Raw genomic sequence first — 57,671 nt, 5'->3', positions numbered from 1 at the left:
CGCTGGGTATGACGCATTGGCAATCGATGCAGCTGATTATCCTGCCGCAGGCGTTCCGCGCCATGGTGCCGCTGCTGCTGACGCAAGGCATTGTGTTGTTCCAGGATACGTCGCTGGTGTATGTCTTGAGCCTGGCTGACTTCTTCCGTACCGCCTCCACCATCGGCGAGCGTGACGGTACCCAGGTTGAAATGGTTCTGTTTGCCGGTCTGGTCTACTTTGTGATCAGCCTGAGCGCTTCGCTGTTGGTTAGCTATCTGAAAAGAAAAAGGACGGTTTAAATGATTAGCCTGAAAAACGTTTCTAAGTGGTATGGTCACTTTCAGGTGCTGACCAACTGCTCCACCGAAGTGAAAAAAGGTGAAGTGGTGGTGGTCTGCGGACCGTCCGGTTCGGGTAAATCAACGCTGATTAAAACCGTAAACGGTCTGGAACCGGTGCAGGAAGGCAGCATTCAGGTCAATGGCACCGAGGTGAACAATAAAAAACCAACCTGGCGCAACTGCGCAGTAAGGTCGGCATGGTGTTCCAGCACTTCGAACTGTTCCCGCACCTCAGCATTGTCGATAACCTGGTGTTGGCGCAAGTCAAAGTGTTAAAGCGTGACAAAGCCGCCGCGCGCGATAAAGGGCTGAAACTGCTGACGCGTGTCGGTCTCGCCGCACATGCTGAAAAATTCCCAGGTCAGCTTTCTGGCGGCCAGCAGCAACGTGTGGCGATTGCCCGCGCGCTGTGTATGGATCCGATCGCCATGCTGTTTGACGAACCCACCTCTGCACTCGATCCGGAGATGATCAACGAAGTGCTGGACGTGATGGTTGAACTGGCGAACGAAGGCATGACCATGATGGTGGTGACGCATGAGATGGGCTTTGCCCGTAAAGTGGCCAATCGCGTGATCTTTATGGATGAAGGTAAAATTGTCGAAGACACCAATAAAGATGACTTCTTCAATAATCCGCAGTCCGACCGTGCAAAAGACTTCCTCGCCAAGATCCTGCATTAATTAGCGTGTTAAATGCGCCGCAACAACCCTGTGCCGTTTGTTCATCAACAATGCACTGTTGTCGCGGCGCGATTCCTCGCGCTGGTTTAACAAGAACATCAAGGCTCAAAAGGTTGACGCTGGAAGTGATCGTGTCCGCACTCCGGACAGCGCGTTAAGCTTTCTGGAGTATAAATCGCCCGGGTGAAACCGCACTTTTCACACACCAGATTACCCAACCCCACCACTTCACCACTTTGATAAACGCCGTGATGACGCAGATCCTGAAACACTTCGCGCCACTCCAGCTGGCTCTTATCCGTGATATCGGCCAGCTCTTTCCAGACACTTTCGCGGATCACCCGCAAAATACGGAATCGCCCAGCACATCTGAAGATTCCTGATAACTGAGCGCAAACTCATGTAAATCACGCCGCACGGCACGCATCACCTCATTCACTTCCGAGGAGGTCAGTGTTTTTTCGCTAACAGTTCCTGTCGCGCTTCGGCAACCAGCGCATCAACATCACGCTCGCCTTGCTCCAGCCGCTGGGTTAATGCCGCTATCGTTGCACGATACTCCTGCGCCACATTATTCATTTTGTTCTCCTTTTTGCGGGACTAGCTGATAGTAAGTTTAGCTGTTCTGTCATATTTGCCGTGCCTGAAGCAGAGGAAATCGCAAAAGGGTGAAAGCGGCGGCGCATTAAGCAGAAATCCGGCCAGCCGGGGCGTCAAATGTTGTTGAGGGAGAGCCTTATGGGTATGCTATGCGGATCTAAAAGTACGCAAAACGATTTTCACAAAGGACCACAGGCAGCCATGCAAGAGCAATACCGCCCGGAAGAGATAGAATCCCGCGTCCAACAACACTGGGACGAAAACGAAACCTTTAAAGTGACCGAGCAGGAAGGCAAAGAGAAATATTACTGCCTTTCCATGCTGCCCTATCCTTCTGGCCGTCTACACATGGGCCACGTGCGTAACTACACCATCGGCGATGTGATTGCGCGCTATCAGCGCATGCTGGGTAAAAACGTCCTGCAGCCAATTGGCTGGGATGCGTTTGGTCTGCCAGCCGAAGGCGCTGCGGTGAAAAACAACACCGCACCCGCGCCATGGACTTATGACAACATCGAATACATGAAGAACCAGCTCAAACTGCTGGGCTTTGGCTATGACTGGAGCCGTGAATTGGCCACCTGTCAGCCTGAGTACTATCGCTGGGAACAGTGGTTCTTCACCAAGCTGTATGAAAAGGGCATGGTCTATAAAAAGACCTCTGCGGTGAACTGGTGTCCACATGACCAAACCGTGCTGGCCAACGAACAGGTTATTGACGGTTGCTGCTGGCGCTGTGACACCAAAGTCGAACGTAAAGAGATTCCGCAGTGGTTCGTGAAAATCACCGCTTACGCGGAAGAACTGCTGAACGATCTGGATAAGCTGGAAGACTGGCCTGAAACGGTCAAAACCATGCAGCGTAACTGGATTGGCCGTTCTGAAGGCGTGGAAATCACCTTCGACGTGGCGTACAGCGAAGAAAAATTGACCGTGTATACCACGCGTCCGGATACCTTCCTCGGTGCAACCTATGTCGCCGTGGCGGCCGGACACCCGCTGGCGCGCCAGGCTGCAGCCAGCAACCCAGCGCTGTCAGACTTTATCGCCGAATGCAGCACCACTAAAGTGGCTGAAGCGGATATGGCGACGATGGAGAAGAAAGGCATGGCCACCGGCCTGTTTGCTATCCATCCGCTGACGGGCGAAGAGATCCCGGTATGGGTCGCTAACTTTGTACTGATGGAATACGGCACCGGCGCCGTAATGGCCGTACCCGGCCACGATCAGCGTGACTGGGAGTTCGCCACCAAGTACAACCTGAACATCAAGCCAGTGATCTTGAATCTGGATGGTTCAACACCGGATCTGAGCGAAGCCGCGATGACCGAAAAAGGCGCGCTGTTCAACTCCGGTGAGTTTAACGGTTTGGATCATCAGGCGGGCTTTAACGCCATCGCGGATGCGCTGGCCGCTAAAGGTGTCGGCGTGCGTAAAGTGAACTATCGCCTGCGCGACTGGGGTGTTTCCCGTCAGCGTTACTGGGGTGCGCCAATCCCAATGGTCACGCTGGAAGATGGCACCGTGATGCCAACACCAGAAGATCAGCTGCCGGTGATTCTGCCGGAAGATGTGTTGATGGATGGCATTACCAGCCCGATTAAAGCCGATCCAGAGTGGGCAAAAACCACCGTCAACGGCCAGCCTGCGCTGCGTGAAACCGATACCTTCGACACCTTTATGGAGTCTTCCTGGTACTACGCGCGTTACACCTGTGCCAACTACAACGAAGGCATGCTGGATCCCGCGGCCGCAAACTACTGGCTGCCGGTCGATCAGTATGTGGGTGGTATTGAACACGCCATCATGCACCTGATGTACTTCCGCTTCTATCACAAGCTGCTGCGTGATGCAGGTCTGGTGAACTCGGATGAGCCCGCTAAACGTCTGCTGTGTCAGGGCATGGTTTTGGCCGATGCCTTCTATTACACCGGCACCAGCGGCGAGCGTAACTGGGTGTCTCCGGTTGATGTCACTGTTGATCGCGATGAAAAAGGCCGCATCACCAAGGCTGTCGATAACGCAGGCCGCGAAGTGATTTACGCTGGCATGAGCAAGATGTCGAAGTCGAAAAACAACGGCATCGATCCACAGCTGATGGTTGAGCGTTACGGTGCAGATACCGTGCGTCTGTTCATGATGTTCGCCTCACCAGCAGAAATGACGCTGGAATGGCAGGAATCTGGCGTTGAAGGAGCGAACCGCTTCCTGAAGCGCGTGTGGAAACTGGCCTACGAACACGTGGCGAAAGGCGCTACCGTCGCACTGGACGTCAACGCACTGAATGACGATCAGAAAGCGCTGCGTCGCGATCTGCACAAAACCATCGCCAAAGTGGCCGATGATGTTGGCCGTCGTCAGACCTTCAACACTGCCATCGCTGCCATTATGGAGTTGATGAACAAACTGACCCGTGCTCCGCAGGAGAGCGAGCAGGATCGCGCGCTGCTGCAGGAAGCGCTGGTGGCAGTCGTTCGTCTGCTGTATCCGTTCACGCCACACGCCAGCTATGTTCTGTGGCAGGCGCTGGGTGGAGAAGGCAACGTCGATGAAGCCAGCTGGCCGGTTGCGGATGAATCCGCCATGGTGGAAGATTCACTGCTGGTGGTTGTACAGGTCAATGGCAAAGTGCGCGGCAAAATCACCGTTGCGCCTGATGCTACGCAGGAGCAGGTTCAGGCGCGTGCTGCGCAGGAGCATATTGTGGCGAAATATCTGGAAGGCGTCACACTTCGTAAAGTGATTTATGTCCCTGGCAAACTGCTTAACCTGGTCGTGGGTTAAGTTCAGGAGGAACTGTGCGACAACTGATTATCAGGCTGTTTGTCCTGCTTGCGGTGATGATCACCGCAGGCTGTGGTTTTCACCCGCGCGGCACCACCATGGTGCCAACCGAGATGAAAACTTTGATCGTCCAGAGTGGCGACCCGTATGGTCCACTGGCGCGCACCGTGCGCCAGCAGCTGCGTATCAATGATGTCACCATTGTTGATGACAGCAAAAAGGCCAGTGCCAAGTACCCTACTTTGCGTTTAGGCGCTGAAAGGCAAGGACGTGATACCGCGTCAGTGTTTATCAGTGGTACCACTGCTGAGTATTCCCTGGTGATGACGGTCACTGCACAGGTTCTGATTCCGGGCAAAGGCATCTACCCGATCAGCACCACCGTGTATCGTTCTTTCTTCGACAACCCGAATGCCGCACTGGCGAAGGATGCCGAGCAGGACATGATCGTGCAGGAGATGCGCCAGCGTGCCGCCGAGCAACTGGTGCGTAAACTGTTAACGGTTCATGCTGCGCAGGAAAGCAACAAAGACACACTGCCACAGCCGGAGGTCATCGCACCGGGTGCTGACTCACCAGAAGTGTCGTCTTCTTCTGCCACCAGTCTGCAATGATCAGGATTTATCCTGAACAACTGAGCGCGCAGCTTCGAGAGGGGCTGCGCGCCTGTTATTTTCTGACGGGCAATGAACCGCTGCTGATTCAGGAAAGTGCGGATGCTATCCGTGCTGTTTCGACCACGCAGGGATTTGAAGAGCACTTTAGCGTCACCCTCGATGCGCAAACCGACTGGGATGCGATCTTTGCCAGCTGTCAGGCACTCAGTTTGTTTACCCAGCGTCAGACGTTAACCCTGCAGCTGCCGGAAAATGGCGCCAATGCGGCGATGGCCGAGCAATTGGTCAAGCTCTCCAGCTTGTTGCACAGCGATATCCTGCTGATTTTGCGTATGGCGAAACTGACCAAGGCGCAGGAAAACAGCGCCTGGTTTAAAGCGCTCAGCACGCAGGCGGTACTGGTTCCCTGCCAGACGCCCGAACAAGCGCAGCTGCCGCGCTGGGTGGCAAGCCGCGCCAAATCCATGAAGTTAAGTGTGGATGACGCGGCGATTCAGCTGCTCTGCTACTGTTATGAAGGCAATCTGCTGGCGCTGGCGCAGGCACTGGAACGTCTGTCGTTGCTGTGGCCGGATGGCAAGCTCACCCTGCCTCGCGTCGAAGACGCGGTGAACGATGCTGCGCACTTTACCCCTTTCCACTGGGTTGACGCCTTGCTGGCCGGCAAAAGTAAACGCGCCTTGCACATTCTGCATCAGTTACAGAAAGAAGATGCTGAATTGGTGATTTTGCTGCGTTCATTGCAACGTGATTTACTCACGCTGCTGCATTTGCAGCGTAATCAGGCTAAGCAGGGATTGCGTGCGCTGATGGATCAACAACGCATCTGGCAGAACCGCCGCGCCCTGTTTACCGACGCGCTGCAACGTCTTGATGCACGCCGTTTGCAACGCGCGGTGCACCTGCTGGCCGAGCTGGAACTCACCATGAAGCAGGATTATGGTCAGAATCTGTGGCCACAATTAGAGACGCTGTCACTGCTCATCTGTCACCGCGATTTTCCTCTGAGCTTCACTGATGTCTAAACTGTATGCGCTGTTTGGCGGCACCTTCGATCCCATCCATTTTGGTCATTTGCGCCCGGTAGAAGCGCTGGCGCAACAGGTTGGTCTGAAAAAGTAACGCTGCTGCCGAACAATGTCCCGCCGCACCGCCCACAGCCTGAAGCCAGCGCGCAGCAACGCGTGGAGATGCTGCGCTGTGCCATTGCCACCCGTCCGCTGTTTGATATTGATACGCGCGAGCTGGAACGCGAAACGCCGTCATGGACCGTGGCCACCCTGGAAGCACTGCGTGCGGAACGGGGTGCAGAACAGCCCCTCGGGTTTATCATCGGTCATGATTCTCTGCTAACGTTAGCCAAATGGCATCGCTGGCAAGAGCTGCTGTCGTTGTGTCATCTGCTGGTGTGCCAGCGTCCCGGTTATGCAACGCAGATGGAAACGCCTGATATGCAGCAGTGGCTCGACGCACACCGTGCGCAGCATGCAGATCAGTTGCATCATTCACCGGCGGGCCATATCTGGCTGGCTGATACGCCGCTGCTCGATATCTCCGCCACGGAAATCCGCCAGCGCCGCCACCGGGGAGAATCCTGCGCGGATCTGCTGCCCGACGCGGTTATCGATTATATCGATCGCGCTGGCTTATATCGCGCTTGATCGTAGCGTGCTATACTGCGCCGCTTCATTTTAGGCTACGTTTTCCGGGCATTCTGCCTGCTCGTAATCACCTGTTTTTAAGGGGAACCTTTTGCAAGGTAAAGCACTCCAAGATTTCGTTATTGATAAGATTGATGATCTCAAAGGCCAGGACATCGTTGCGGTTGATGTTCAGGGTAAATCGAGCATCACCGATTGCATGATTATTTGCACCGGCACGTCGACACGTCACGTCGTTTCGATCGCTGAACACGTCATGCAAGAGTCACGTGCTGCGGGTTTGAAACCGCTGGGCGTGGATGGCAAAGCTGCCGCTGATTGGGTCGTGGTTGATCTCGGCGAAGTGATTGTGCACGTGATGCAGGAAGAGAGCCGCCAGCTGTATGAGCTGGAAAAGCTCTGGAGTTAAGCCTTGAAACTGCAGCTTGTGGCCGTCGGCACCAAAATGCCCGACTGGGTTCAAACCGGTTTCATGGAGTATTTGCGCCGCTTCCCTAAAGATATGCCGTTTGAACTGACCGAAGTGCCTGCCGGTAAACGCGGTAAAAACGCTGACATTAAGCGCATTCTCGAAAAAGAGGGTGAAGCGATGTTAGCGGCCGTTGGCAAAGGCAATCGCATCGTCACGCTGGATATTCCGGGGCAGCCGTGGGAAACCCCGCAGCTGGCGCAACAGCTTGAACGCTGGAAACAGGATGGCCGTGATGTCAGCTTGTTAATTGGCGGCCCGGAAGGGCTGGCGCCGGCGTGTAAAGCCGCTGCAGAGCAGAGCTGGTCGCTATCCACGCTGACGTTACCTCATCCGCTGGTGCGTGTGCTGGTGGCAGAAAGCCTGTATCGTGCCTGGAGCATCACCACGAATCATCCTTATCACCGTGAATAAACGCCTGACAACCTCCAGACAATAAACGCAGCGGATGAAATTACAGAGCAACGCCTTTCGCGATTACACTGCCGAACAGAAACTCTTTGTCCGCCGGGCTTTGGTGGCTTTTGTTGGCATCTTCCTGCTCTCCAGCGTGCTGGTGGTCAACCTCTATCATCTGCAGATCCTGCGTTTCGACGATTACAGCACCCGCTCTAATGAAAACCGCATCAAGCTGGTGCCAGTGGCGCCTAGCCGCGGCATCATTTTCGATCGCAACGGCGTTCCGCTGGCGCTGAACCGCACCATTTACCAGGCTGAGCTGGTGCCTGAAAAAGTCGATGACCTGAAGCAGACGCTGCAAGATTTGCGCCCGGTGCTGGATCTGACCGACGACGATATTGATGCCTTTGAAAAAGAGCGTAAACGCTCGCGTCGGTTCACCTCTATTCCCGTCAAAATTGCCTTAAACGAAGTGCAGGTTGCGCGCTTTGCTGTGAATCAGTACCGCTTCCCGGGTGTAGAAGTGAGAGGCTATCAACGCCGCTATTATCCTTATGGCCAGACGCTGACTCACGTGGTGGGCTACGTGTCAAAAATCAACGATCGCGACGTTAAAACGCCTCGATGATGAAGCAAGTGGCCAAATTATGCCGCGACGCATGATATCGGCAAGTTAGGTATCGAGAACTATTACGAAGACGTGCTGCATGGCAAAACCGGTTACGAAGAGGTTGAAGTGAACAACCGCGGCCGGGTCATTCGTCAGCTGCATGAGCAATCCCCGCAGGCCGGGCGCGATATTTATCTGACCGTTGACCTGAAACTGCAGCAGTATATCGAAACCCTGCTCACCGGCAGCCGCGCGGCAGTAGTGGTCAGCGATCCGCGCACCGGCGAGATTCTGGCGCTGGTGTCAACGCCGAGCTATGACCCTAATCTGTTTGTTGATGGTATCTCCACCAAAGATTACAAAGCGCTGCTGAGCGATGAGAACCGTCCGCTCTACAACCGCGCTCTGCAAGCTTCTTACCCGCCCGCCTCAACGGTGAAACCTTATGTTGCCGTCTCCGCGCTGAGTGCCGGCGTGATTAACCGCAATACCAGCCTGTTTGATCCGGGTTGGTGGCAGCTGCCAGGTTCGGAAAAGCGCTACCGCGACTGGAAAAAATGGGGACACGGGCGTCTGAATGTCACCAAATCGCTGGAAGAATCCGCCGATACCTTCTTCTATCAGGTCGCCTACGATATGGGCATCGATCGCCTGTCGGAATGGATGACCAAATTTGGTTATGGCCATCGCACCGGGATTGATTTGCCGCAGGAAAGTCCCGGCAATATGCCAACGCGCGAATGGAAACTGAAGCGCTTTAAAAAGCCGTGGTATCAGGGTGACACCATTCCGGTGGGCATCGGCAGGGTTACTGGACCGCGACGCCCATCCAGATGAACAAAGCGATGATGATTCTGATTAACGACGGCGTGATCAAGGTGCCGCATCTGCTGCGCGCCACCCGTGAAGGCCAGGCGATGGTGCCGTTTCGTCAGCCACCTGATGCGCCAATTGGTGATATTCACTCAGGTTACTGGGAGATAGCCAAAGATGGCATGTACGGCGTGGCAAACCGCGCCAACGGCACCGCCCACAAAAGCTTTGCCGATGCGCCTTATAAAATTGCCGCCAAGTCCGGTACGGCTCAGGTCTTCGGTCTGAAAGAGAACGAAACCTATAACGCGCACAAAATTGCTGAACGCTTGCGTGACCACAAATTAATGACGGCTTTCGCGCCATATGACAAACCGCGCGTGGCGGTCACCATGATTCTGGAAAACGGCGGTGCCGGCCCGGCTGTGGGCAGCATTATGCGCCAGATTCTTGACCACATTATGTTAGGCGACAACAACACCGTGCTGCCAGAAGCAGCCCCCACGCCGCCTGGCTACGAAGGTGAATAAAGATGTCCATGAACGATAGCCCGCAGAAAAGATCGATCTGGACACGTATCCATATCGACCCGTTGTTTATGTTAATCATCCTTGCGCTGTTGACCTACAGCGCCATCGTGATTTGGAGTGCCAGCGGACAGGATCCGGGCATGATGGAGCGTAAGCTCGGCCAGATCGCCATGGGTATCATCATCATGCTGGTGATGGCGCAGGTGCCGCCGCGTGTGTATGAAAGCTGGGCGCCGTATCTCTACATCGTTTGCGTCATCTTGCTGATCGCGGTGGATGCCTTTGGCCATATCAGTAAAGGCGCACAGCGCTGGCTGGATCTTGGCTTTGTGCGTTTTCAGCCGTCCGAGATTGCCAAAATTGCGGTTCCGCTGATGGTGGCGCGCTTTATCAACCGTGATGTCTGTCCGCCCACGCTGAAAAATACCGGTATTGCGCTGGTGCTGATCTTTATGCCCACGCTGCTGGTGGCGGCGCAGCCTGACCTCGGCACGTCGATTTTGATCGCCGCATCCGGCCTGTTCGTCTTGTTCCTTTCAGGCATGAGCTGGAAGCTGATCGCTGTGGCAGTATTGCTGGTTGCCGCTTTTATCCCGGTTTTATGGTTCTTCCTGATGCACGACTATCAACGTGACCGCGTGATGATGCTGCTCGATCCCGAAAGCGACCCGCTTGGTGCCGGATATCACATCATCCAGTCCAAGATCGCGATAGGCTCCGGCGGATTACGTGGCAAAGGCTGGCTGCATGGCACGCAGTCACAGCTGGAGTTTTTACCTGAGCGCCACACCGATTTTATTTTCGCGGTATTGGCAGAAGAACTGGGTCTGGTGGGCGTCTTATTACTGCTGGCACTCTATTTGCTGCTGATACTGCGCGGCCTGATCGTTGCCGCGCGGGCACAAACCACTTTGGCCGCGTGATGGCGGGCGGTTTGATGCTGATTTTATTCGTTTATGTTTTCGTTAACATTGGCATGGTAAGTGGTATCTTACCCGTGGTCGGTGTCCCGCTGCCGCTGGTGAGCTACGGCGGATCGGCTTTGATTGTGTTAATGGCCGGATTTGGCATCGTGATGTCGATCCATACTCATCGAAAAATGTTATCTAAAAGCGTTTAAGAGGCTGCACATGCGTAAGGATTGGCTTGGGGTTGCATTGGCAACACTGGTACTGGCTGCCTGTTCCACACCGGAACAGCAGAATAATACTGCGCCACCGCAGCCGGCCTACAATGGCCCGGTGGTGGAAATCCCAGGCGTTGAACCACGCTATGAACCAATCAATCCTTCTACCAGCCAGGATTACAGCGTCAACGGTAAAAATTACCGTGTGATCAAAGACCCTTCCAACTACAGCGAAGTGGGTCTCGCCACCTGGTACGGTGAAGAAGCACAAGGCAATCGCACCGCGATAGGCGAAGCTTACGATCCGGATGCCATGACGGCCGCACACCCCACTCTGCCACTGCCGAGCTATGTTCGCGTCACCAACATCGCGAATGGTCGTCAGATCGTGGTTCGCGTTAACGACCGCGGCCCTTACACGCCAGGCCGCATCATCGATCTGTCACGTGCAGCGGGCGATCGCCTGAACATCTCCAACAATTCGCGCGTACGCGTGGATTACATCAAAGTTGCTCCGGATGGTTCGGTCTCTGGTCCGGGCACCATTGGAACCACCGTCGCGAAACAGAGCTACGCCCTGCCCGCGCGACCAGATCTTAATGGCGGCATGGTGATGATGGGCGGCAGTAGCGCCAATGCCACGCCAAGCCCAGCCCCGCAGGATGTGCGTGCGGTGGATAACAGTACTTTGCAGAGCAATGGCAACATGGGTGCCCCGGTGCAAAGCAGCGGCTTTCTTGGCGCGCCACAGCCTTTAGCTAACGGTGTGCTGGAAGGCAATGAGCCGGCTGCGCCACCGGTGCAGGCAACCCCAGCCGCGCCCGTCGCGGCACCGACCAGCGCTGCGCCGGTGAGTCAAAATGCCCATGCAGGCAGCGGTTATGTGGTGCAAGTGGGTGCGGTGAATGATGCTGCGCGCGCTCGTCAGCTGGCCACCAGCCTCGGCAAACGCTTCGGCGTGCCTGGCAACGTTGAAGCCAATGGCAACGTTTATCGTATTCAACTCGGCGGTTACAGCAGCCGGGCAGAAGCCGCTGCGTTACAACAGCGCCTGACCACTGAAGCACAGATGAGCTCATTTATTACGACTGCCCGCCCGTAATGTCACGGGCAGTTACCTTTACTGCTGAAACTGATTCGCAAAGCAAGATGTCGCCCGATCGGGCGTTTGCTATAGTAAGGCACTTTTTTCACTCTTAGCCCACGGATGTTGTAGTCCTTAACATGAATACGCTGAAACCCTCTCGTTTTCTGAAACGCCTGACAGTGGGATCACTGGTCGCCCTTTCTCTCAGCCATGCCGCGTTGGCGGACGATGTTAATCTTAAGACGATGATTCCGGGCGTCCCGGAAATCGATGCTGAAGTTTATGTGCTGATGGATGCCAACTCCGGCAAAGTGCTGGCAGAAAAGAACGCGGATGCCCGTCGCGATCCCGCCAGCCTGACCAAAATGATGACCAGCTATGTCATCGGTCAGGCAGTCAAAGCAGGCAAAATCCATAACGATGACATCGTGACCGTGGGTAAAGATGCCTGGGCAACCGGTAACCCGGTGTTCAAAGGCTCGTCACTGATGTTCCTGAAGCCAGGCGATCGCGTACCGGTTTCTCAGCTGACGCGCGGTATCGTCCTGCAATCGGGTAATGATGCCTGTGTGGCGATGGCCGATTACGTTGCCGGCAGCCAGGATGCGTTTGTTAGCCTGATGAACAACTATGTTGGCGCACTGGGCCTGAAAAACACCCACTTCCAGACGGTACACGGTTTGGATGCTGAAGGTCAGTACAGCTCGGCGCGTGATATGGCGCTGATCGGCCAGGCACTGATTCGTGACGTGCCGGACGAATACGCGGTTTACCATGAAAAAGACTTCACCTTTAATAACATCAAACAGATGAACCGTAACGGTTTACTGTGGGACACCAGCCTGAACGTGGACGGCATCAAAACCGGTCACACTGAAGCTGCAGGCTATAACCTGGTGGCGTCCGCGACCGAAGGTCAGATGCGTCTGATCTCTGCGGTGATGGGCGGTCGTACCTATAAAGGTCGTGAAACCGAAAGTAAAAAGCTGCTGACCTGGGGCTTCCGCTTCTTTGAAACCGTCGCGCCACTGAAAGCAGGCAAAGAGTTTGCTTCTGAGCCGGTCTGGTTCGGTAACAGCGATCGCGTCCAGCTCGGCGTTGAAAAAGATGCCTACCTGACGATTCCACGCGGCCGCATGAAAGACCTGAAAGCCAGCTACGTGCTGACTAACACCGAACTGCATGCACCACTGCAGAAAAACCAGGTAGTGGGCAGCATTAACTTCCAGCTGGATGGCAAAACCATTGAGCAGCGCCCGCTGGTGGTCCTGAACGAAGTGCAGGAAGGCGGCTTCTTCAGCCGTATCATTGATTACATCAAACTGATGTTCCATCACTGGTTTGGCTAAGGCGCTTGAAAAAACGCCGGTTTGATACCATATAATTAGAAATCCCCGTTTCAAACGTATAGGGGAGGCTCACCAGCCTCCCTTATCGATTTTTATGCACCATCAGTTTTAGGGGCGGCCTGCGGGCTTCTCTTCTCAATTTTAAGCACCGGAGCCAACATGAAAACCAAACTGAATGAACTGCTCGAATTCCCTACCTCCTTCACCTACAAAGTGATGGGTCTGGCGCAACCGGAGCTGGTTGATCAAGTGGTTGAAGTGGTGCAGCGCCACGCACCCGGCGACTATACCCCGGCGGTGAAGCCGAGCAGCAAAGGCAACTACCATTCGGTGTCTATCACTATTACTGCCACTCATATCGAGCAAGTTGAAACCCTGTACGAAGAACTGGGTAACATCGATATCGTGCGGATGGTGTTGTAATCCCTGCGCTGGCAAAGGCGGCTTTGCCAGCGTTATACTCAGCCCTTCACTCTCTACCGGATCTTCGCTGTGTCAGCTAACACGCTTCTTGTTCGTCAACTGGGCCAGCGCGACTGGCAGCCTGTCTCCGATGCGATGCATCAGTTTACCGATCAACGTGACAGCAGTACCGCCGATGAAATCTGGCTGGTGGAACATCATCCGGTGTTTACCCAAGGCCAGGCGGGCAAAGCCGAGCATCTGCTGATGCCAGGTGATATTCCGGTGGTCCAAAGCGATCGTGGCGGCCAGGTGACCTATCACGGGCCAGGGCAGCAGGTGATGTACGTCCTGATTGATATTAAGCGTCACAAGATCGGTGTGCGTGAGCTGGTCACCGCCCTCGAAGAAACCGTTATCGCCACGCTGGCGGATTATGATGTTGCTGCACGAGCGCGTGCCGATGCGCCCGGCGTGTATGTCGGCGATGATAAGATTTGCTCGCTGGGTCTGCGTATTCGCAAAGGCTGTTCGTTCCATGGTCTGGCGCTGAATGTGGCGATGGATCTCGCGCCCTTCTTGCGCATCAATCCTTGCGGCTATGCCGGGATGCAGATGACGCAGCTCAGTGATGTCCAACCGGGCGTGACACCTGCCGATGTGCAGCCACGTTTAGTGCAACATTTCGCGCGATTAACCGGCTTTACCCAACTGGAATGGCAAAATGAAGCCGCGGTCTGACCTTGACTGTCTGTGCGAATTTACAAAATTGTAACTTTAGCACTCGCTTATCGGCTGCTTATACGCAGACGAAATGATATAATTTTTGCCATATTTTCAAATAAAGTTGAAAGCCTGGTTCTCAGTTTGAGTGAGGAAGCTTTCAAATCGCAATCCCGACCGGAACCTGCAGATTTATGAGTAAACCAATTCAGATGGAACGTGGCGTCAAGTATCGCGATGCCGACAAAATGGCGCTGATCCCGGTGAAAACTGTGATGGTCGAGCGTGAAGAGATTCTGCGCAAGCCGGAGTGGATGAAGATAAAACTGCCTGCGGATTCCAGCCGCATTCAGGGCATCAAAGCCGCTATGCGTAAAAATGGTCTGCACTCGGTGTGTGAAGAGGCATCCTGCCCTAACCTCGCGGAATGTTTTAACCACGGCACCGCCACCTTTATGATCCTGGGTGCGATTTGTACCCGTCGTTGCCCGTTCTGCGACGTGGCACATGGTCGTCCAAATACCCCTGATGCCAATGAGCCGCTGAAACTGGCACAAACCATTGCTGATATGGCACTGCGTTATGTGGTAATCACCTCGGTTGACCGCGACGATCTGCGCGACGGCGGGGCTCAGCACTTTGCCGATTGCATTAGCGCCATCCGCGAAAAAAGCCCAACCATCAAGATTGAAACTCTGGTGCCGGACTTCCGTGGCCGTATGGATCGTGCGCTGGAAATCCTCACCGCGACGCCACCGGATGTGTTTAACCACAATATGGAAAACGTACCGCGCGTCTATCGCCAGGTGCGCCCGGGTGCCAACTACGACTGGTCACTGAAGCTGCTGGAGCGTTTCAAGGAAGCGCATCCGGATGTGCCGACCAAGTCTGGCTTGATGGTGGGATTGGGTGAAACCAATGCGGAAATCGTCGAAGTGATGCGTGATCTGCGTCGCCATGGCGTCACCATGTTAACGCTCGGTCAGTATCTTCAGCCAAGCCGCCATCACCTGCCGGTTCAGCGCTATGTTAGCCCAGCAGAGTTTGATGAGATGAAAGAAGAAGCCATGGCAATGGGCTTCACCCATGCAGCCTGTGGTCCGTTTGTACGCTCTTCTTATCACGCAGACATGCAGGCCAAAGGGCTGGAAGTGAAATAATTTGCTGCCACTCTGTTAGCCGATGGCTGAAAACAAAAAACCAGACTTTGATAGTCTGGTTTTTTTATGGCCGTAATAAGTATTTACACTTATTGACGTTCAATGCAGAGATCAGTCTTTATGCGTTACGCGTTCTGCAGGGACTTCTTCAGCCGTTGTTTTGGTAGCGGAGGATTCATCATCTTTCATGGCCTTTTTAAAGCCCTTGATTGCGGAACCCAGATCGCCACCCAGTGAACGTAACTTGTTGGTGCCAAAAAGCAGTACGATGAGCGCACCGATGATCAGCAGTTTGGCAATGCTGAAACCTTCCATATTTTACCTTTCAACCTTAGCGAAAAAAGAACATGACTATTAACGCGCAGTTTATCACCGGTCTCAAACCAAATCTGTAACAGAGTAAGATCACGATTCAAATAAAGCGGCTGAGAAATGCCTGCGTCCGGGGATGCTGAGGATTGCCAATTACCTGCTCCGGTGTACCCTGCTCCACCACCACGCCGCCATCCATAAACACCACCCGATCCGCCGCTTCACGCGCAAAGCCAATTTCATGTGTCACCACGATCATGGTTAACCCGCGATCGGCCAGTGTGCGCATGGTGGCCAGCACTTCGCCCACCAGCTCGGGATCCAACGCGGAAGTCGGCTCATCAAACAGCATCAGTGCCGGTTTGATTGCTAAAGCACGCGCAATCGCCACACGCTGCTGCTGCCCACCGGAAAGATGGCGTGGCCATGCATCGGCTTTATCGCTCAATCCCACCGTCGATAGCAGCTCACGTGCATGCTGCAGCGCCTGCTGGCGTGGAAACTTATGCACACCGATAGGCGCTTCGATAATGTTCTGCAGCACGGTCATGTGCGGATAGAGATTGAATTGCTGAAACACCATGCCGATCTTCTGGCGCTGATGAGCGATCCGTCGTGCCGACAAACGATGCAGAATACCGCGCTTCAATTCGTAGCCGATCTGCTCGTCACCGACCATAATGGAACCGGCATTCATATCTTCCAGATGGTTTATGCAGCGCAGGAAAGTTGATTTACCCGAGCCCGATGGCCCGAGAATCACCACCACTTCGCCTGGAAACACATCCAGATCGATACCTTTTAAGACTTCATTATCGCCATAGCTCTTCTGAACATTACGCGCACTCACCAGCGGCTGAACCTCACTCATACATCCTCCTTCAGCTGATGTGTCGCTGCAACAGCAGTATCTGCCCGACGTTTGTTCACCACGGTACGTTTGGTTCCGCGAGCGTAATAGCGTTCCACAGCTGACTGCCCCACATTAAGAATCGAGGTAATGATCAGATACCAGATCACCGCCACCATCAGCATCGGAATAATTTCAAAGGTACGGTTATACACCGCCTGCACCGAGTACAGCAGATCGCCCATGGCGATTACGCTCACCAGCGAGGTCGCTTTGATCATACTGATCAGCTGGTTGCCGGTGGGTGGAATGATGGATCGCATCGCCTGCGGAATGATGATGCGGCGCAGCGCGCGGCTGCGGCTCATGCCAAACGCCTGAGTGGTTTCCACCTGACCTTGATCCACGGATAACAGCCCAGCGCGGATGATCTCCGCCATATACGCTGCTTCATTCAGTGCCAGACCGGCAAACGCAGCGGTCAGCGGCGTAATCAGATCGTTGGTATTCCAGCTGGCGAAGGTGATGTCCGTCCAGGGTACGGTGATCGAAATGTTCGGAAACAGCGTCGACAGGTTGTACCAAAAGATCAGCTGCACCAGCAGCGGCGTCCCCCGGAAAAACCAGATGTAGAGTGACGAGATGCCGCTCAGCAGTTTATTTTCCGACAGGCGCCATACCGCCAGTAGCAGGCCAAGCAGCGTGCCGAGGATCATTGAGACCACCGTCAGCCCCAACGTCACCTGCAGCCCTTTCATCACCGAACCTTCGGTGAACCACTGCAACACCACATTCCATTCAAAATTGGGATTGGTCGCCACCAGCCAGAGAAAGTTGGCCGCGACCACCAGTACCACAATCCATGAGATCCAGCGTCCATAGGTGGGCGCACTGCGGGCGAAAGCGACATCGCGCTGTTGCACGTTGGCCTTATCCCTGGCTCGCGTATTGTGGGTGACCGGATTCATTTTGCTGTCCCCTGCGCCAGATTACGTCCCGGCTGCTGCAGAATATTGCCGTCGAGTTTCCACTTCTTCATGATTGCCGCGTAGGTGCCGTTGGCGAACAGCTCTTTATAGGCGTCGAGTACTACGTTGCCCAGATCAGAACCTTTCGGTACCACCGTGCCCTGGAAGATATCGCCAAAGCCGTTTTTCTGTCCTTTCCCTGACAACTCCAGCTGTCCGTTAGCTTGTTCGATAAAGTACGTTAGCGGAGCCTGAGAAGAGAAGAACGCATCAGAGCGCTTCGAGCGCACCGCCAGAATCGATGAAGGCTGATCGGTAAAGGATTGCACCACCACCGCTGGCTTGCCTGCCGCGACGCAGGCATCTGACTGCTTGCGAATCACCTGCTCGGCTGAACCTGCGGCCATCACCGCAATACGCTTGCCGCAGGTGTCTTCCAGGCCACTAATTTTGGCTGGATTGCCCTTCTGCACGCCGAACACCACGAATTCCTGCACAAAATCGATAAAGTCGACTTTCTGCTGACGATCGGGATAGTCACCAATCGGGCCAATCGCCATCTGATAACGGCCCGAGTTAATCCCAGCCAACGCCCGACAAACCGCTTACCGTGGCGTGTTCAATTTTCACACCCAGCAGTTCCGCCAATGCATTGGTCAGGTCAGCAGAGGCACCGTCCATGGAATGTGGGCCGTTAACGATCTCATACGGAGGAAACGAGCCGTTGTTCACCGAAATCATTTTCCCGGCCGTTTTAATCTCTGCGGGCAGGCGATCGTGCAACGCCTGATCGACTTTCTGCGTCGGGATGGCATCCGCTGCCTGCGCAGCGCTAACCGTCAGACCCAGAGCCAGCACAATAGCGGTAGTTAATTTATTCATCAGCCAGTTTCCCCAAAATCTATCAAAGTGGTTTCAGTTCAGGACGTGCAAAACGGCGGTTTTCCAGCACCGGCAACACGCTGCGCGCATAGGCGATACGCTGCGGGTCGAGGTCGGCAAACACCAGTGCGGCGGATTCCGGCGCCTTGGCAATCGCCACACCCAGCGGATCGATCACCAGGCTGTTGCCGATATTGCGCGGACCACACTCGCCCACGGCCACCATGTAACAGGTGTTTTCCAGCGCGCGTGCGGTACACAGCAATTCCCAGTGCATCTCTTTCAGCGGGCCTTTGACCCACGCGGCAGGCAGTACCAGCACATCGGCACCGTCCAGCACCAGACGGCGCGCCAGTTCAGGGAAGCGCACGTCATAGCAGGTCATCAGACCCACCTTCATTCCGGCCACTTCTACCAGCGGGGGGATTTCGTTGCCGGGATTCACGCGCTGTGATTCCTGCATAGCAAACGCATCATAGAGATGCAGCTTTTCGTAGGCGGCGATGAGTTCACCGTTACGTATCGCAATCAGCACGTTGAGCGCCTTGTTACCTTCGGTCGGCACATGCACGCTCATCATGGTGGTTAAATCGTTGCCTTTACTGACAGCCAGCAGCTGCGTGATGAAAGGACCATCTAGCGGTTGAGCGGCTTTCAGTACCAGATCAGGGTCGGCAATATCACGTGCCAGCACACCTTCGGGCAACACCAGTAAATCCGCGCCTCCGGCCAACGCATTGTTCATTAAACCGATGCAGATATCGGTGTTTTCCTGCCATTCACGGCTGACAGCAAACTGCCCCATTGCAACTTTCATCATCACTCCCCTTGCGCTGCAGCCGGGAAAATCGCTTCCGGCGTCAGTAATGTTTTGGTTAAGCCTTGCTGGAACAGCTCGTTGGCAAAATCGACGATCATCTTTTTGTTAGCGGAGAATCCGTTCTGATTCCAGTCCGCCGGCAATTCCTGCGCGGTGCGTCGCAAATCGTCCAGCAGCCACGGCGTGGTGTCGGCATATTTCTCGCGTTTCTGCATCCACATCTGGTACGAACGATCGATGGTTTCGCTCAACGCCTGCGGCAGCCACGGGTGCGCCTCTGCCAGTGCCGGTTTCATCGCCAGCAAGTGAATGCCCGGCACGTAGCCAACGCGGTTGAAGTAGTCACGTTCGGCGGTGACAAAGTCGTTTTGCAGCTGGCGCAGGCCAGAATCTTTCAGGAAAAAACCTTCCGGCATGAAGGGGGTGAACACCGCATCCAGCTCACCGGCCTTGAGCAGTTCGATCAACGGACGCTCACCCGGTGCCGGTTCAATGCGGCCCGGGCGACCGAAGCCCGCAAGACGATCAACAATCGGATGTTCTTCGGTCAGGCGACCGGCAAACCAGTATGCATCATCAATTTCCACACGGGCTTCACGCAGCACGGTGCGGGTCCAGGTATTCCCAGAATCCTGCCAGCCGGTGACGCCAATCTTTTTGCCTTTCAGCTGGGCTGGCGTGGTAATGGGGCTGTCAGCGGTGGTAATGATGCAGCGCTGGCGAAAGCCGCGCATCAGGAAGTGCGGCAGGCCGAGCAGCGAATAATCGCCGCGTGCACACGCCTGAGCATAGCGACTGAATGAAACTTCGCCCGCATCGTATTTGTCGCTGGTGGCGAGGTTATCGACCAGTGTCCCTACGCGGTCAATTTCCAGCGTAAAGCCTTCCGGTTTGATGTCGCCGAGTGCCAGCGGGGTGAAATAATCCCAGTCACGCACCGCCAGTCTGATGGTTACCATATTTGTGCTTTCCCCGTTTTTTCTGCCAGCCAACTGGCCTTGTCTATATATTCATCAAATAGTGCTTGAATTCGAGTCTAAAACGCGAATACTAATCTGAACAATCAATTCTTTGTTACTGAACAAATGATTTTCTTATGACGCAAATTGTGAATGTAGAGTGGCTCAGCCAACAGATTGACGATGCTTCGGTGAAAGGCATTACGCTCACCGCCTCGAGCTTGATCCGCGATGGGCAAATCGCCGTCGGCATGCAGATGCCAGCCGTGCGCGAACTGGCGGAACGGCTGGGCGTGAGCCCGGCGACGGTGTCTGCGGCGTGGGCGCAGCTGAAAAACAGAAAGTGCTGGCGGGCAAAGGGCGCAGCGGCGTGTGGGTATGCGGCAACAGCGTGCTGCCGCGTCCGATACGCTTTGAGAAGATTGGCAATTACGGTGAGAACATCCGTGCGGCACTGGCGATGGCGTCACCCGATCCGGCTCTGTTGCCCGACCTCAAACGGGCGATGATCGCCGGGATCGCCTCTCCTCAGCTCAACAGCTATCAGCGCGAAGCGATATCGCCTCAGCTGCAGGCCGCCATCAGCCCACGCTGGCCCTATCCGGCTGAAGCCTGGCTGGCGACCGACGGCGGTTTTGATGCCATGAACTTGATCGTACAAACCCTGTTATCGCCGGGCGATCGCGTAGTGATTGAGGATCCGACTGCCACGCGTCTGCTGGATATGCTGGATAATATCGGAGCTGAAATTCTGCCGTTGCCCTGTGATGATCAAGGCCCGATTCCGGCAGTGCTGGCCACCCATTTGCAAAAATCACCGGCCATGTTTATCTACCAGCCACGCACCCATTCGGCGACGGGACACAGCGTGACCCAGCGCCGCAGTGGTGAACTGGCACGCGTATTGGCCAACAGTGCCACGATGATAGTGGAGGATGACGGCATTGGTGATTTGTCGCGCTGGCCAGCCTGGAGCCTGGGCTTTCACTTCCCGGAACGGGTGATCCACGTCCACTCTTTCTCCAAAGCCTATGGCCCGGATCTGCGCCTGGCGGCGTTATCCGGCACCGCAGAAATGGTGAAACGATTGCAGTCGTGGCGTAACTTTGGCGTCAGCTGGACCAGCCGTATTTTGCAGGATGCGGTGGCATGGATGCTGACGGATAACGCCACGCAACACTGTATTCAGCAGGCGAAAACGGTGTACGCGCAACGCCGTCAGCAGTTACTGGCCGCACTCGCCAAACGCGGTTTAGTGCTGGAAGAGCGGGATGGATTAAGCGTGTTGATACCGGTGGAATCCGAGCAGTACGCCATGATTACGCTGGCCGCACGCGGCATTGCGGTATTGCCCGGCGAGCGCTGCAGCATCAATAGCTCACCATTCATTCGCGTCAGTGCTGCCCTGTTGCCTTTCGAACAACTCGATAGCATCGCTGACGCGATCGTAATTGCCACCGGGCGTGGAACCTAGCCCAGATCTTTGATGTGATAGCGCGGGGATTCGACATAGCCTTCGCGCGAATAGAACTGATTCGCTTTGAGTCGCGAAGCGTGGCAATGCACTTCCATGCGATCGCAACCTCGCTCGCGCGCGAGCTGCTCGGCATGGCTAAGCAACTGCTGTCCGCTGCCTTTGCTGCGCTCACCTTCTGCGATGCAAAAATAGCTGATGCGCGCAAAATCAGCCGGCAGCGCCAGCTGGGGAATAAAGTGCAGGGAGAGAAACCCCAGAACCTGATTACCGTGTTCCGCCACCAATAGCATCTCGTCGGGATGGCTGCTTAATTGCGCCAGACGCGTATCGATGAATTTTTCCGTGCCGCTGTACCCCAGTTCGGTTAACAGCGCACTCAAAGCAAAACTGTCTTTTGCCAGTGCCTGACGTATGTTCATCCTGCCTCCTCATGAGTCCCTGAATGCAGTTATATAGCGTTGTTGCGCAAAAAGCTGCAAGTAAGGATTGTTATGGGAATGTTACTGGCAGTATCTGTGAAATACGCCGCAGAATGTGCCCTGTCATGAGACTGTCATCACGGCTTAAGGTTGGCTTAACGTGGCTTTGCGATGCTGAGTAAAATAACGCTCTGGGGCATACGCATGAAAGACATGATTCCACGCTGTTTCAATGAACTGATGGCGCTCAGTGTCGCCATGGCGGCCGTGTTGGGCTATTCCCTGACCTGGTGGCAGATGTAAAAAAAGGATAAAAAAAACCCGCCATTAGGCGGGTTTTCAAAATTCTAACTGTTAACTTACAGAGCGATAACGTTAGCAGCAGATGGGCCTTTAGCGCCGTCAGTGATTTCGAACTCTACACGCTGGCCTTCAGCCAGGGTTTTGAAACCATTGCTCATGATTGCAGAGAAATGTACGAATACATCTTTGCTGCCATCTTCTGGAGTAATGAAACCGAAGCCTTTCGACTCATTAAACCACTTAACGTTACCTTTGATCTTGGACATCTATATTACCTTTACATGAAAAATGGACACTAAACTGTGTCGGCATGTAGTACAGCAATTGCGGTGACATTTGTCCAGTGAGAATTGATGAAAAAGTGATAAATATCGCTTTTTTGAACCTCTTTCACACTTTCTGTCGCTTTTCACGTGCTAAAACTGAAACCTCAACCAGGCAAAAAACACGTTACCATTATTATAAGTGCCTGGAATATAAGTCATTTGGAATGTAGCTGGACCGTATCCTATTGACGCTAAGGGCAAAACCAGCGGAACAGGGATATAGCGCCAATTATCTCTCGCGGTCACTCCTGCGGTATACCCTGCACCGATGTGGAAATTCTGATCGTTCAAAGGTCGCCAGGTCGCTTCCCAGCCATAACCGCCGATAGGTTCCCATTTATTAAACGAGTCTTTGAACACCATGGCATACAGTCCGTGCCAGTTGCCCTTTTCATCCCAGCGAGACACACCGCCACCTGCGCCCCACGGCCGCTCATTATATTTTTCAATGTGTTCTTCATCGTAGGTCCAACGGTTATGCCAGGTGATAGCAGGCAAATAGAGATCGTTGTGTTGGGGCTGCGACCAGGTTTCCGCAACGTTGTCACTAAAAGTATTCCAGCCAGATTCGATGGCTTGCGTCGTTGAGACTGCTGATGCGCTAAACGTGGCCAATAAGGTCAATGTGCCGCCCGATATAGCGGAAAAAATGTGCCGATTCACAAAACTGTCCTATTAAATCATCTCTTAAGCTCAACCCAACCCGGTAAAACAGCGCATTCGGTGAGTGGGCGATTATTAACGCTACGGCTTAAAAGGATATTTAAAAAGGCGGCTAAAAACTCCAGGTATAGTCTGGGTTAGGGGATTATTTTTATGTGATTTAGTTTACGTTTCAATTTGAACAGGCAGATGGATATTCTGGCAATGTCATATTCAAAATGAACATTTAGTGCACTTTATGCATCACAATCATTCAGAGATATCAGCCACTATTCAGCAACTTAACGCCGATCATTTACACCGGCAATAAATTAATTAAATTTATGAATTGAACTCAATAGACGAATGAGATAAATCTCATCTTTCCAGGACGGAGAGGGAGGAACATTGAGATGACTATTTGCTGTCAACGCTGCGGCTGCGCTAAATTTTATTTCACATTACCAAACACTGAAGAGAATCGGAACACACCACACCATGGCGCTTGTTGCGCGGTTTGCGACAAGCCGATTGACTGGCGCGATCTCATCCCTGCGGTGCGGGCATTTAGTGAATTCGCCGCCTCTCGTGCTGAATAACGAATTCAGGCACCTTAGGTGCCTGTTCGAGTCAGAAAATCAGTTTAAACACGCCAGTAATTGTCAGCAATCCCACGATAAAGATGATGGCGATGATCCACAGAATTATTTTCATAGTTCGCTCCTTCAGTGATGAAAATTAACGCATCCGTCATTCAGTATAGATGATCATTCTGCGTTCGCTGCTCAGTGCGAGCACTGTCACGTAACATGATGTGCGTTGCTTTCAGCTCCGTTTTATTTCTGCGAGAAAGGTCTCAGGTCACGCTTTTATCCCCCGCTCCCGCTGCGCACCGCCGCCTCATGCTGTCTAAACTTACAGCGCCTCTAGCAGGCCTCAATTGTTATCACTGCCTACGTAACAAGGAGATCTTATGAGCACGATTAATACCAGCATGGGGCGTTATAGCCTGAAGGCAAAGGATTACGGCAACCACATCAGTGGCAGCATTGCCATCAATGATGAAGGTGGCACCCAACTCACCATGCAAGAGTTTGAAGAGCACTATCTTGACGATGTCGTCAACAATGTCATTTATCCGGTCACGGGTGGGAACCGTGAAATTACCCGCGCGTTGCGCGATCAGATGGTGAAAGCCGGCTTTGAACAGCCACATTGAGTTTATTGGGCCACGGATTGTGGCCCTTTGCTTTTGATAACGCTCACTTGCGGTGATTGTTGCTTTAAGCGCAGGATGGACTATTGAACATGACAAGGAGATTGACCGCGTGAGTGCCCTCTATCGTATCGCCCCTTCCCAACTGCATCAGTTCGTTCAGGCCATTTGGTTACATGCTGGCAGCAGCGCTGAAGAGTCACGTTTAGTGGCCGATCATCTGGTGGCCGCCAACCTGGCCGGCCACGATTCCCACGGCGTGGGGATGATCCCAACCTACATGAATTCGCTGGCGCAGGGTTTCCTGCAGCTGAATCAACAAGCCACCATCGTGAAGGATGCAGGCGCGGTCCTTACGCTGCACGGCCATAACGGCTTTGGCCAGGTGGCCGCGCATCAGGCGATGCAGCACGGCATTGAGCGTGCGGCGAAACTGGGTATTGCCGCCGTTGGCTTACATCATGCGCACCACATTGGCCGCATCGGTCATTGGGCAGAGCAGTGTGCCGCCGCGGGATTCGTCTCTTTCCACTTCGTCAACGTGATGGGTGACCCGATGGTGGCCCCGTTTAACGGGAGCGATCGTCGTTTCGGCACCAACCCCTTCTGCGCCATCTTCCCACGTCGTAACGCCAAGCCGCTGCTGCTCGATTTCGCCACCAGCGGCATCGCCTACGGTAAAACGCGCGTGGCATGGAACAAGGAGCAGCAGGTCGCGCCGGGATATCTGATTGATCATCAAGGGCAGCCCACCACGGAGCCCGGTGTGATGCATCAGGCACCTTACGGTTCGCTGATGCCATTTGGTTTGCACAAAGGTTATGCGCTGGCCACCATGTGCGAAATTCTTGGCGGTGCACTTTCCGGTGGACGCACCACGCATGATGCCACCCTGGTCAGCAGCCATGATGCCATCTTCAACTGCATGACCACCATCATCGTCAATCCCGAGGCGTTTGATGCCCCTGCGATGCAGGAAGAAGCAGAATCTTTCCTTGAGTGGGTAAAACGCTCGCCGCAAAGCGGTGAGGCACCGATTCAGGTACCGGGCGAATGGGAAGAGCAGAATCGCGTGGCGCGCGATCGGGATGGCATTCCGCTCGACAGCAATAGTTGGGAACAGATCTGCGCGGCGGCGTTGCAGGCGGGAATGCCCGACGAGGAATTGGCGGCCTTCCGCGCCCTGGCAGAGTAAGCCGCAGAACAATGGCTGAGGCGCGCTGCCTCAGCCATGTGAGTTAGATAATGTTGGCCATCAGCAAACAACCCACCAGGCCGCACACCGAAATAATGGTTTCCAGCGCTGACCATGAGCGGATTGTTTCGCCGATGGTCAGATTGAAGTACTCCTTGAACAACCAGAAGCCGGGATCGTTGACGTGTGAGAAGATCACGCTACCGGATCCCACCGCAATCACCATCAATTCTGGGCTGGCACCGCTGGTCGCAATCAGTGGCGCCACAATACCGCCTGCGGTAATTGCCGCTACGGTGGCAGAACCCAGCGCAATACGCAGCACCGCCGCAATCGACCACGCCATAAAGATCGGCGACAGGTTAGTGGCATGCATCATATTCGCGATGTATTTATCCACGCCGCTGTCCACCAGCACCTGCTTAAACGCCCCGCCGCCGCCGATGATCAACAGCATCATGGCGATGAGTTTGATCGAGTCCGTGATGGTGCCCATTACTTCATCCATGCTGCGCCCACGGTTTAAACCAAAGGTGAAGATGGCGATCAGCACCGCAATCAGCGTCGCCATGATCGGGTCGCCGAAGAACTCAGCATAAGGCAACAGCACATGCCCTTTCGGCAGCAGCATTTCTGCCACCGCACGCAACGCCATCAGCACCACCGGCACTAACGCCGTCCACACGCTGACGCCAAATCCGGGCATTTCCGCTTCGGTAAAGGTTTTCGGGTTCCACAGTCCTTGCGGAATCGGCTTATCGATACCTTTCAGGAAACGCGCGTAAACCGGTCCGGCCAGAATCACCGTAGGAATCCCCAGTAACGTACCGTACAGCAGCGTTTTACCCATATCGGCATTGAACAATGTGGCAATCGCGGTGGGACCGGGATGTGGTGGCAGGAAACCGTGCGTCACGGACAGCGCAGCGGCCATCGGCACACCGACATACAGCAACGGCACGCGCGCTGATGCCGCAACGCTGAACACCAGCGGCAACATCAGCACAAAGCCCACTTCATAGAACAGGGCGAAACCAACGGTGAAGCCCGTCAGCACCAGCGCCCACTGAATATGTTTTTCACCAAATTTGGCAATCAGCGTGGTGGCAATTCGTTGTGCTCCACCGCAATCGGCCAGCAGTTTGCCCAGCATGGCACCGAAGCCCATGATCAACGCCAGGCTGCCCAGAGTGCCGCCCACGCCGGTTTTGATCGAGCCGATCACTTTGTTGACCGGCATTCCCTGCATCACACCCACTGCCAGCGCGACCAGTATCAGCGCAATAAATCCGTTGAGTTTGAATCGAATCATCAATAGCAGCAGTAACGCTACGCCAATCGCCACATAGAGTAATGGCATAATTTTTCTCCACTTTTGCGCTCGACAGCATGTCGGCAGCGGTTTGTTTTGGTTATCCCAGAGGATCGTCGATTCAATGACATTGGCGAGAGGCACGCGGCCTGCTGCGCAATGTTACGGGTATCATGTTAAGGGTAACATTGCGCACAAAGCATCAGCCGCGCACGGTGAATTTCTGTTTTGCGAAGGTGATCAACTTTTTGCCTGGTGGTTATCAGAATGTTTGCCGCGGGGGCGTCACGGCTTTTGGTTACACTAAGGTCTTTACGCCATTCAAAAAAGGATATGCAGGTGAGTGAGAATCTGATCGAGTTGTACAGTAATCAACAAACCCTGTTTGGTCGCGGCAGCATTGACCGTTTATTGCCGCTGCTGGCCGCCAATCCCCAACCGACGCTGCTATTCTGTGGCCGATCTTTTCTCAACGGCCCGGCCTGGCAGAGAATGGGCGCGGCATTGAATGACCAGATTCTGGGCTACGAGATTGTCAGCCATGAAGCCTCGCCCGATGAAATTGATGCCTGGGTGAATCGCTGGCGCGGTCATGTTGATCGCGTGGTGGCGATCGGCGGTGGCAGCGTGCTGGATGCGGCTAAGGCCTTTAGCGCCATGATGCAGCATCCGCTGAACACCGCGCGTTATCTGGAGAAAGTCGGTGATACGCCGGTGCAGGCGGTTACCCTGCCGTTAATTGCCATCCCGACCACCGCCGGAACTGGCAGCGAAGCAACGCAAAACGCCGTCGTTACTGACCAGCAGCACATTCAGATTAAGCTTCGCTGCGTCATCCGGTGTTTGTGCCGCAGGTAGCCATTCTGGATGCCGACTTGCTCAAGGGCACGCCGGACAGCGTACTCGCAACCTGCGCCATTGATGCCTTTACCCACCTGTTCGAAGCGTATCTGTCGCGTAAGGGCAATCTGTTTACCCAACAAACTGCGCTCAACGGTCTGCGATTGTTCTTCAAGGCGTGGCCAAACCTGAACCGCGACGATACGCAAGGTGATGAAGCACGTGAGGCGATGATGATGGCTTCCTGGCTGGGCGGCGTTTGCCTCAGCAGTGCCGGATTAGGGGTAATTCATGGGATTGCCGGTGAGCTGGGCGCGATTAAACCGTTCCATCACGGGGAAGTGTGTGGTCGCCTGCTGTTCCCGTTCCTCGATGTGCTGGCCGAGACAGAACACGCGGAGCAGCAGCAGTTGATGACGCAGTTGGGGCAAGCGCTGTTACCGGACGATCCGGCACCTGCGGCACTGGCGCTCAAAGCCTGGCTGCAGCAGCATGCGATTGTGCCGTTCTGGCAGGAAGGACCGACGCTGAGCGCCACGGACGTTGACTGGATTGTCGCGCGCGCCAACAGTAAAAATGGCTGGGTCAGTTACGATGCACCGACCATCACCGAGATGATTACCGCCGCCTGGCATGTTGCCTAGCATCGGTTAATTTCGGCTGTGCGGGCGCGCCAAAGCACGCCCGCACCACTTTAAACATCGCAATGTTCTAAGCCAGTGCTTCAGCTCGCAGCGCCTGGCTATTCTCAGCGCATCGCTAAAGCACAGTGACGATCAGACGACAAACGGCGGTTTGCCCGCCAGCATCTGCTCGATCACCTGCAGCACGCCCTCTTCATTGTTGCTGGGCGCGGCAAAGCGTGCGGCATCTTTCACCTTTTGCGGTGCATTCGCCATGGCGAAGCTGAAACCAGATTGCTGCAGCATCTCCAGATCGTTACCGCCATCGCCGAACACCAAAATTTCACTGCGTTCGATGCCCCAGCGTTTACCCAGCAGATCGAGGCCGTGCCCTTTGTGATTGCCCGGCACGATCAAGTCTACGGAACCGTGTCCGCTGGAGGTGGCTGCGGCTGAGCCCTCATGCAGACGTTCGATATCCGCCATTAAGGGTTCAACATATTCATCGGAGAGATTAAGAGCGAACTTGAAGAGTTTGTCATCCGCGACCTCATCGAGGCTGCGAATCGGCTTCAGACGATGGCAGTAGTGGCGCATCTTCACCAGCCAGCTCTCGTCGAGACCTTCGAAGTAGTAAGCACTTTCGCGTCCGCAAAGGATGTAACGCAACTCAGGGTAGTTGCCGTTATGCAGTGTATCAAGCACCGCATCAATATCGGCACGGCTGAACGCCCCGCAGAACAGCTCTTCATCACGATCGATGATCCACGCGCCGTTTTCGGCGACGAAGGCAATTTCGCTGGAGATGTCGGGGAAGAAGGATTTGAGTTGGTAATACTGGTTGCCGCTGGCGACCACAAATTTGATGCCGCGCCGTTTCATTTCCTGATAACAAGCCTGAAAACGAGCCCGGTTGTACTGCTTTTTATCGTCGAGAAAGGTGCCGTCCTTGTCTACTGCCACCATTTTTACCACGGTCATCATGACTCCTTAGCGCATTGTAGGGAAAAAAGGGTCGCAGAGAGAATAACCTGGTGAGGGCAGAAAGCAGAGAGAAACACGGATGGCCGTAGCCATCCGTGGGGGATATTAGTTGAAAGCGCCGTTCAGCAGCAGCGAGGTGATCACGCCGGTGGCCGCCGCAATCAGCACATAGTTGCCATCAACGTAAGACCAGTATTCGCCGCGCGGTGGCTCTGGCAGACGATGTTCACGCCAGTCATCTACGCGATAGTGCGGACCGCGATATTCCGGCGGCATTGGATGGCCGCGACGGAAATCGTGGCCGTTCCAGGCGAAGTGATCGCCGTCGTGGTGACCTTCTGGACCGCGATGATCGGCATAACGGTCATGATGGTCTGGGCCACGATCCGGACCGCGATTGTTGCCGTGATCCGGGCCACGGTCGCCGCCGTGATCAGGGCCATGACCATGGTCCTGATGCTGGTCGCCGCCGTGCTGCTGCCAGCGTTGGTCGCCCGGGCCATCCGCCCAGGAGACAGAAGAGAACAGTGTGCTGCATGCAATAAGTGACGCAATAAGACTTAATGTTGTTTTTTTCATAATGTTGCCTCCAATGATAACGGCAGTTACTGCACCGTCGAGAGACACTATTCACTAATCGGAGGCAAAAGAGGATTTCCAAAACTCTTAAAAACCGGACACTTACAATACATTACTGCAAATTATCACTTTCTTAACGATTGTGTCTTTTCTGACATTATCTGGTCTTGAAGTGAGCGGCGATTATTTGAAGTGCGGAGAGGGAAAGAAACCCGATCGCGAGGATCGGGTGGAGAATGCATTTTCCATAAATTGCATAAAGCAGGTTAACCCTGAAAATTGAGGGTAAAACTGAAGCACACAACGCCACATCACTAGCATTGCCGGTAAACAATACCATTTAAAATTGCAAAACTCTTTTAAAAACCTCTGCTTTTCGGAAAAAAACCGTAAAAATAAAACCGCAGAGAAAAATAAGCATTTGCTGAGCTGATCTGACGCGCAAATAAGGTCTGTGCTCTGACCAGAATACGAATTCACTAATTTCCCCGCCTGCATCAAGATTGAAATGAACCGGTTAGCAACGATAGCCACACACTGAACAGGCCATAAAACACCGTTAAATCAATACGATTACGCGTACACGGCATCAAAAACTCGCTGTTACCGGCAAACTTCAGCGTTATTCATCAATTTGCTGAGCAATAATAAGTTAGAATCCAATCGCACCTCAATTAATTCACAATCGTGATTAATATCGCGCTAAATATAGCGCAGGCTTTACGCCATTAAATGGATTTTTATTTCAACTTCGCTGCCAGCATTAGAATATTACGTTACTGCTGCGAATAATTTCCGAGGGAAGGTGACATGGAAAGAATATTAGTCAGTGCCTGCCTGATGGGTTTTACGGTTCGGTATAATGGCAGCGATAAGTTACTCATCTCCAGTACGCTGGCAAGGTGGCGTGCTGAACAACGGCTAGTGATCCACTGCCCCGAGTTGGCGGCAGGCCTAAAACCCCGCGTTTACCTGCTGAAATCCGCGGCGGCAGCGCTGAGCAGGTGCTGAGTGGGCAGGCTGATATTCTGGAATCAAACGGCGACAACGTCACACAGCACTATATTTTGGCGGCGTGGCTGGCGTTACGTGCCGCGCAGGATGCACAGTGTCGTTTTGCCCTGCTCACCGATGGCAGCCCAACCTGCGGCAGCCAGCAAATCTACGATGGCCGCTTCAGCGGGGAGAAAATCGCGGGCAATGGGGTTGCCGCCGCGCTGCTGCGCCAGCACGGAATCGAAGTGTTCAATGAAACGCAGTTGCACGCACTGATTCAGCGCGTGGCGGAAGCAGACAAATGACGCGTGGTCGAAGCCGGATGGCGCGCTAACGCCGCCGCCGGACGCACCGGACGACGCACCAGTTCGCCCTCACAGTTTGGGCAGCGATGATGCAGCGTGGTTTCCACACACTCGACACAAAATGTGCATTCGAACGAACAGATGCGCGCATCCGCCGACTCGGGCGGTAAGTCTTTATCACAGCATTCACAGTTGGGACGCAGTTCCAGCATGATTAATCTCCTGTCAGCTTTTGCCCCATCATCTCCGTCATTCCAGCGTTACGCCAGCCCGCTTGCAGACATCAGCAGGACAGATCGGGACATCCGTTATCCGCACTTCTTGCCTAAAAGCAATACATTCCCCGATTCCCGTTCTATAGTTCATTCGCCACATTTACTCTCGAGACTATTGAATGCGTATCAAAGGACTTAACTTCGGCTTCTTTATTGTTATTTTGGCGATAGTCACTTACGCCTTTTTTGACGTGCTGACACCGTACTTTTCCGCCATTTTTTGGGCTGCGATCCTCGCGGTCATCTTCCATCCGCTCAAATCATTGCTGCGCCGTAAAATGGGCGATCGCAACGGTTTGGCGTCGTTCGCCACCTTGCTGATTATCTGCCTGATTGTCTTCACCCCTCTCGCGATTATTACCTCTTCGCTGGTGGTGGAAGTGAACACGGTCTATACCAAACTGCAGAACAGCTCATCGCAGTTCCCAACGGTATTTGCCGATTTAATGCAGCATCTGCCGACTTGGGCGCAGAGCTACCTCGCCGAGCATAACCTCAACAATGCCGGACAGATTCAGCAAAAGCTTTCTGAGTTCGCTTTGAAGGGTGGTCAGTACATGGCGGGCAGCGTGTTCCTGATTGGTAAAGGCACCTTCACCTTCACCGTCGGCTTTGGCGTGATGCTGTATCTGCTGTTCTTCCTGTTGAAAGACGGCGCGTGGCTTGTGAATTTGATTCTGGAATCGCTGCCGCTTTCCACCTACGTGAAACATCACCTGATGGTGAAGTTTGCTGCGGTGTCGCGCGCAACGGTAAAAGGCACGGTAGTGGTCGCCGTAGTGCAGGGTGTGCTGGGCGGCATCGCCTTCTGGATCACCGGTATTGATGGCAGCTTACTGTGGGGTGCGCTGATGGCGTTCCTGTCACTGATCCCGGCCGTGGGCTCCGCGATTGTCTGGGTACCGGCGGCCATTTTCTTCTTCGCCACCAGCGCACTGTGGAAAGGCCTGTTCCTGGTGGGCTTCTTTGTGGTGGTAGTTGGACTGGTGGATAACATTTTACGTCCGCTGCTGGTCGGAAAAGACACCAAAATGCCGGACTACTTGATCCTGATCTCTACACTCGGCGGCATGGAAGTCTATGGTATCAATGGCTTTGTTATCGGCCCGTTGATTGCCGCATTGTTTATCGCCTGCTGGAACCTGCTTTCCGGACGCGATAATCGCGAAAATGCGGAAGAGATCGACGAAGAGTTTATCGAAGAGGGGAAATCGCGCGAGTAAGGCGCTTCCCTATCAGGCGGTTGCTGCGCTCGGCAACCGCCCGTTTACTGGAGAACGGCATCGATGTACCAGGGTTGGTTAAAATCTCTCACGCCACTGGCGCAAGCCCTGTTTCTACTCGCATGCCTGACGCTGGTGTTGTTTGGGCTGCATCTTGGCGCGCCGCTGATTAACCAGGTCTTACTGGCGATATTTCTTGCCGTGATGCTGGATCCCCTAATTAGCCGCCTGGCGCAGCGCGGCATCCCACGAACCCTCTCTTCCCTGTTAGTGATTGTGATTTTGCTGCTGCTGATCGTCATCACCATTATGTCGCTCAGCGCCTCAGCACCTGACCTGATTAAAATCAGCCGCCAGGCACCCAATCTGGTGGCGGCCAAACTGCAATATTTGACGCTTTCCCTAAGCCAGATGGGCATTGCCCTCACCGCCGATGAGATGCTGAATTTTGTCGATGCCGGTGCGGTGGTGCGCTTTGTCACTACACAACTGTCACTGATCCCCGGCCTGCTTTCGTGGTGGCTGATGGTGTTTCTGATGCTGCTGTTTATGCTGGTTGAACTGCCATTACTGAAACGCACCCTGCGCGCCAGTAAACAACACTCGGCACTGTTTATCGCGCTGGAAGAAGGGATTCAGAGTGTGATTGTCTATGCGCGCGTGAAAACGCTGACCGGCCTGCTAGGCGGCGTGATTGTCTGGGGCATGGCGCATCTGCTGGGATTGAAATTCGCCTTTTTGTGGGGCGTGCTGATGTTTATCTTCAACTACATTCCGGTGCTGGGCTCTTTTCTTGCGGCCATTCCTCCAGTGATCCAAACCTTCATCCTGTTCGATACGCAAACCAGCCTGATGATGGTGGGATTCTTTGTGGTGCTAAACCTGCTGCTCAGTTCAGTGCTGGAGCCGCTGATGCTCGGCAAACGCCTCAATCTCACTCTAACCGTGCAGCTGCTGGCCTTTCTGTTCTGGCAGGCGCTGCTCGGCATGACCGGCGCGATATTAGCAATCCCCCTCACCTTCCTGCTGAAAAAAGTCTGGCTGGCACTGCGCCAGCCAGAGTAAAAGGTCGGAACTTCCTAAAGTTTATTCCACATGGCTACTCAGCCGTATTTAATAATTAACTCCATCGAAAAATATAAAAATAAACATCCATCATCAATATATAATTAAAGCGTCAGCAAATGATATTTATTGCATCAGGAAACCCCTACAAAATAATCATTTGCGCCATTTAAACTTTAACCATAAAATCCATTAATCATTAACAACAATTCTAATAAATATTCCTCTCACCGCAATAAATAGGACAGCAATATGAAGGACGTTCTTATCGTTGATGACCATCCGGTGGTTCGGATGGCCCTAAGACTACTGCTTGAAACGGATAATATGAATGTGGTCGGCGAAACGGATGATGGTTTCGAAGCGCTGGCGCTGACGAAAAAAATGTCGCCGGATTTAATCATCGTCGATATCGACATGCCCTCCTACAACGGTATCGATCTGGTGCAAAGGCTGCGCCACAACGGCTTCAACGGCGGAATCCTGGTACTGACCGGCAAAGACGTTGATCACTATATTAAGCGCAGTGCTGCTGCCGGGGCGGATGGATTTATTAGCAAACGCAACAACATGACCGAATTACATGATGCGGTGCGCGCAATCAATGCCGGATATGGCTTTTTCCCTTTAAACCGTAAACGGCATGGTTTACCGGACGATATTCAGGAAGATAAAAATAAGATTGCCGGGCTCTCAAGCAAAGAATTACAGGTGCTGGTGTATTTATCCAAAGGTATGAAAGTGGTGGAAATGGCACATCGAATGAACATCAGCGATAAAACCGTGAGCACTTACAAACGCCGACTGATGGAGAAACTCGACATTCAAAATATGGTCGGACTTTACGAGTTCGCCAAACGCAATAATATATCCTGATTACTTGATGGCTAAATTACTCTGCCTGATTGGCTTGTTGCTCTGTCTGTTGAGTCAGCCAATCAGGGCCGAAGATCCTCGCGTAATGCAACTGGTCAGCCGCGAGCAGAATGTGTTGCTGAGCTTTGATTTACGCGACAACGACTGGCGCTGGTTGGGTGAGAAGCGAGAGGTCAAGGTGGGGATGTATGCCCCCGGCAATCCCCCTTTTGACGTAGTGATTGATGCCAACGCGCTGGAGGGCATATCAGCTGATTACACTTCATTAGTGCTGCATTATCTCGGTCTGCACATCATCACTCACTATTACAGCAGCCGCAGCGCAGCGCTTGAGGCGATGCAGCAGGGAAAAGTCGATATGTTAGTGGAGGGTGCCGGCAGCCCGGAACCGGCCTCACCGGAAATGCTGCGCAGCCAGCCGTATACCACTGACCTCCCCGCCATGGTCTCGCGCGAAAACACCCTGTCCGAGCTAAACGACATTAACGCACAGATGCAGATCGCCATGCCGCGCGGCTATCTGAGCGATGCGTGGATTGAGGCCCGCTATCCAGAAGCAAAAATCACCCGCTATCCTTCCGCACTCAGCGCGCTGGCGTCGGTGGCGTTTGGCGAAAATGATTACTTTATTGGGAATCTGAATGCGGCCAACTATCTGATTGAACGCAACTATGCTTCCACGCTCTCGGTAATCCACATTTTTGAGCCCACGGATGCCGGACCGCACTTTGTTTTTCCTGCGGTCAATGCGCCGCTGCATCGCAGCGTCAACGCCGTGTTAAATGCGATCCCGATGCAGCACCACAAAGCCATTTTTAATCAGTGGGTGCAAAGCATGCCGCCGATGATGGCGTCTTCCCAACTGACGTTAACGCCAGGCGAACGGCGTTGGCTTGGCCAGCATCAGGTACTGCGCGTGGTGATCAATCCTCTGGACGCGCCCTTCACGCTTAAAGACAGCCATAACAAATTCAACGGCATGACGGCCGATCTCCTGCGATTAATCTATCTGCGCACCGGCATTGTTTTCAAAATGGTGGAAGCTTCCTCGGTCAACGACATGCTCGGCAGGTTAAGTCGTCACGAAGCAGAACTGGTGGGATCGCTGGCACACAGCCCGCAGCGGGAAGCGCGGGCGCTGTTTTCCCGTCCTTACGTTTTGCCGCCCTATGTGTTAGTCAGCAAATCCACGCTGGGTGCGCCCAAATCCCTGAACGACACCGACACGCTGGCCATCACGCCGCAACATGAACTCACCGGCTGGCTGACGGAAAACTATCCGCACATCAAACTGATCACCGTCGAAAATGCCAGCATCGCACTGCAAATGGTCAATGAAGGACGAGTCGATAGCGCCATGAATAATCTGATCGCGGCTCGCTATATGATCGATCGCTATTTCAACAATCGCCTGCAAATAGTGTCACGCCTGGGGGAAAATCCTGCTCGCATTGGCTTTGCGGTTGGACGCGACAATCCCGAACTGCTGAGCATTTTAAACAAAGCGCTCGCCACCCTTTCCCCGCGCGATATCTCGCTGCTGGCGATGAAATGGCAGGGCACGCCCGATGTCAAACTCGACACCTGGATGGCGTATCGTCACGAATTCTACTGGCTGGCGGGGATCTTCGCGGTGCTGGTGATCACCTCGCTGTTCTGGAACTACCATCTGCATCGCGCGGTGCGTCAGCGTAAAGAGGCGCAGGCGCGACTGCAGGAACAGGCCACCTTCCAGAAAACACTGTTCAACGGCACGCCGGTGCCAATTTACGTCATTGACCACAAAGGCGAGATGACCAACAAAAATCCGGCCTGGAGCCAGTTCTTCAACGATCCACACTCCAATATCAGCCAGCTGCCACTCAGCGACAGCGCGCACCCGTTGCACGCCATCTGCCAGGCGCAAATGGCCTTGCTGGCCGAGCAAACCTCACTGGAGATGGCACCACAGCGCGGCCAGATCGATAACGGCCACGAACTGCGAGATGTCATCCACCGCGCCGAGGCGTTTCGCGATAATCACGGCAACATCGCCGGGATGATCTGCAGCTGGCAGGACGTCACCGAGCATGAACAGCTCACCGGCGATCTGCTGCAAGCCCGCGAACGCGCCGAGCAGGCCAATCGCACCAAAAGCACCTTCCTCGCTACCATGAGCCATGAAATCCGCACGCCGATCAGCGCGATTATCGGCCTGCTGGAGCTGGCGGTCGCCAATCGCCTGCAACAGCCGTGCGATAAGGAATCAGTGCGCGTCGCCTATGAATCTGCGCAATCACTGATGGGGCTGATTGGCGATATCCTCGACATGGCAAAAATCGAATCGGGCAAGCTGGAACTGTCGCCGGAATGGGTGCGCTTCGATACGCTGGCCGAACCGGTGGTGCGCGTGTTTGAAGGGCTGGCGCGCCAGAAAGGATTGCTGCTGCACTATCAGATTGACGTGCTGCATCCGGACGAACTGCTGCTGGATCCGATGCGTCTGCGGCAAATCCTTTCCAACCTGATCAGCAACGCGATTAAATTCACCGAGCGCGGCACGGTGGAAGTGCAGGTGCGCAGCAAGCCGGGCGAAGGCGATCGTGCCACGCTGGAACTCACGGTGCAGGACACCGGCATCGGTATCAGCGAAGAGGAACAAAAACTGATATTCAATCCTTACGAACAGTCCGCATCCGGCAAAAACAGAGCGGCACTGGTTTGGGATTAGCGATCTGTGAACAGATGGTGGCGATGATGGCGGGCAGCCTGACGCTGCACAGCCAACCAGGACGCGGCACCCGCATCTGCGTGCGTATTCCGGTGGATTGCCGTGAAGCGGTCAATGTTCCGGTTGAACAGGTGCGTCAGCAGGATGCAGGCGGATTGCCGTTAACTATCCTGACGGTGGATGATCATCCCGCCAACCGCCTGCTGCTGAAACGTCAGCTCAGCCGACTGGGACATAAAGTGATTGAAGCCGAAGATGGCGAACAGGCGTTGTGGCTATGGCAGGAAAACCAGATTGATTTGGTGATTACCGATTGCAGCATGCCGGTAATGGATGGCTTTACCCTGACGCGCGAACTGCGCAAGAAGCAGCGCGAACCGCTCACCATTATGGGACTGACCGCCAACGCACAGCCGGAAGAGCGTTCGCGCTGCCTCGAAGCGGGCATGGATGACTGCCTGTTCAAACCGTTGCGCCTGCCGCAACTGGAAGCACTGCTGCAAAGAGTGCCGCGCCCGACTGTTGTGCCCTATCCCGGCCATGTTGCGCTGAATCATCTGCTCGATCTCAACGCCCTGCGCGAACTGGCTCATCAGGACACCGAGATGCTACAGCGCCTGCTCTGCGCCACCCGCGATGAAAACCTGCACGATATGCAGGTGGCCTGCGCCTGTTTCGACAATCGCGACTGGCCCGCGCTGGAACGCAGCCTGCACCGCCTGGCAGGTTCGGTGCAGATCATCGGCGCAATATCGATTGCCGATCAGTGCCGCGAATTAGAGCAAGCCTGTAGCGCCCCAGCCGATGAACGCCATCTCGGCCTGATGCTCGATGAAACACTGGGCTGCGTGCATGTTCTCAACCAGGCGATCGAAACTTTTCTCAAAGACGAGTTCAGCGCATGACATGCCCAGCGCCTCAATCCAGGTTGTGCCGCTGGGCAAAATCGAGCACATCCACCAGGTTCTTTAACTCCAGCTTCATCATCAGCCGGCTTTTATAGGTGCTGACGGTCTTATCGCTGATGTTCATGCCTCGCGCGATATCCACCACTTTCTCACCACGCGCCAGCTGACGCAGTACATCCAGCTCTTTCGGCGACAGCTCATCAATTTTGCGCTGGTCACTGTTGTCATCATCAAGGTGCGAGCCCTGACGCGCACGATTCATCGGGAAAAAGCCGTATCCCTTGCTGATGGCGCGAATCGCATCTCTCAGCTCAGCCAAATCTTTGCACTTACTCATAAATCCGTTGGCACCCGCCGTGGCACAGCGGCGAATGTAGTGCTCGCTGTCTTTGCCGGAGAGCACCAGAATGCCCATCTCGTGCCCACTCTGGCGCACGCGCTTGATGACATCGATACCGTTGAGCACCGGGATATCGATATCAATGATCACTAAATCCGGCTGCAGTTTTTCACAAACTGGATGGCCTGAATGCCATCGCCCACTTCGCCCACTACCACCCGATTGTCTTCCTCAAGCAGTAATCTGAGCGCTAATCGCGTGATTGGATGATCGTCAACAATCAGTACCTTTTCCATTCTTCACCCCGTCCCGCGCATTGACCGATAAATTAGAGCGGCTGGGTGAATTGACGTGCGTCATTAACCGTCAGGCATCAGCTTCAAATTGACTCTCCGTTGTCTCGCCAGCCACCACTCTCCGAAAATGATCCATTAACGGTTATATCGGTGGATGTGGGGATCGCTAAAATAAATGCATGTGGGGTGTGATGGGACGGGAATGTGAGGAGGGATTATTGCCCGGCCTGCATTGCGGGAATCACTGGCCGGGCACGCGAAGTGTTACTGATGCTGGCGAATAAAACTGGTGGCGGAATCCAGTGCGTGACGCGCGGCATCCAGGCGGATATCCCGCTGAAATACGTGGTGCATGCCTTGATAGATATCCAACTGCACTTCACCGCCCTGCTCAGCTAATTGAGCCGCTAAGCGCGTGGCGTCATCCAGCAACAGTTCTTCGGTGCCAACCTGAATCATCAGCGGTGGTAAGTGTCTGTACTGCGCAAACAGTGGCGAGGCGCGTTGATCCTCCGCCGATGCGCCCTGCAAATAAGCCGCAGCGGCATCCTGCAGGATCGACGGCTGGAAAATCGGATCGCGCGTGTTGGGATCGTTAAATGAAGAACCGCTGAAGGTCAGATCGGTCCACGGCGAAAACAGCACCGCAGCACTGATTTTCTGCACCAGCTGCGGATGTTGCAGCGCCACCAGTGACAGCGCAGCACCGGCTGAATCCCCCACCAGCGCGATGTGTTCAATGCCGGTGTCGACCAGCCCGTTTAGTATCTCAATCACCCTGTCAGGCGCGGCCGGGAATGGATGTTCCGGTGCCAGCGGATAGTCCAGCACAAAGGTGGAATAGCCGGTGCGCACCGCCAGCTGGCTGGCGAATCCGCGATAGGCCTGCGCGCTGCCGAGCATATATGCCCCGCCATGGATAAACACGATAACCTGCTCGGTGCGTGTCTCCTGCGGATGCAGCCACCAGCCAGAATCCGCGGCGTGCTCACAGTGCACGACTGCTGCCAGCGGTGTCTCTGCAGTCATCTCGTCATAATACTCGCGCATTGTGCCGCTAAAGTGCTCGCGATGCGCTTGCTGCTCGGCCAGTGATTGCTGCACCTGCAAACGATCGTGATCGGTTAAGGGATGCTGTGTCTTGTTCATAAGTTGCTCCGGTAAAAGGGTGTGGAGAAACCTTATGCCATTCCAATTTTTGCAACTAGCTGGCTTAATGGAATACCCTCTATTCCCATCAGGACTACGTAATGGATCGACTTGATGCTATCCGGCTGTTTCTGCGCGTGGTCGAATGTGGCAGTTTCTCCGCCGCCGCCAAAGAAGCCGGTATCGGGCAATCTGCGGTTAGCAAACAGATAGCCGCGCTGGAGAAGCAGTTTAATCATCCGCTTCTGAAACGTTCCTCACGTGGCATCGCCTTAACCGACTCGGGCCGAACCTTTTATGACGGCGCAATGCGCCTGCGCGATGAATTCGACCAGCTAGAATTAAACGTTAAATATGGCGCAGATGAACCTGCAGGCACGTTGCGCATCTCAGTGGCTCCGGTGTTTGGCCGTTTCTACATTGTGCCGCGCCTGCCCGCTCTGCTGGCGCGCTATCCGGCGCTCAATGTTGAATTGCGCGTCTCTGAGCGGCATGTGGATTTGATTGAAGAGAATATCGATGTCGCCATCCGACACGGCGAACTGCAGGACTCGGCGCTAACACAACGTAAACTGGCCGACAGCCCGCTGATTACGGTGGCGAGCCCGGATTATCTGGCGAAGTATGGCGCACCCGCCTCACCTGCTGAACTGAATGAGCATCAGTGCATCTCGTTCAATGCCGGTCGCGGAATGCATCCGTGGCGCTTTGTGGGTGAGAACGGTAAAGCGTTTACGCTGATGCCTCAAGGCCGGTTTCAGAGTAATGATGGTGAGCAGCAGCGCGCCGCCGCGCTGGCGGGATTGGGGATTACGCAGTTCCCGGCATGGCTGGCGGGACCGGATTTGGCTTCAGGGGCGCTGGTGCCAGTGTTGAGGGAGTTTGCGCTGGGATCGATGCCGGTGAGTGCCGTATTCGCAACGAAGCAGACGGCGAACAGTAAGGTAAGGGTTTTTGTGGAGTATTTGCTGGGGACGTTGCGGGAGGATTTGCCGTTGGTGGCTGGGGATGAATCTGGGAGGTTGGTGTGAAACCTACGTTGGAAGAGGTGATAGAGTTTGTGCGTGAGTTTTCGGGGGATCACAAGTCTGTGATTACTGAGCATACCCTGCTGGATGCTGATCTGGGTATTACCGGAGATGATGGAGTTGAGCTGCTGGAGGACGCGGAGAAGAAGTTTGGGGTTTCGTTTGTGACCGAGGAGAGATCGTTTCAGGAGACTTTTGGGCTTGGGGATGATGAGTATCTGTTTAATTCGGAGGGGCTGGATTGGTTGGGGGATTGGGGCGGTTGGTGAGTTGGTTGAGGAAGGAGCCACGTCCGGTGGTGAGGGATTTGAGTGTGGGGGAGTTGTTGCGGGTTTTGGGGATGGTGAAACTGTAAGGTGCGAAGGCCGGACTCGAATTTCACACCTAACAGACTGACCTGCTCCCCGTTGATTCAATCGCGGCAACCGGTTCAAACCAAAATGGTGATGGATACAAAATGGAAGCTGGTAAATAGCAGCCAGCAAAAAAATCATTGTATGGACTGGCACAATCCTAATTCTATCAAATGTTTGCCTACGGCCAAAAGTATTTTAATGGGACTGGAGAGATGTACCTGATCTACCCTGCGCATGATGACTTTAGCCAACCAATACAGCAGCACTTTGCTTTCTCGGACACCTTAAAATTATGGGTTGTGCCATACCAGATAATGGCAAAGAGCGGTGAGGGGATGATGTTGGCAAGCGATGCATCCGGTGTTTAAAACCATGCCTGTAATTTTTCTACTCGAAAATCAAAACTCCACAACCGATGCGGTGCCATGCTGAGGGTGTAACCTGTGCACACTTTTGGTTTCACTTTACTGGACTTTCCAGAAACGATGTTCTTAGGAAAATACGAAGCTCAAATTACTGTTGTATCTCCGAGGCCAATCGTAGTGTTGTTCACCGTTTTCGAGCTCGTTCAATTACAATTTTTGCAAATTAAATCTTCTTTCTAGCGCGCAAACGCATGTTAAAAAAGTTCCTGCAACTAGCAAATGCGACTAGAATGGGAATTCTCTGAATCAAAAGAGATGCAACTGCTGCACTCATCTGATTCGATGCCTTTTTAGGATAAAGCAGGCCCAACACTCACGACCGGACCTGATGTTGAACATGTTTAAGAAAACACGAGATGAAAGACGAAAATAAGGATAGTTGGCCCGATTTCTTTCCTCCTGAACTGGAGCTACCTCCTGAAGATGCGATGGATGCAGAAGGAACTGTGTACCGGTTTGTAAAATCGATACCGCCTACAGAAACCTGTTTCCTAGCTACGCATCAGGAACAACCTCGCAGGCATGAACGATGTGAGACGCTTGAAAAAAAACAAGCGGTATACGGAACTAGTGTATGGTCCAGTAAAGAATTATTACTGGAGGCGATAGCGTTCCTGCCACAAGGACTAGGGCAGCGCAAACTTGCATGCGGGACAGTGAGTTCCAGCATGGGGAAAATGCGAAAAACGCTTGAGGCTGGTCATTTAACTCTATGGCTCAAAAAGACAGTAACATCCATCTGAATTTCAGCGAGGTGAAATAAATGGATATTTTCGCCCGTCACCCTTCTTTTGGTAAGCTTAGGATTATAAATGTTTACCTAGAATTTGATGGACCTAAAATTTTCTATGCAGAAAATGAAACTGGTTCCACTTTTTTTGTTTACTGGATTGGTGATGATGCCACTTTTGATAATTGGTATGTAATCCCGTGTTCAAAAGCAAGGGTTATTGCTTTTGAAAAAGAAAAAATCAGTTTACGTAGCATCCTTGAGCATCAAGAACAGGAATATTTTTACGATATCAAAATACCTTTTTCTGCTGATGGTGAAATGGAAATTAATTTTAAGCACAAAAACAAAATAGCAGAAATCAGCCTTCCAAAGCCTGAAATTTATGTCAAAAGAGTTGTGATATACGCGCCCAGCTTGCTAGAAAATAATCTCATCCCGACACATGAGATTATCGTATCTAAAACAAATAAAAAATCGAAGAAAAACATCACATTAGAGGGGATGAGTCAAGTATGTGATCGATTCAGCGAACTAGTTCTTGGCTTCAATAAGTCTCGCGGCGTGAAGGGAAATCTGCAAGCTTTAAATGCACGGTATGGTTCTTTTGCCATTTCACTGCATGCAGAAGAATTGACTAAATTTGAGAATTTCTTGAACAAAGTATCAACATTGATGGTTTATAAGAAGGATATAATCCCTCTGCTTACTCAAAGTGATATTGATATAAAAGTATTCCTCAACTTTCTGAAATCGATTGAGCTATCTAGTATTGATTTTGAATTACGTTCATCCGCTGATACAAGCAATACTATTAAAATATTTAAAATAGATGCTGAGATTTATTTATCACGACTTAAACGTCGTGCATTGACATACATTTCATCAATCAAAGTTCCACAAGGAAATGATATTGATAAAGTTTTCTTGTATATCGATCTTAAATGGAATAACGAACCTATCACGGCAGAAACCTTAAATGTTAATGCACGACTTGTTGATTATTATAAGCACTCAGCACTTATTCTCGGATTACTAGAATTCAATGGTGAGTTAACACCACAGGGACAACGAGTTGCCCTCTCCGATATACCAACAAAATACAGGATTGCAGCAAATGCTTTTGAAGCAAGTGAGTGCGCTTGGGCGTGGATGAATCATTGCGATATTACTAGCCTTGCTGATATCGATCCGGAGACTGCAGAAGATTTTTTAACTAAGTGCTGCCCTTCGCTTACAGGAGATACTATCCCACGAAGAGCTAATACATTAGTGTCATGGTGCAGACAGTTAAAGGATCATTATGTTCATGGGAATGTGTTGCCCCAAGAAAAATAATATTTCTAATAAGTACTAACGAAATAAAGAGAGCAAAGCTCTCTTTATTCATCGGATACATGTTTTGATAGTTTCTGCAATTTCATAACGAATACATCCCAGTTATAGGAGCAGATTGCGCCAAGCGATAAATAGCCAATTTTCACACTGGTTTGCCCAGCATTAACACTGGTCCCACCGTTCAAAACCATTAGCCCACTGTATAATAGACAAAAAATCAGTATGCCAATTACAATAGATAGTATTGGTGCCATCAAATACCCCCACAGATGGTCAATATCCAATGTTTTCGTTACAGCAGAATATCTATGTAAAGAAGTTATGCCTAATGTAGCCCCACCAAATAAAGCACCTAGTACAGTAAAGATGGCGAGCTTTATTTCCTCATTAGCAATAAGACTGTCCGATGGATGAATTAAATCATTCAAAAAACCATAATCACCAGCCCATGACAAAAAGAAGTATTTTATTGCAAAAAGTGTATAGATCATGATGTAAATAAATATAACAAACGATAAAAGAAGGCGCCATCCACTAAATCCAATCTCTGTTGATTCGCTACTCACATTAATATTCCTTTATGAAAAAATCTGCTACTGTGTCGAATGTAGTTTTTGTTGTCTCGAGCCGTTATGCAAGCCAGCAGTATACAAAACTGCCATCTGTCGCAATTGCCTTGGTACGTTCCTTCCCCCAAATATCGCATAGATGATTATACTTTCACAATTGCCCAGCTTCCCCTTCTTAATCCTCATTACATGCATTTGGTTGAAGCTAACTATCTGAACTATAGGCATATATTTACTGCTAAACCTTTTCTGCAGCTCACAAAAATTACCTACAAACCTGTGATAAAATCAACTGATATCTTGTTGTATCCATTGCATAAGGTAACGATTTAATGGAGCAGTCTCGCAATTTTGAAATGCTACGCAGTCAGTGGCCTGATTTAGCAAGCCTTGCGACCGCAGCAGAACAGTACGTCCATTCGGATCCAGAAAGTTGCTTAGTTAAGCTACGCAACTATGATGAGCAAATTGTCCGCTGGATCTATCGACAGGAACGACTTCCTGAAGGCTTCAAAGCTAGCTTGTATGATCTGATGAATGCTTCTGTATTTACTAGCATCATGCCTGAAGCAATTTTAATGAAAATGGACGCCCTGCGCATTCATGGCAATCGCGCAGCTCATGGCAGCACCATTAAAGCTCAGGATGCATACTGGTTGTTAAAAGAAGCATTTCTATTAGGGCTATGGCTTTACGTTCGTTACGCTCAGGGGAATGTTGATGACTGCCAACCTTTTGCTCTACCCCCATTGTCTGATGTTCTAAATACTTCAGTTAATCTTACAGAACAGCAAAAACGTTTAGATACGGCGATCAAAGATCTTGATAGTGCTCGCGAGCGGGAAATTGCGCTTCAGCGCGCATTGCAAAAAGAGCAGGAAAAAACAGAAATACTTGAACAACGCCTGCATGAAGTAAAAGATCGTAACCAGCAAGTTGCTGACATTCTATCACTTGATGAAGCTGAAACTCGCCGCCACCTGATTGACTCACGCCTCATTGCTGCAGGCTGGGATGTAGCTCCCGACGCTGCCAATACTGAACAGGTATCTCAGGAGCATCCTGTTAAAGAACAACCAACGACATCAGGCAACGGATTTGCAGATTATGTACTGTGGGATGATAGCCACAAACCGATTGCCGTAGTTGAAGCAAAAAAAACTAATGTCAGTCCAGATAAAGGTCGGACACAAGCCAGACTATATGCTGATTGGCTGGAGAAAGAATACGGCCAACGTCCTGTTATTTTTTACACCAATGGTTACGTTATTTATCTGTGGGATGACCATAAAACTCAGGCTACCCGCCACGCAAAGTATTCGGTTTCTACAGTAAAGAAGCCTGCAATATCTGATTCAACAACGCGAAACCCGCTTACCACTGAATGAAGTTCCTCACGCCAGAGACAGTAAAGGTGAGCTTGTCGCTGGCCGCTTGTATCAACAAGAGACCCTGGCGAGGGTGAGTGAACGTTTTACACAGAAATATCGTCAGTCGCTCATTGTACAAGCTACTGGCACGGGAAAAACTCGAGTTGCTATCGCTTTAAGCAAACTAATGATTGATGCCCGCTGGGTGAAGCGTGTGTTGTTCCTTTGTGACCGTAGAGAACTACGTAAGCAGGCAGGGAACGCGTTTAAACAATACATCAGTGACCCTATGTATGTCGTTGGCGTATCTCCAAAGAAAGATATGCTTAATGCCCGTGTCTATATAGCGACCTATCCAGGGATGATGAACATCATGGATCGCTTTGATGTTGGTTATTTCGATCTCATTATTGCTGATGAATCACACCGTTCCATCTATAACGTATACGGTGATTTGTTCAAATATTTTGATGCGTTACAGGTAGGTCTGACAGCGACCCCTATTGATATGGTCAGCAAAACTACTTTCGGGTTGTTTGGCTGTGAAGGGCGCATTCCTACGGCCAACTACAGCCTGGAAGATGCAATTGCAGACAACAATCTGGTGCCATATGAAGTTGTCACCCACACTACACAGTTTTTACGTGAGGGAATCAGGCGCGATAACTTAAGCAATGCTCAGATACGTGAACTAGAAGAACAGAATATTGATCCCAATACACTGGAGTTTGATAACAAAGCCATCGATGATCGGATCTATAACCGAGACACTAACCGGCTAATTTTACGTAATCTGATGGAAAATGGCATCAAAGATAAAGACGGCCAGCTTCCCGGCAAATCAATTATATTCGCCAGAGGGCACGACCATGCCATCTTGTTGAGAGAGCTATTTGATGGAATGTACCCGCAGTTTGCTGGCCGCTTTTGTCAGGTTATTGATAATCAGGAAACCAGGTCGGAGCAGCTGATAGAAGATTTTAAAGGGTTGGATGAAAGTACCAACAAAGAGCTTATCATCGCTATTTCGGTTGATATGTTGGATACCGGCATCGATGTACCAGAAATCGTCAACTTGATTTTTGCAAAACCCGTTAAATCAAAAGTGAAGTTCTGGCAAATGATTGGCCGTGGAACACGTTTAGCTAAAGGTCTGTATGGCGTTGATGAGAATGGAAAATCGCTGGATAAAGAGAAATTCCGCATTTTTGATCACTGGGGTAACTTCGAGTATCACGAACTAAATACAGAGGAAATCGAGGTTACAGCTAGCAAGCCCTTAGCACAGAAACGTTTCGAGGCATGGATTGAGCTAGGCCGGGCAGCATTACGAAAGTTTGATAAACAAGCAGTTAATCGAGTAGCCGCACAGCTATTGGTACAAATTAATGCTCTTGATGAAAATTCCATAGCAGTGCAAGAAAGATGGCAGCAAAAAGCACAATGTAGCGATGAAAGGCTCTTGCAACAATTTGCCCCACAGACCCAACAGGTATTAATCGATTTTATTGCTCCACTAATGCAATGGGTAGATGTACGCGGCCAAAGCGACGCAATGCGTTTCGATATGGATATGCTAGCTGCACAAACAGCCCGTTACACCAACATAGAAGAACTTGATGTACTCTGGCCTACGGTGGTTGAAAAGCTAGAAAGGCTTCCCCGTCATTTAGTGCAGGTACAGCAACAAGGGGCTCGCATAAACAATTTGCGAGAACTTCCTTGGTGGAAACAAGCTAGTTTTAATGATTTCGAAGATATGCGTATCCATTTGCGTGGCATCATGCATCTGATGGAAAAAGAAGTCATACCTCAAGTTGGACCACTCACGGTAGATGTTACTGAGGATGTAACTCAGATAGAAACCGGCATCAGGAAAACACAAGTTCGAACTATAGATTTCAGACTTTGGCGTCAACAGGTTCAAGGGGCACTGGAACCATTATTCAAGCAAAATACCGTGCTCAAGAAAATTCGCCATGGTGAACCAGTGACACCTGAAGAGCTAGACGAATTGGCAAAACTTGTACTAATTCAGAACCCTAACGTCGATATTCGCGATCTGAAAAGCTTCTTTCCTCAAGCAACTGCCAGTCTGGATAAGCTGTTGCGAACGATTATCGGTATGGATGGGCAAGCTGTTACCGAACGCTTTGCTATGTTTGCTTCTGAAAATCACCTTAACAGCCAGCAGATTCGTTTCCTGGAGATGCTCAAAAATCATATCCGTGATTACGGTACTATCGAGATGAAACAGCTCTTCGAACAGCCATTTACCCAGATACATGGTGGGGGTGTCACCGGTATCTTCCCGGATATGCAGCAGATCGTAATATTGCAAAAAATCGTAGAAGAGTTGGGTGTAGTCATTCCGTCACCGGCGCTATAATATCCTCATTCAAGCCTCGTACACATCGGGGCTTTCTCTTTTCTAAGCTGCCAACGGTAGCGATAAACGTGAATTAAAGAAGCCTTATGATCACTAGAGAACTAAAAAGTAGCATTGATAACTTATGGGAAGATTTTTGGGTTGGCGGTATCACTAATCCCCTGACCGTGATCGAACAAATCACCTATCTAATGTACTCACGGATGCTCGACAGCCTTGAGCTGAGGGACGAAAAGCGTAAACAACTGACAAAAATCGATTTCAAACCACGCTTTGCCCCTGAACAACAAGAGTTTCGTTTCAGCCAGTACAGCAATTTAGGTGCCGATGAAATGATGGAAGTGGTACGTGACGGCGTATTCCAGCATTTTCGGACACTAGGCAACAGTGATTCACTGTTAGGCAACTTTATGAAAGATGCCCGCCTAGAGATAGTTAAACCGTCACTATTGACCAAAGCAGTTGAAATGATCAAGAACTTGCCTTTGGATCGAGGAGATACCAAGGGTGATTTGTATGAATACCTGCTTAGCAAACTAACAACCGCAGGTATTAACGGCCAGTTCCGTACACCCCGCCACATCATCCGCGCCGTCGTAGAGATGATGGAGCCTAATCCTGCTCGCAATGAAACTGTCTGTGATCCTGCTTGTGGGACTGGGGGTTTTCTGGCTACAAGCTATGAGTATCTGCTGGAAAAATACAGCTCCCTTGAGTCGATTCATAGTGAATTAGGTGTGAATGAGCGAGGTGAACTGGAAGAACAGAAAATTTTTACAGGTGATCTGCTAACCGATTATCGTGCTCACGTGGATCAGAACATGTTCCATGGCTATGACTTTGACACCACCATGTTGCGCATCGCAGCAATGAACCTGATTATGCATGGCGTAGAACAGCCTGGTATTCATTATCAGGACACTATGAGCCAAAGCTTCAGTGATAACTTCCCAAAAGCGAGTAAAAATGCCTTCCATTTGATTTTGGCAAACCCACCGTTTACGGGCTCACTAGATGAAGAAGATATTGATCCTTCTTTGTTGGCAACAGTAAAAACTAAAAAGACTGAGTTGCTCTTCTTAGTTCGTATTTTACAGATGTTGAAAGTAGGTGGCCGCAGCGCGACTATAGTACCTCAAGGGGTACTATTCGGCTCAAGTAAAGCACATCAGGCGCTGCGTAAAACGCTGGTGGAAGATAACCAATTGGAAGCGGTTATTAATTTACCATCCGGAGTATTCAAACCTTATGCTGGTGTGGCAACGGCAGTTCTTATCTTTACTAAAGGCGGCCAAACAGATGAGGTCTGGTTTTACGATCTTCAAAATGACGGTTACAGCTTAGATGACAAACGTAATCCAGTAAAAGAAAACGATCTACCCCATCTTATTGCTAGTTGGAAACATTACCGCCTAAGTAAAGGGTTACCAGCAGATAACTTTATCGGTGATAAATTCAGCACTCTTTTGAAAGAGCAGTATCCGCATGGAACCAATTTATCTACTGATTATCAAGATCGTACCAAATCAGCCTTTGTTGTTTCTAAGACAGATATCGCAGCCGAGAAATATGATCTTTCAATCAACCGCTACAAGAAAGTAGTTTATGAAACTGAGTTTTTTGAGGAACCAAAAGTAATATTGAACCGGCTGAAAGAATTGGAAAAAGAGATCTTAGCTGATTTAGATGTACTGGAGGGAATGCTGTGAATGTTCGCTATCTAAAGATCGCTGATTTCTGTGAAACAGGAAGTGGAGGTACACCTAGTAAGTCTAAACCCGAGTATTATGAAGGCGGAAGTATTCCTTGGATAAAATCAGGCGATTTAAAAGAATCAATAATTTATGAAGTCAAGGATTTTATCACTGAGGTTGGGCTAAAAAATAGTAGTGCTAAAATAGTTAAAAAAGATGCAATTCTATTGGCAATGTATGGCGCAACAGTTGGTCGCTTAGCAATATTAGGTATCGATGCATCAACTAACCAAGCTGTATGTAACATTCGCCCAGATGCTAAAGTCGCAGATTTGAAATATCTTTACTTTTTTTTAAAGAGTAAAATCAACTATTTCCTTAATAGTGCTGTTGGGGGAGCTCAACCTAACATTAGCCAAGGCCTGATAAAGTCTTTAGTCGTGCCTCTTCCTAAATTAGAAGAACAAAAACGCATCGCAAAAATTCTTAATCAAGCTGAACGTATTCATGCAATTCGAGAGAAGACAATAAAATTATCGGATGACTTGCTAAGATCTACTTTTTTAAATATGTTCGGCAACCCATTAAATAACCCAAAAAAGTTTCCAGTTGGCACTATTCGTGACCTTGTTAGCTCAGTAGATTATGGCACTTCGAACAAAGCTTCTGATACTAGTGGTAAATACCCAATACTCCGAATGGGAAATATTACTTATCAGGGCTATTGGGATTATGAAAATTTAAAGTATATTGATTTAGATCACAGCTCCAAAGAAAAATTTCTAGTTCGAAAAGGTGATTTGCTTTTTAACAGAACTAATAGCAAAGAGTTAGTAGGGAAAACTGCTGTTTTTGATAATGACACTGAGATGGCATATGCTGGATATTTAGTAAGACTAAGACCAAATGATAAGGCTAATAGTTACTATATTTCTGGGTACCTAAACTCTGCACACGGCAAAAATACTTTACAGAACATGTGTAAAAGCATTATAGGTATGGCAAACATTAATGCTCAAGAGCTTCAAAATATAAAAATTTTAATACCACCTAAAGAATTGCAAGAAAAATATCAAGAAATATACACTTTAGTTAGAAGCAGAATGAATAATTACATTGATAGCAAAAGAGAATTAGAAAAATTATATAACACTCTTAGCGGCCAACTTTTCAACTAAAAAGCAGAGGTTGTTTCATGAGATTAACAAAACTTACTTTAACTAATTTTAGATCTTTTAGAGCCCCCCAAACGATCGAGTTCGCTCCTATTACATTGTTATTTGGCCCTAATAGTGTAGGAAAGTCTACCATTTTAATGGCTCTTTTCTATTTGCAGCAAATAATAACAAAGGAGCAATGTAATCCTACGAAAATAGATGCGATGGGTGAAAAAAAGATAGATGGCTTCAAGTCACTTGTAAGTAATGGAGATCTTAATAGTGAAATTAAGATCGAAATTGAATTTCTGACTGAAACAACCATTGGTAATGAATACAGTGAATATATTGACAGAATATCAGATCTAACAGACTTAGATATTATAGAAGTAAATGATTTATCTAATGAAGCAAAAAAATAAAACTAGATTTTCTAATTTCATGGTCATTTGCAAAAAGAAATGCTTATGTTAGAGAATATACGGTAACAACAAACGATGAGCTCATTGGTGTACTTCGCTCGAATGAACACTTCGATAAAGCCATCATCAAAAATATTAATTTCTTACATCATTTAATCAATGATGCAGAGATACCGTATGAAAGTAGCGACGATTTATATGAAAATATTTTTCATGAAAAATACAATTCTCTTATTGGTGGTAGAAGAGCTGATTTTTTTTATAAAAAAATTAATGAAGATGACGATGATTCAAGTATCGATGAAAACTCAGTGAGACCGGTGTTAATAAAGGGGTTTGCAGGTGCACTACCTCCTTTGGGCACTCTGGTACAAACAAGCCTAGAGACATCTGAACCGGCTAATATCTCTGAATTAATAAATAATGATATTATCAATAGAGCATTAACCCAAATATTTACATCTCCTCTTGATAAACTAAAAATACTTTTAGATGAGAGTGTATCAATAGGTCCAATCAGAATTGTTCCCGATGCTTCATTTAAACCAAATCCTTACACAGAGCAAAAAAACTGGTTTAATGGGACTGCTGCATGGGACATACTTTATCAATTAGAAAATAATATTGGCGATGGAAATTTAACTGGGAAAATTAATGACTGGTTACTATCTGAAGAAAAACTTAATAGTGGCTACAAAATTCAAAGGCAAATAAATTTACAGGAAATAATAATTAACAACATACTTGGTTCTGATGGAAAATCCGCCACTTGTTTCTTTGAACCAGATAACAATGCTTTTTTCAAAAAAAATGATGAGCCTCAGTTATTTTTTGTAAATAAGAATAATGATTTAAAACTTTACCCAAATCAAGTGGGCGTTGGTCTCAGCCAAATACTTCCAATAATTGTATCAGCCCATATAGTGAAAAATGGATTTATTGCAATAGAACAACCGGAACTTCATATTCATCCAGCGTTACAAGTTGCACTTGGTGACTTATTCACTCAACTTCAGGTACCACTAGTTACAAAACCAATGTTTATAATTGAAACACATAGTGAACATATAATACTCAGGTTGCTTCGAAGAATTAAAGAAAGCAATAATGATACACTACCAAATGATTTAATAAAGGTGTTTCCTGATGATATTAGTGTAACTTATATATCTGATTCTAGTGCTGGAGCTATCGTTAAAAAGATTGCAGTGACACAAGACGGTGATTTTGAATTTGATTGGCCGAATGGGTTCTTTGAAGAACGTTATGAGGAACTTTAAATGCTGAGAGAATATGCTATTGATCCGAAGGTAGTAACTTCAGATATTAATATTTTGCAAAGATTTTATGCAGAGTTTGGAGCTGATAAAGGAAGAGTTATTGCAGAAGTACCCTTACGTTGGTTTCAAAGTTTTAAAACTGAACTTGATAAGTTAGGTTTAAGACCAATTGAAAAAGCAAGATATTTAGAAAATCTTAATAAAAAGATTAAAACCACTCTGATATCGCGAGGCGATAGACGACTCGCAGAAGATGAAAGCTGGATTACACATGTTGTAACCATTCATGATAGAGAGCAATTCAATGCAATTCTGTCTGATAATGATGACATTAACAGGAAAATTTATAATTATCCGAGGATGATTGAATTTACTCCCATTAATTGGGAGATCGCACATTCAGTTAGCGTAGAACCTACAGCTGATGATATAGTAAATACAATCCAAACATCAATAAATTTATCTACTCAATTTATGTTCATTGATCCCTATTTTAATATCATTGACGATAGATTTAGATCTCCATTTTTCAAATTCATTACTAAAATAAAAAATAATAGAGCCCGAACCAACTGCCTACAGTTACACTTATGTGAACAAAATGATATTAGAAGAAGCCAAATAGAACGTAGTATGAATGACCATTTAGTTCCATTTTTGAAAGATGGGTTTAAAGTCGAGGTACATATCTGGCCAAAAAAATATATCCATGATAGGTTTATTCTTACAAATAAAGTTGGATATTCATACGGCCATGGATTTAGTACAGGGGATGATTTAAATATTAATATCACTCGATTAAGTGAGGACTTGCGAGAATATGAGAAAAAAGGTTTTGTGATTATACACAACGACTGGGTGAATCAATGATATTTACCAGCACATAAAAATCCGGATAGCTACTCATATCAAATTATGATAAACGATTAAACAGAGCCCGCAGAAGTAAAAAATTAAAGCCTCTGCGGGGTGAAATTGTTAGAGCTTCCCGAAGTCAAATGGACTGCCCCCTTCATCCTATTCACATCCAGATAATTCGCCCAACACTGCAACATCAGCCTCAGTTCACCCAGTGCTCAGCCTTATGAATATAAGCTGCACGCACAGCATAACGTTCCTAGTGACTCAACTGCCGCTCTACCGCATCCTTCGACCACAATCCCAGCTCAATCAGAGAACTACAAGCTATCGTCCTGAAACTGCAACCATTCCTGTAAACCTCAATTTTAGTATCGTAGCCCATACCCGCATCCTAGATACCTTTTAGTCACAGTCTGTAACGCGAAAATAACTAGCTCATCACGCGTTTTATCGCATTATGCAGGTTGTCCGTTGCGAAGACCAAACTCATACCGATACTTGCCATTCCAATAACCATATGAAGCTCAGTAAAATTTTTTTTACCTAAGCCATCCACATAACCCCCATACCACTGCAACATCTCCCTACGCTGCTCCAGATACTGAGCATTGTTGTACGTCCCACGAATCGTTCTTGTCCACATGCGCCAGCTGCAACTCTATCCACGCTGTGTTATAGCCCTGCTCATACAAAATGGTACTCATCGTGTGTCGGAATCCATGCCCAGAGGCCTTCCCATGATATCCAATCCGCTTTAACACCTGATTGATACTCGCTTCACTCATTGGTTTAGTTATGTCATTCCGCCCTGGAAATACCAGCGAAAAACAACCGGTAACCGCTTGGATCTCGCGCAGCGCTTCAACCACCTGAGTTGACATTGGCACCATATGTGGCCGTCGCATCTTCATGCGTTCTTTTGGCACCTCCCAAATCGCTTTATCAAAGTCGAACTCTTTCCACTCCGCCAGACATAACTCAATGGTGCGCACACCGGTTAGCATCAGAATACGCGTTGCAAGACGAGTAATTGGGCTACCTGAATAAGCTTCCAGCGCTTGTAGAAACTCAAGCAGCTCTTCAGCGAGTAAATGAGGGAAATGTTGCGACTTTGGTGTTGCCAAAGCACTGGATAGCTCAGAAGCAGGATTACTCTCCGCCCGGCCAATGACAATTGCGTATCTGAATACCTGGTTACACGCCTGTCGGATTTTGAGCAATTTGTCGAGAACACCGCGCTTTTCTAACTTACGTAGAGTCGTCAGCATCTCCAGCGGCTTTATCTCTGAAATGGGTCGCTTGCCGAGATCTGGGAAGATGTCTTTCTCAAAAGCTTCCATCAAGTCGTCAGCGTAGCCCTTCGACCATCCGGTACGCTTAAATTCATGCCATTCCAGCGCGATAGCTTTGAAGTTATTTTCAACACTCGCCTTTTGCGCCAGTCTTTCAACCCGCTTCTCTTCGCTTGGATCTCCACCAAGCGCAACAACCTTGCGTGCTTGCTCTCGCTTCAAACGAACATCTGCCAATGAGATATCGGGATAAACGCCGATAGACAGCTTTTTCTCATTACCCAGCACGCGATATTTAGCACCGTTGGGTTTGTTCAGCAGTTAAAGCCCACCGCCATCCGCCAGTTTGTATTCTTTATATCTTAGTTTTGCAGTGTCGATCTGCCGTGAATTTAGTGGCATAGGGGACCCCTAATTTCCATTGAACGAGATGAGCCCTCGCAAAGGCCCCAGACACCACTTGATTTGGGTAGAACCAAGTAGACTTTGGTTGAGCTCGCGAAAGAAAAATCCAGCTATATCAGGGAGTATAAAGCAAAGAAAGAGAGTTCTGTAGAAATGTGTTGACTTGAAAATGGTACGCCCTACAGGATTCGAACCTGTGACCTACGGCTTAGAAGGCCGGTGCTCTATCCAACTGAGCTAAGGGCGCATAGTGGTTGCGTCGGATTATACGTTTGCACGCTCTCGCGTCAACGTTTTTGCCGCCCTGCGGCTCCAGAGTGTTGAATCATTGAACAATTCGTCCTGAAGACCCAGCAGTACGCCCCACATCGCGCGCCATCCGTCCACAATCCCCATGCCCATGCTCAACACTCCCCCTACCCTCAATGCCGCTTACGCCACTCACTCAGCGACACCAAATTACTCACCTCGCCAGCCTCCCCTTCCAGCTCGATCCCCTGCTGCGTAAACCGCGCATTATACTGCTCCCGCAGCGCATGCAGTTCCGCACTCTCCGGCTCCAGCTGCCGCAGAAATCCCAGCGCCAGCAACAGCTGCTGCCGCGAAATCAGCCCTGAAAACCCAGCCCTGGTCAGAATCCCGTGCCAGCGCACCGCGTTCTCGTCACTGCCATCGACAATCAACACCTGCCAGATCAGCATCACCGCTGCGCCGTTTGCCAGATGGGTTTCATTATCGCCCGCGATGTAATCGGTGAACTCTTTGGCCGCGTCCTTGCCCATCAGCGACAGCATCGATTCGATGTGCACCGGGGGCAGTTGCAGCCTTTTACTCAGCCCTTGCGCAGCATGGCGCGAACCGGCCGTCAGTAGTTGAAACCCTACAACAAACACCACCGCCAGCGTGGCGAGTATTAACCAAATCATCACGGCATCCACATAATTTCCTGAGGGACATAATACGCGCTAAGGCGGCCTCACGTCACTGCGGAAAGTCGTGAAACACACAGGCGAAATGAATCTCTACCTGACAGCCGGACGCGCTTCTGACAGAATAGGCACCAATCCCCGATTTAACTCTCTACAGATGGATTTCCTCTCTGATGGCAGCAAAAATTATTGACGGTAAAACGATTGCGCAGCAGGTGCGCCTTGAGGTTGCCGAAAAAGTACAGCAGCGTCTGGCAGCCGGTAAACGTGCACCAGGTTTGGCAGTGGTGCTGGTGGGTGAGAACCCCGCTTCGCAGATCTATGTCGCCAGCAAACGTCGCGCCTGTGATGAAGTGGGCTTTATCTCCCGCTCTTACGATCTGCCTGCGACCACCAGCGAAGCCGAACTGCTGGAACTGATCGATACGCTGAACAATGACAGCGAAATCGACGGTATTCTGGTTCAGCTGCCGCTGCCAGCCGGCATCGATAATGTCAAAGTGCTGGAACGTATCGTGCCGGACAAAGATGTCGATGGCTTCCATCCGTATAACATCGGTCGTCTGTGCCAGCGTGCGCCAAAGCTGCGTCCTTGTACGCCACGCGGCATCGTCACGCTGCTGGAGCGCTACAATATCGATACCTACGGCCTGAACGCCGTGGTGGTTGGCGCATCCAATATCGTCGGTCGTCCGATGAGCATGGAGCTGCTGCTGGCGGGCTGCACCACCACCGTCACGCACCGTTTCACCAAAGATCTGCGTCATCATGTTGAGCACGCCGACCTGCTGGTGGTGGCGGTCGGTAAACCGGGCTTTATTCCGGGTGACTGGATCAAGCCAGGCGCGGTGGTGATTGATGTTGGCATCAATCGTCTGGAGAGCGGTAAAGTGGTGGGCGATGTGGATTTCGCGAGCGCTTCTGAGCGTGCGTCTTATATCACCCGGTTCCCGGTGGCGTCGGTCCAATGACCGTTGCGACCCTGATTCAAAATACATTAGTCGCGTGCGAAGAGTATCACGACGTGGAGGAGGCATAATGGCCAGTTTTTCTTTGGGCGAACATGCTCACGTTGATTTGTGTGACCTGCTGAAACTTGAAGGTTGGGTGCAGAGCGGTGCGCAGGCAAAAGTGGCCATCGCAGATGGCGAAGTGCGTGTTGATGGCGCAATCGAAACGCGTAAGCGCTGCAAGATTGTGGCAGGCCAGAAAGTTGAGTTCGCCGGTTATAAAATTACCG

General features: G+C 50.9%; 47 protein-coding genes, 1 tRNA gene and 15 pseudogenes (2 of these 63 cut by a window edge). 40 read left to right on the top strand and 23 right to left on the bottom strand.

Translation table 11 applies throughout. The annotated features are described in order from the left end of the window. Positions 1 to 281, top strand: the 3' portion of a protein-coding gene (gltK, locus tag HA45_RS03730) for a glutamate/aspartate ABC transporter permease GltK (RefSeq protein WP_100702378.1). 397 nt of this gene lie to the left of the window's left edge; only the last 281 of its 678 coding nucleotides appear in the window; the start codon falls outside the window, past its left edge; it ends in the stop codon at positions 279 to 281. A gap of 69 nt (positions 282 to 350) precedes the next feature. Then, a pseudogene (locus HA45_RS03725) lies at positions 351 to 1,006 on the top strand (amino acid ABC transporter ATP-binding protein). Between the two features lie 98 nt (positions 1,007 to 1,104). Here the strand turns inward: HA45_RS03725 and HA45_RS03720 are convergent. After that, positions 1,105 to 1,585 (bottom strand): annotated as a pseudogene (locus HA45_RS03720) (zinc ribbon-containing protein). A 222-nt stretch (positions 1,586 to 1,807) separates the two neighbouring features. Here HA45_RS03720 and leuS point away from each other — a divergent pair. The 15 genes and pseudogenes from leuS to lipA all read left to right on the top strand — a co-directional run bounded on the left by leuS (position 1,808) and on the right by lipA (position 15,336). Beyond that, complete coding sequence (gene leuS / locus HA45_RS03715) at positions 1,808 to 4,390, top strand: leucine--tRNA ligase (protein WP_100702721.1); 2,583 nt, start codon at positions 1,808 to 1,810, stop codon at positions 4,388 to 4,390. A 14-nt stretch (positions 4,391 to 4,404) separates the two neighbouring features. Next, the gene (lptE, locus tag HA45_RS03710; RefSeq protein ID WP_100702376.1) at positions 4,405 to 5,004 is read left to right on the top strand and encodes an LPS assembly lipoprotein LptE; all 600 of its coding nucleotides are present in this window, start codon (positions 4,405 to 4,407) and stop codon (positions 5,002 to 5,004) included. Next, positions 5,001 to 6,032, top strand: a complete 1,032-nt coding sequence (gene holA, locus HA45_RS03705) for a DNA polymerase III subunit delta (RefSeq protein WP_100702375.1) — start codon at positions 5,001 to 5,003, stop codon at positions 6,030 to 6,032. The genes lptE and holA overlap by 4 nt, the downstream gene beginning before the upstream one ends. Beyond that, positions 6,025 to 6,668: pseudogene (gene nadD, locus HA45_RS03700) on the top strand (nicotinate-nucleotide adenylyltransferase). The gene holA and the pseudogene nadD overlap by 8 nt, the downstream one beginning before the upstream one ends. 91 nt (positions 6,669 to 6,759) lie before the next feature. Further along, a complete protein-coding gene (rsfS, locus tag HA45_RS03695; RefSeq protein ID WP_100702373.1) occupies positions 6,760 to 7,077 on the top strand; it encodes a ribosome silencing factor in 318 nt (105 codons plus the stop codon). Between the two features lie 3 nt (positions 7,078 to 7,080). Further along, the gene (gene rlmH / locus HA45_RS03690) at positions 7,081 to 7,551 is read left to right on the top strand and encodes a 23S rRNA (pseudouridine(1915)-N(3))-methyltransferase RlmH (RefSeq protein ID WP_038648318.1); all 471 of its coding nucleotides are present in this window, start codon (positions 7,081 to 7,083) and stop codon (positions 7,549 to 7,551) included. 34 nt (positions 7,552 to 7,585) lie between these two features. Continuing rightward, positions 7,586 to 8,284: pseudogene (locus tag HA45_RS29275) on the top strand (penicillin-binding protein 2); the annotation flags it as partial. Beyond that, on the top strand, positions 8,273 to 8,983 hold the full coding sequence (locus HA45_RS29270) for a penicillin-binding transpeptidase domain-containing protein (RefSeq protein WP_495524938.1): 711 nt from the start codon (positions 8,273 to 8,275) through the stop codon (positions 8,981 to 8,983). The pseudogene HA45_RS29275 and the gene HA45_RS29270, both read left to right, overlap by 12 nt. 8 nt (positions 8,984 to 8,991) lie before the next feature. Further along, entirely contained in the window at positions 8,992 to 9,489 is a 498-nt protein-coding gene (locus HA45_RS29265; protein WP_436404994.1) for a penicillin-binding transpeptidase domain-containing protein, read from the top strand. Between the two features lie 8 nt (positions 9,490 to 9,497). Next, positions 9,498 to 10,609 (top strand): annotated as a pseudogene (mrdB, locus tag HA45_RS03680) (peptidoglycan glycosyltransferase MrdB). Between the two features lie 10 nt (positions 10,610 to 10,619). Next, positions 10,620 to 11,717, top strand: coding sequence for an endolytic peptidoglycan transglycosylase RlpA (gene rlpA, locus HA45_RS03675; RefSeq protein ID WP_100702371.1), 1,098 nt, complete (start codon positions 10,620 to 10,622; stop codon positions 11,715 to 11,717). A 122-nt stretch (positions 11,718 to 11,839) separates the two neighbouring features. After that, entirely contained in the window at positions 11,840 to 13,051 is a 1,212-nt protein-coding gene (gene dacA, locus HA45_RS03670; protein WP_100702370.1) for a D-alanyl-D-alanine carboxypeptidase DacA, read from the top strand. Positions 13,052 to 13,210: 159 nt separating this feature from the next. After that, the gene (gene ybeD, locus HA45_RS03665; protein WP_100702369.1) at positions 13,211 to 13,474 is read left to right on the top strand and encodes a DUF493 family protein YbeD; all 264 of its coding nucleotides are present in this window, start codon (positions 13,211 to 13,213) and stop codon (positions 13,472 to 13,474) included. Between the two features lie 69 nt (positions 13,475 to 13,543). Continuing rightward, positions 13,544 to 14,194, top strand: coding sequence for a lipoyl(octanoyl) transferase LipB (gene lipB, locus HA45_RS03660; protein ID WP_100702368.1), 651 nt, complete (start codon positions 13,544 to 13,546; stop codon positions 14,192 to 14,194). A 176-nt stretch (positions 14,195 to 14,370) separates the two neighbouring features. Beyond that, complete coding sequence (gene lipA, locus HA45_RS03655) at positions 14,371 to 15,336, top strand: lipoyl synthase (RefSeq protein WP_100702367.1); 966 nt, start codon at positions 14,371 to 14,373, stop codon at positions 15,334 to 15,336. Between the two features lie 111 nt (positions 15,337 to 15,447). Here the strand turns inward: lipA and tatE are convergent, their stop codons facing one another. From tatE to HA45_RS03625, 6 genes and pseudogenes are all read right to left on the bottom strand, one after another. Beyond that, entirely contained in the window at positions 15,448 to 15,651 is a 204-nt protein-coding gene (gene tatE / locus HA45_RS03650) for a twin-arginine translocase subunit TatE (RefSeq protein ID WP_100702366.1), read from the bottom strand. Positions 15,652 to 15,748: 97 nt separating this feature from the next. Then, positions 15,749 to 16,519 (bottom strand): amino acid ABC transporter ATP-binding protein, encoded by a 771-nt coding sequence (locus HA45_RS03645; protein ID WP_100702365.1) that lies wholly within the window; start codon positions 16,517 to 16,519, stop codon positions 15,749 to 15,751. Next, on the bottom strand, positions 16,516 to 17,466 hold the full coding sequence (locus tag HA45_RS03640) for an amino acid ABC transporter permease (RefSeq protein ID WP_100702364.1): 951 nt from the start codon (positions 17,464 to 17,466) through the stop codon (positions 16,516 to 16,518). The genes HA45_RS03645 and HA45_RS03640 overlap by 4 nt, the downstream gene beginning before the upstream one ends. After that, positions 17,463 to 18,348 (bottom strand): annotated as a pseudogene (locus HA45_RS03635) (ABC transporter substrate-binding protein). Before HA45_RS03635 ends, HA45_RS03640 begins: the two are co-directional and overlap by 4 nt. Before the next feature lie 22 nt (positions 18,349 to 18,370). Next, positions 18,371 to 19,165, bottom strand: coding sequence for a deaminated glutathione amidase (locus HA45_RS03630; RefSeq protein ID WP_034829032.1), 795 nt, complete (start codon positions 19,163 to 19,165; stop codon positions 18,371 to 18,373). Positions 19,166 to 19,167: 2 nt separating this feature from the next. Beyond that, entirely contained in the window at positions 19,168 to 20,127 is a 960-nt protein-coding gene (locus HA45_RS03625) for a substrate-binding domain-containing protein (RefSeq protein ID WP_100702362.1), read from the bottom strand. Positions 20,128 to 20,264: 137 nt separating this feature from the next. Here HA45_RS03625 and HA45_RS03620 point away from each other — a divergent pair. Then, positions 20,265 to 21,601, top strand: a pseudogene (locus HA45_RS03620) (aminotransferase-like domain-containing protein). Here HA45_RS03620 and HA45_RS03615 read toward each other — a convergent pair. From HA45_RS03615 to HA45_RS29405, 4 genes are all read right to left on the bottom strand, one after another. Further along, the gene (locus HA45_RS03615) at positions 21,598 to 22,023 is read right to left on the bottom strand and encodes a GNAT family N-acetyltransferase (protein ID WP_100702360.1); all 426 of its coding nucleotides are present in this window, start codon (positions 22,021 to 22,023) and stop codon (positions 21,598 to 21,600) included. The pseudogene HA45_RS03620 and the gene HA45_RS03615 sit on opposite strands and share 4 nt — an antisense overlap. Positions 22,024 to 22,382: 359 nt before the next feature. Continuing rightward, positions 22,383 to 22,592 (bottom strand): transcription antiterminator/RNA stability regulator CspE, encoded by a 210-nt coding sequence (cspE, locus tag HA45_RS03610; protein ID WP_034829024.1) that lies wholly within the window; start codon positions 22,590 to 22,592, stop codon positions 22,383 to 22,385. A 150-nt stretch (positions 22,593 to 22,742) separates the two neighbouring features. Next, positions 22,743 to 23,315 carry a lipid IV(A) palmitoyltransferase PagP gene (pagP, locus tag HA45_RS03605; protein ID WP_100702359.1) on the bottom strand — a complete coding sequence of 191 codons (573 nt, stop codon included), beginning with the start codon at positions 23,313 to 23,315 and terminating at the stop codon, positions 22,743 to 22,745. 609 nt (positions 23,316 to 23,924) lie between these two features. Beyond that, positions 23,925 to 24,008 carry a small membrane protein YohP gene (locus tag HA45_RS29405; protein WP_017346848.1) on the bottom strand — a complete coding sequence of 28 codons (84 nt, stop codon included), beginning with the start codon at positions 24,006 to 24,008 and terminating at the stop codon, positions 23,925 to 23,927. A 259-nt stretch (positions 24,009 to 24,267) separates the two neighbouring features. Here HA45_RS29405 and HA45_RS03595 point away from each other — a divergent pair, with 259 nt between their 5' ends. Continuing rightward, positions 24,268 to 24,513 (top strand): hypothetical protein, encoded by a 246-nt coding sequence (locus tag HA45_RS03595; protein ID WP_008103719.1) that lies wholly within the window; start codon positions 24,268 to 24,270, stop codon positions 24,511 to 24,513. Positions 24,514 to 24,622: 109 nt separating this feature from the next. After that, a complete protein-coding gene (locus HA45_RS03590; RefSeq protein ID WP_100702357.1) occupies positions 24,623 to 25,705 on the top strand; it encodes a malate/lactate/ureidoglycolate dehydrogenase in 1,083 nt (360 codons plus the stop codon). A gap of 43 nt (positions 25,706 to 25,748) precedes the next feature. Here HA45_RS03590 and gntT read toward each other — a convergent pair whose 3' ends face one another. Continuing rightward, a complete protein-coding gene (gene gntT / locus HA45_RS03585; protein ID WP_100702356.1) occupies positions 25,749 to 27,065 on the bottom strand; it encodes a gluconate transporter in 1,317 nt (438 codons plus the stop codon). Between the two features lie 125 nt (positions 27,066 to 27,190). Between gntT and HA45_RS03580 the strand changes: the two are divergent. Further along, positions 27,191 to 28,501, top strand: a pseudogene (locus HA45_RS03580) (iron-containing alcohol dehydrogenase). A gap of 132 nt (positions 28,502 to 28,633) precedes the next feature. Here the strand turns inward: HA45_RS03580 and HA45_RS03575 are convergent. Continuing rightward, positions 28,634 to 29,461: a Cof-type HAD-IIB family hydrolase gene (locus HA45_RS03575; RefSeq protein ID WP_100702355.1), complete on the bottom strand. Its 828-nt coding sequence runs from the start codon at positions 29,459 to 29,461 to the stop codon at positions 28,634 to 28,636. Between the two features lie 108 nt (positions 29,462 to 29,569). Continuing rightward, positions 29,570 to 30,043 carry an RcnB family protein gene (locus HA45_RS03570; RefSeq protein WP_100702354.1) on the bottom strand — a complete coding sequence of 158 codons (474 nt, stop codon included), beginning with the start codon at positions 30,041 to 30,043 and terminating at the stop codon, positions 29,570 to 29,572. Positions 30,044 to 30,853: 810 nt separating this feature from the next. Between HA45_RS03570 and HA45_RS03565 the strand changes: the two are divergent. Then, positions 30,854 to 31,344: pseudogene (locus HA45_RS03565) on the top strand (2-thiouracil desulfurase family protein). Here HA45_RS03565 and HA45_RS03560 read toward each other — a convergent pair. After that, the gene (locus HA45_RS03560; RefSeq protein ID WP_100702352.1) at positions 31,317 to 31,556 is read right to left on the bottom strand and encodes a DUF1272 domain-containing protein; all 240 of its coding nucleotides are present in this window, start codon (positions 31,554 to 31,556) and stop codon (positions 31,317 to 31,319) included. The pseudogene HA45_RS03565 and the gene HA45_RS03560 sit on opposite strands and share 28 nt — an antisense overlap. A 182-nt stretch (positions 31,557 to 31,738) precedes the next feature. Here HA45_RS03560 and HA45_RS03555 point away from each other — a divergent pair, with 182 nt between their 5' ends. From HA45_RS03555 to HA45_RS27860, 5 genes and pseudogenes are all read left to right on the top strand, one after another. Further along, on the top strand, positions 31,739 to 32,842 hold the full coding sequence (locus HA45_RS03555; protein ID WP_100702351.1) for an AI-2E family transporter: 1,104 nt from the start codon (positions 31,739 to 31,741) through the stop codon (positions 32,840 to 32,842). Positions 32,843 to 32,905: 63 nt separating this feature from the next. Further along, the gene (locus HA45_RS03550; RefSeq protein ID WP_100702350.1) at positions 32,906 to 33,907 is read left to right on the top strand and encodes an AI-2E family transporter; all 1,002 of its coding nucleotides are present in this window, start codon (positions 32,906 to 32,908) and stop codon (positions 33,905 to 33,907) included. 252 nt (positions 33,908 to 34,159) lie between these two features. Next, the gene (locus HA45_RS03545) at positions 34,160 to 34,783 is read left to right on the top strand and encodes a response regulator (protein WP_100702349.1); all 624 of its coding nucleotides are present in this window, start codon (positions 34,160 to 34,162) and stop codon (positions 34,781 to 34,783) included. A gap of 7 nt (positions 34,784 to 34,790) precedes the next feature. After that, positions 34,791 to 38,042, top strand: a pseudogene (locus tag HA45_RS03540) (ATP-binding response regulator); the annotation flags it as partial. A 56-nt stretch (positions 38,043 to 38,098) separates the two neighbouring features. Next, a complete protein-coding gene (locus tag HA45_RS27860; protein ID WP_366557316.1) occupies positions 38,099 to 38,398 on the top strand; it encodes an Hpt domain-containing protein in 300 nt (99 codons plus the stop codon). Between the two features lie 13 nt (positions 38,399 to 38,411). Here the strand turns inward: HA45_RS27860 and HA45_RS03535 are convergent, their stop codons facing one another. The 3 genes from HA45_RS03535 to HA45_RS03530 all read right to left on the bottom strand — a co-directional run bounded on the left by HA45_RS03535 (position 38,412) and on the right by HA45_RS03530 (position 40,186). Beyond that, positions 38,412 to 38,891 (bottom strand): LuxR C-terminal-related transcriptional regulator, encoded by a 480-nt coding sequence (locus HA45_RS03535; protein WP_244563366.1) that lies wholly within the window; start codon positions 38,889 to 38,891, stop codon positions 38,412 to 38,414. Next, positions 38,891 to 39,037: a hypothetical protein gene (locus tag HA45_RS27855; RefSeq protein ID WP_244563365.1), complete on the bottom strand. Its 147-nt coding sequence runs from the start codon at positions 39,035 to 39,037 to the stop codon at positions 38,891 to 38,893. Before HA45_RS27855 ends, HA45_RS03535 begins: the two co-directional genes overlap by 1 nt. A gap of 264 nt (positions 39,038 to 39,301) precedes the next feature. Continuing rightward, entirely contained in the window at positions 39,302 to 40,186 is an 885-nt protein-coding gene (locus HA45_RS03530; protein WP_100702346.1) for an alpha/beta hydrolase, read from the bottom strand. Between the two features lie 101 nt (positions 40,187 to 40,287). Here HA45_RS03530 and HA45_RS03525 point away from each other — a divergent pair, with 101 nt between their 5' ends. The 5 genes and pseudogenes from HA45_RS03525 to HA45_RS03510 all read left to right on the top strand — a co-directional run bounded on the left by HA45_RS03525 (position 40,288) and on the right by HA45_RS03510 (position 44,063). Further along, on the top strand, positions 40,288 to 41,217 hold the full coding sequence (locus HA45_RS03525; RefSeq protein ID WP_100702345.1) for a LysR family transcriptional regulator: 930 nt from the start codon (positions 40,288 to 40,290) through the stop codon (positions 41,215 to 41,217). Beyond that, positions 41,214 to 41,483 carry a hypothetical protein gene (locus HA45_RS03520; protein ID WP_366557315.1) on the top strand — a complete coding sequence of 90 codons (270 nt, stop codon included), beginning with the start codon at positions 41,214 to 41,216 and terminating at the stop codon, positions 41,481 to 41,483. The genes HA45_RS03525 and HA45_RS03520 overlap by 4 nt, the downstream gene beginning before the upstream one ends. Before the next feature lie 138 nt (positions 41,484 to 41,621). Further along, positions 41,622 to 41,938: pseudogene (locus HA45_RS27850) on the top strand (5-methylcytosine restriction system specificity protein McrC); the annotation flags it as partial. A gap of 413 nt (positions 41,939 to 42,351) precedes the next feature. After that, the gene (locus HA45_RS27420) at positions 42,352 to 42,738 is read left to right on the top strand and encodes a hypothetical protein (RefSeq protein ID WP_162288441.1); all 387 of its coding nucleotides are present in this window, start codon (positions 42,352 to 42,354) and stop codon (positions 42,736 to 42,738) included. A 20-nt stretch (positions 42,739 to 42,758) separates the two neighbouring features. Then, complete coding sequence (locus HA45_RS03510) at positions 42,759 to 44,063, top strand: DUF6575 domain-containing protein (protein ID WP_100702342.1); 1,305 nt, start codon at positions 42,759 to 42,761, stop codon at positions 44,061 to 44,063. Between the two features lie 44 nt (positions 44,064 to 44,107). Here the strand turns inward: HA45_RS03510 and HA45_RS03505 are convergent, their stop codons facing one another. Continuing rightward, the gene (locus HA45_RS03505; protein ID WP_100702341.1) at positions 44,108 to 44,629 is read right to left on the bottom strand and encodes a hypothetical protein; all 522 of its coding nucleotides are present in this window, start codon (positions 44,627 to 44,629) and stop codon (positions 44,108 to 44,110) included. Positions 44,630 to 44,964: 335 nt separating this feature from the next. On the opposite strand from HA45_RS03505, the pseudogene HA45_RS03500 reads away from it, so the two are divergent. The 6 genes and pseudogenes from HA45_RS03500 (at position 44,965) to HA45_RS03475 (ending at position 53,814) form a co-directional block, all read left to right on the top strand. Next, positions 44,965 to 48,391, top strand: a pseudogene (locus HA45_RS03500) (DEAD/DEAH box helicase family protein). An 86-nt stretch (positions 48,392 to 48,477) separates the two neighbouring features. Further along, entirely contained in the window at positions 48,478 to 50,100 is a 1,623-nt protein-coding gene (locus HA45_RS03495) for a type I restriction-modification system subunit M (RefSeq protein ID WP_100702339.1), read from the top strand. Then, complete coding sequence (locus HA45_RS03490) at positions 50,097 to 51,263, top strand: restriction endonuclease subunit S (RefSeq protein WP_100702338.1); 1,167 nt, start codon at positions 50,097 to 50,099, stop codon at positions 51,261 to 51,263. The genes HA45_RS03495 and HA45_RS03490 overlap by 4 nt, the downstream gene beginning before the upstream one ends. Positions 51,264 to 51,280: 17 nt before the next feature. Continuing rightward, complete coding sequence (locus tag HA45_RS03485; RefSeq protein ID WP_128598885.1) at positions 51,281 to 51,664, top strand: AAA family ATPase; 384 nt, start codon at positions 51,281 to 51,283, stop codon at positions 51,662 to 51,664. Positions 51,665 to 51,975: 311 nt separating this feature from the next. Beyond that, the gene (locus HA45_RS03480; RefSeq protein WP_158087306.1) at positions 51,976 to 52,944 is read left to right on the top strand and encodes an AAA family ATPase; all 969 of its coding nucleotides are present in this window, start codon (positions 51,976 to 51,978) and stop codon (positions 52,942 to 52,944) included. After that, positions 52,945 to 53,814, top strand: a complete 870-nt coding sequence (locus HA45_RS03475) for a hypothetical protein (RefSeq protein WP_128598883.1) — start codon at positions 52,945 to 52,947, stop codon at positions 53,812 to 53,814. A 108-nt stretch (positions 53,815 to 53,922) separates the two neighbouring features. On the opposite strand, the pseudogene HA45_RS03470 reads toward HA45_RS03475, so the two are convergent. The 4 genes and pseudogenes from HA45_RS03470 to HA45_RS03455 form a co-directional block, all read right to left on the bottom strand. Beyond that, positions 53,923 to 54,187, bottom strand: a pseudogene (locus HA45_RS03470) (integrase); the annotation flags it as partial. Between the two features lie 162 nt (positions 54,188 to 54,349). Then, positions 54,350 to 55,499, bottom strand: a pseudogene (locus HA45_RS03465) (tyrosine-type recombinase/integrase); the annotation flags it as partial. Positions 55,500 to 55,672: 173 nt separating this feature from the next. After that, a tRNA-Arg gene (locus HA45_RS03460) sits at positions 55,673 to 55,749 on the bottom strand. Positions 55,750 to 55,924: 175 nt separating this feature from the next. Beyond that, positions 55,925 to 56,428: a DUF1198 family protein gene (locus HA45_RS03455; protein ID WP_100702718.1), complete on the bottom strand. Its 504-nt coding sequence runs from the start codon at positions 56,426 to 56,428 to the stop codon at positions 55,925 to 55,927. 176 nt (positions 56,429 to 56,604) lie between these two features. Here HA45_RS03455 and folD point away from each other — a divergent pair. Further along, a pseudogene (gene folD, locus HA45_RS03450) lies at positions 56,605 to 57,470 on the top strand (bifunctional methylenetetrahydrofolate dehydrogenase/methenyltetrahydrofolate cyclohydrolase FolD). Further along, positions 57,470 to 57,671, top strand: the 5' portion of a protein-coding gene (ybcJ, locus tag HA45_RS03445) for a ribosome-associated protein YbcJ (protein WP_034828230.1). The gene runs 11 nt beyond the window's last position; only the first 202 of its 213 coding nucleotides appear in the window; the start codon lies at positions 57,470 to 57,472; its stop codon lies off the right edge, out of view. The pseudogene folD and the gene ybcJ overlap by 1 nt, the downstream one beginning before the upstream one ends.

This window comes from Pantoea rodasii (assembly GCF_002095465.1).
Taxonomy (GTDB): domain Bacteria; phylum Pseudomonadota; class Gammaproteobacteria; order Enterobacterales; family Enterobacteriaceae; genus Pantoea; species Pantoea rodasii.
This window is presented reverse-complemented; position numbering and strand designations above follow the sequence as displayed.

Excerpts from the sequence above, each read along its gene's own strand:
- HA45_RS03525 (WP_100702345.1), top strand. The coding sequence starts at position 40,288 with ATGGATCGACTTGATGCTATCCGGCTGTTTCTGCGCGTGGTCGAATGT.
- lipA (WP_100702367.1), top strand. The coding sequence starts at position 14,371 with ATGAGTAAACCAATTCAGATGGAACGTGGCGTCAAGTATCGCGATGCC.
- HA45_RS29405 (WP_017346848.1), bottom strand. The coding sequence starts at position 24,008 with ATGAAAATAATTCTGTGGATCATCGCCATCATCTTTATCGTGGGATTG.
- HA45_RS03645 (WP_100702365.1), bottom strand. The coding sequence starts at position 16,519 with ATGAGTGAGGTTCAGCCGCTGGTGAGTGCGCGTAATGTTCAGAAGAGC.
- HA45_RS27860 (WP_366557316.1), top strand. The coding sequence starts at position 38,099 with ATGCTACAGCGCCTGCTCTGCGCCACCCGCGATGAAAACCTGCACGAT.
- HA45_RS03555 (WP_100702351.1), top strand. The coding sequence starts at position 31,739 with ATGCGTATCAAAGGACTTAACTTCGGCTTCTTTATTGTTATTTTGGCG.
- HA45_RS27420 (WP_162288441.1), top strand. The coding sequence starts at position 42,352 with ATGAAAGACGAAAATAAGGATAGTTGGCCCGATTTCTTTCCTCCTGAA.
- HA45_RS03530 (WP_100702346.1), bottom strand. The coding sequence starts at position 40,186 with ATGAACAAGACACAGCATCCCTTAACCGATCACGATCGTTTGCAGGTG.
- HA45_RS03575 (WP_100702355.1), bottom strand. The coding sequence starts at position 29,461 with ATGACCGTGGTAAAAATGGTGGCAGTAGACAAGGACGGCACCTTTCTC.
- holA (WP_100702375.1), top strand. The coding sequence starts at position 5,001 with ATGATCAGGATTTATCCTGAACAACTGAGCGCGCAGCTTCGAGAGGGG.
- rlpA (WP_100702371.1), top strand. The coding sequence starts at position 10,620 with ATGCGTAAGGATTGGCTTGGGGTTGCATTGGCAACACTGGTACTGGCT.
- HA45_RS03570 (WP_100702354.1), bottom strand. The coding sequence starts at position 30,043 with ATGAAAAAAACAACATTAAGTCTTATTGCGTCACTTATTGCATGCAGC.
- HA45_RS03595 (WP_008103719.1), top strand. The coding sequence starts at position 24,268 with ATGAGCACGATTAATACCAGCATGGGGCGTTATAGCCTGAAGGCAAAG.
- HA45_RS03560 (WP_100702352.1), bottom strand. The coding sequence starts at position 31,556 with ATGCTGGAACTGCGTCCCAACTGTGAATGCTGTGATAAAGACTTACCG.
- HA45_RS03640 (WP_100702364.1), bottom strand. The coding sequence starts at position 17,466 with ATGAATCCGGTCACCCACAATACGCGAGCCAGGGATAAGGCCAACGTG.
- HA45_RS03550 (WP_100702350.1), top strand. The coding sequence starts at position 32,906 with ATGTACCAGGGTTGGTTAAAATCTCTCACGCCACTGGCGCAAGCCCTG.
- HA45_RS03455 (WP_100702718.1), bottom strand. The coding sequence starts at position 56,428 with ATGATTTGGTTAATACTCGCCACGCTGGCGGTGGTGTTTGTTGTAGGG.
- tatE (WP_100702366.1), bottom strand. The coding sequence starts at position 15,651 with ATGGAAGGTTTCAGCATTGCCAAACTGCTGATCATCGGTGCGCTCATC.
- dacA (WP_100702370.1), top strand. The coding sequence starts at position 11,840 with ATGAATACGCTGAAACCCTCTCGTTTTCTGAAACGCCTGACAGTGGGA.
- HA45_RS03630 (WP_034829032.1), bottom strand. The coding sequence starts at position 19,165 with ATGAAAGTTGCAATGGGGCAGTTTGCTGTCAGCCGTGAATGGCAGGAA.
- HA45_RS03495 (WP_100702339.1), top strand. The coding sequence starts at position 48,478 with ATGATCACTAGAGAACTAAAAAGTAGCATTGATAACTTATGGGAAGAT.
- HA45_RS29265 (WP_436404994.1), top strand. The coding sequence starts at position 8,992 with ATGATGATTCTGATTAACGACGGCGTGATCAAGGTGCCGCATCTGCTG.
- HA45_RS03510 (WP_100702342.1), top strand. The coding sequence starts at position 42,759 with ATGGATATTTTCGCCCGTCACCCTTCTTTTGGTAAGCTTAGGATTATA.
- ybeD (WP_100702369.1), top strand. The coding sequence starts at position 13,211 with ATGAAAACCAAACTGAATGAACTGCTCGAATTCCCTACCTCCTTCACC.
- HA45_RS03475 (WP_128598883.1), top strand. The coding sequence starts at position 52,945 with ATGCTGAGAGAATATGCTATTGATCCGAAGGTAGTAACTTCAGATATT.
- HA45_RS27855 (WP_244563365.1), bottom strand. The coding sequence starts at position 39,037 with ATGGAAAAGGTACTGATTGTTGACGATCATCCAATCACGCGATTAGCG.
- leuS (WP_100702721.1), top strand. The coding sequence starts at position 1,808 with ATGCAAGAGCAATACCGCCCGGAAGAGATAGAATCCCGCGTCCAACAA.
- HA45_RS03625 (WP_100702362.1), bottom strand. The coding sequence starts at position 20,127 with ATGGTAACCATCAGACTGGCGGTGCGTGACTGGGATTATTTCACCCCG.
- HA45_RS03615 (WP_100702360.1), bottom strand. The coding sequence starts at position 22,023 with ATGAACATACGTCAGGCACTGGCAAAAGACAGTTTTGCTTTGAGTGCG.
- cspE (WP_034829024.1), bottom strand. The coding sequence starts at position 22,592 with ATGTCCAAGATCAAAGGTAACGTTAAGTGGTTTAATGAGTCGAAAGGC.
- HA45_RS03545 (WP_100702349.1), top strand. The coding sequence starts at position 34,160 with ATGAAGGACGTTCTTATCGTTGATGACCATCCGGTGGTTCGGATGGCC.
- HA45_RS03485 (WP_128598885.1), top strand. The coding sequence starts at position 51,281 with ATGAGATTAACAAAACTTACTTTAACTAATTTTAGATCTTTTAGAGCC.
- gntT (WP_100702356.1), bottom strand. The coding sequence starts at position 27,065 with ATGCCATTACTCTATGTGGCGATTGGCGTAGCGTTACTGCTGCTATTG.